The organism is Streptomyces incanus, from assembly GCF_042656345.1.
In the GTDB taxonomy this organism is placed as follows: Bacteria; Actinomycetota; Actinomycetes; order Streptomycetales; family Streptomycetaceae; genus Streptomyces; species Streptomyces incanus.
This window is the reverse complement of record NZ_JBHSPC010000015.1, coordinates 212,066-267,588: the sequence shown is the minus strand read 5'-3', so window position 1 is coordinate 267,588 and position 55,523 is coordinate 212,066. Positions and strand designations below refer to the sequence as shown.

Here is a 55,523-nt window from a genome sequence, read left to right as displayed (position 1 = left end):
CGGGCCGGGCCGTGCCGTGCCGGGCCGGGCCGGGCCGGGCCGGGCCGGGCCGGGCCGGGCCGGGCCGTGCCGTGCCGGGCCGTGCCGTAAGGGTTGAAGAGGGAGGGGAACAGTTGGAAGGACGACGGGTGACGCTCGAGGCGGTGGCTGCCCATGCCGGGGTAGGCCGGGGTACGGCCTCGCGCGTCATCAACGGGTCCGACCGGGTCAGCGCGGCTTCACTCGAAGCCGTGTTCCGGGCCGTCCGCGAACTGGGCTATGTGCCCAATCCGGCGGCTCGCGCCCTCGTGCGCCGACGCACCGACACCGTCGCCTTCGTCGTCGCCGTCGAGCAGGAGCGGGTCTTCTGGGAGGAGCCCTACTTCTCGGCCGTCGTGCGGGGTGCTACCGCGGGCCTCGTGGACAAGGGGATCCAACTGCTGCTGGCCATCGCCCAGTCCCAGCAGGACCGCGACCGGCTGACCGCGTTCCTCAAGGCCCGCCATGTCGCCGGGGTCCTGCTCAGTTCATTCCGGGGTGACGACCCGCTGCCCGCTGCAATCGAACAGTCCGGGACGCCCGCCGTGCTGGTGGGCCGCCCCACCTGCTACGTCCCCGACTGGTCCGTCGACGTCGACAACGCCGAAGGCGCCCGGCTGGCGGTCCGGCACCTCGTCGAGCAGGGTCGGCGCCGTATCGCGACCATCACCGGCCCCCTGGACATCCAGGCCGGGGCGGACCGCCGTACCGGCTTCCACGACGCACTCCGGGAGAACGGGCTGTGTCCCCCGGCAGAGGCGCACGGCAACTTCACGCGTACTTCCGGTGTCGTCGCGATGCAGCAACTGCTTGATCGATTACCCGAGTTGGACGCGGTGTTCGCCGCGTCCAACATCATGGCCGCCGGAGCACTGCACGTCCTGCGACGGGAAGGACGCCGGGTACCCGAGGACCTGGCCGTGGTCGGCTTCGACGACTCGCCCGTCGCCGCCGATGCAGACCCGCCGCTGACGTCCGTACGGCAGCCGCTGGAAGAGATGGGCCGGGAGATGGCCCGCCTGCTGATCGCCCGGCTCGACAACACGCCCGTGGCGGAGACCAAGCTGGTCCTGCGCCCCACCCTGGTCGTCCGGAAGTCTTCCTGATGCCGCACGCTCGCCGGTCCCGGCCGGGGGCGACGCTGGCCCGGCACACCCTGGGGTGACGGCCGTGGCGAGAGCGCGGTTGTACGCGGCGGAGCGGCGTGCGGAGCTGCTGTCGGCGGTCAGGCCGGCGCCCTCACGGCGAAGCCGTCCGGCAGGGCGCGCCCTGCCGGCGAAAGCCTCGGTGAGTCGTCGGTCGCAGTCGTCATGTCGCCAGGGCCAAGCCATACGCCAACTCAGCCCTGCCGCTCGCCTCACCCGATGGTGTCCCGCCAGGTGGTGTGGGGATCTCCGCGGCCCCTGCGCCGCGGAGCCGGAGACGAATGTCTTGCGGAAAGTGTGAACAGTCGGCGGACACGTGTCACACGCGCTCTCAAATGAGCGCGAACAGGGCAACATTGGCCAGAGTGCTCACGTCTTTCAGACGGTGGATCACCTCGGGGCGTGGGCGGCGTTCCGGCATCGCACACGTCGAGGCCGCCGCCCCACCGGGCGGTCGCGGAACACCGCCCGCACGAGCAGCCGACCTCCCCGGCAAGGCCCGATGCGCCGTCACTCGATCTCACGCCCATCGAGCAGCACGCCCGACCCCGACCCCGACGTCACCTTCAGACCCCTTGCATCACCGCAGAGACACCGTCTCAGCCCGTAGGCCGACCGGAACGGATTCGGCACGCATGAGGCTGGGGACCCTGCGAACTCGCGGGAACCACCGAAGCGTGTCTTCCCGGGCCAAACGCGCTCAAGCAACGTGTACCCGGTTCAGGGCCCCGCCCAGAAAGAACTCCTCGATCGGGTGTCGCAGGTTCGAACCCTGCCGGAGGCACAGCAGAAAGGGCCGGCTCAAGAGGGGTTTCCTCCCAGGCCGGCCCTCCGTCGTGTTCGGAGTCGTGCCGCACGCGTGCCACTGGAGTCCGCCTCTCCTGGCCGGAGACCTCTTCCCCACCCTCGCGGATCACGGCCCCGAGCCGGTCCGCAACGGCCCGGTCCCGGTCGCTCGCGGTCCCGGGCACCAAAGCTGGCCCGGCCGGCCGCCCGCTCCGGCGGAACGGGGCGTCCCGGTCAGCGGTAGTACTCGAGGCTCTCCCCGCTGCTGCAGGTTCCCGGGCCGGTCGTCGCCGGCGGCCGTTCCTCGAGGATCTGCCGGGCGTGAACCTCTCCCCAGCTGATCTCGTACCAGGACGCCGTTGCCGGACCGAGCCCTTCCGCCAGGGGGCCGAGGACGCAGGACCGCATGGGCTCTTCCAGTCTGTCCAGAGCCGGGACCGCGTCCGCCGAGAGGCCACGTGCGTAGTCCAGGTCGAGCTTGTGGGTCTTCTCGTAGCGCCGCACGTTGTTCTCGGCGATCAGCCCGTCGGGAGAGGCCAGGCCGAAGGCGAGGACCCCGGCAGCGGCCGACGCGGCGACGGCGCGGGGCAGCCGGCGTGCGCCCCAGACTCCGGCGGCCATGATCAGCAGGATGACCAGGCCGAGCCACAGCTCCACGGCCACGACGGAGATCCGCAGCCGGGTCAGCCCGTACGCCTCGACGTACATGTCCATGCGCCGTACCGCCGAAGCGACCACGATCAGGGTGAGTGCGCAGAGGGCGCCGAGGACTCCCCGCATCAGGTTCCGGTCACCGGGCCCGCCGCGTGGTGCCCAGCGCAGCGCGAGGACGATGACCAGGAGGGTGAGGAGCGTGGCGGTGAGGAGCTGCCAGAAGCCCTGCCGCGCGTACTCGGAGTAGGTCTGGCCGGTCTTGTCCAGGACGGCCTGGTATCCGCCGAACAGGACGGCGAGCTGGATGGCGTTGAAGACGGCGAACAGCACGCACAGCAGGAGCAGGGGAAGCGCCCATTCGCCCCGGCCGCGGGCGCGGCCCGGACTGGTCTGGTCTGGAAACTGTCCCACCACAGAGGGGCGGCGGCGCTGTGTGCCGCCGCGAGGGCCCCGAGGAGTCCGAGGGCGAACAGCACCAGCCGCCAGGGGCCGTCGCCGACGGACGTGTCCGGGAGCAGCCTGCCCAGCAGGTCGGCGAAGGCCGCGTCGGCCCCGGCGAACAGTGCGCCGAAGACGAGGAGGAGCACAGCCGTCACGACCAGGACGCGCAGTGCGGAACCCACGTTGCCGGAGGCGTTGCCGGCCCGGGTGCGCACTCCTCGCCAGCCCCACCCGGCGCCCTTGAACAACGAGTCGACCAGCCCGAAGGGGCTGAGGACGACGCCGGCCCAGGTCCGCGAGCCGTGGAGGGCGAGCGAGGCGAGACCGACGGCGGTGGCCACGGCGAGGAGAGAAGGCCACAGGGCGGCGCGCAGCGCCGGAACCAGCAGGAGGGCGATCCCTCCGACGCCCCAGGCGAGCGTCCAGGGGCGAGCCTGCAACCGGCCTGCCTGGCGCGCGGCGAAGTACGCGGTGAGCGTGGCCGGCAGGGCGACGAGGAACAGATTGACGCCCACACCGTCGTCGAGGAGCGCCATGCTGAGCACGCCGGTGGCGAGTGCCGCCCACAGGACGGCGGTGCTCACGAGGGAGGGTGATCCGCGGCGCAGGTCGGTGAACCAGAGGTCGTGGGCGTAGGCGCCCGCGTACATGAGGCTGGGGACCTCGCCGAGCTGCGTGTCCGTCGTCGCGCGCGACCTGCCCTTCGGTGGTGTTCCCGCCCTCTGTGCTCCTCCTGTGTCCGCGGCCTCTCCCTCGGGTATTCGCCCCGACTGCCGGGACCGCTCAGGCGGTTCGGCGGGCTCAGGCGATTCGACGGGCACAGGTAATTTCTCTGTCACGGGACCCCCTCCCAACCGGCCCCTGAACACACGTACTCGGGTACGTCGAGCGGGTACCGGTGTCGCTTGCGAAGCCGGCCGCCATGATCGTCAGGGCGGCGTGCCCGCAAGGGTAGCGGGACCTACGGGGACGTCCGCGCTCGCGCAACTCACGAAGGCATGGCAGGAGTCGCGGGTGGGGCATACCCCACCGAGCAGGCCCGGTCCGCTGCACCCCGCAGAAGTCGTCCCCCCTCCGGATCCGCCGACACCCCCACTCCACGGTGGGTTCCTGCACGTGCCGCAGCACGCTCGCCCCGAGCTTCTCCCGACGTCACTACGTCGGCGCATCACCCGGTCCGCCAGAGCCGGACAGGTCTCCCCCGCCGCTGCGGATCATGGCCCCGAGCCGGTCACCCCTGGCCGCGCTCCTGGGCGGGAACGGCGTACACCAGCAAGTTCCTCTGATAGCCGCCGCGTTCGCGGTCGTACGGGGGTGCGCAGGTGACCAGGGTCAGGACCGGCCGGCCGTGGCGCCGGAACACCTCGTCGGGGAGTTCGTCCTTGTCGACCACCTCGCGGGCCGTCACCTTGTACCTCACGGGGGGCGCGTCCTCGCGGGCGACGGTGACGTCGTCGCCCTTCCGGACCCCGTACAGCTTGGCGAAAGCGCCCAGGTCGCCGGTGCGGCCGTCCACATGACCGATGAGGACGGCGGATCCGGCGGGGGCGCCCGGTGCGGGGCCGTAGCGGTACCAGCCGGCCTGTCCCACGCTGTCGGGGATCTCCACCGTTCCGTCGTCCTTGATGCCGACGTCCTGGAGCCGGGCGTCCAGAGAGATCCGTGGGATGCGCAGCGCCGTCGGCTCGGGTACGGGGCCGGACGCGTTCTCCGCCTCGTCCGGTCCACTGTCGTGGACCCCGAACGAGGGCCCGGCCGTAGGCTCCTGGGCCTGCGGCCGGGTGCCGAAGTCCGACGGCGCCGAGGTTCCGGACGGCCGCAGTGACCAGACCAGCAGCGCCGCCAGGACGGCGGCGACCACCGCGGCGGCCCCAACGGCCGCCGCGGAGGGCCGCCCGCCCCTGAGGGAGGAACGCATGGCCGTCAGTCGCTCCGGGTGTACCGGCGGCGGGCGGCCAGCAGACCGGCGACCGCGACGGCACCCATGGTGCCCCAGGCGAGCCAGACGGTGGCGGACTCGTTGGCGGCGGCCATCGCGCCGCTCTCACCGGCGTTCACACCGCGCGGCGCGGACTCCATGCCGCTGATCGTCTGCGTCTTCAGAGCGAGGTTCTTGTCCTTGGCGCTGCCCCAGGCGTAGACGACCGTGCTGGCGCCCTCGGCAAGGTCGAGGTCGGCAGGGCCGATGACCACGGTGTCGGTCCCGCCCAGGACGACATCGGCGTTCACCATGCCGGCGGGCACCTCGAGCGACTTCTCGTTCGGGTTGGTCAGGCCCTCGATGACCGGCTTGCCGCCCGCGCGGACGTCCACGGCGGGTGCCGCGGCCACGTGACGGACGGTCAGCCGCGACTTACCGGCCGGGACTTTGGAGGTGTCGTTGACGAACGCGGTGAGCACGGGGGTGCCCTGTGCGTCGAGGTGGGCCGCGAGCGTGGCGTTCGCCCCGGCCGGGATCTCGACGCTCTTCTGGATGGCGGGCTTGCCGCCGGGGCCCTTGCCGTCGGCGAAGACCTCGATGTCGTAGGTGCCCGGGTCCAGGGACTGGGGTTCGGTCAGGGTGCCGGGCTTGAAGTCGGGAAGCAGTTCTTTTCCGTTGGCGTACACGTCGACGGTGAGGCCCGGAACGCCGTGGAAGACGGTCACGGACGCCTTGCCGTCCTCCTGTGCCGTACCCCCCGCGGAGGCGGGGCCGGCCACGGCGAGGGACAGTACGCAGGCACTGGCGGTTGCGGTGGCGATCTTCCTGCTGCGCGAGTTCATCATTCGGAACTCCCTTCGTGGGGGACCCCGGTCACATGTGGGGTCCGGTTTCCGGATGAGCGGCTTCTCGGATGCATCGCGCGACGAGTTCTTCGGCCGGGTGCCCAGCGACCCCTCACTGGCGTCCGGCGGCCGACGTGCTGTCGCACGCGGTCGCGGTCGGGGTCGGGGTCGGTGTCACGGGCACTGTCGGGAGTGGTGTCACCGGTGCTGGCAGCTGTGCTGTCGGAAGTGAGGGCGGGCTACCCGGGCGGGTCCTTGAATGGGGCCGAGCACTTCGATCCCGGCCGCCGGGAGGAGACGCAGGCGCTCTTCGTTGAGCGGCCCACTCCCCGTGACACCTGGCCCAGTATGGGATGCCGTGTGACAGTGCACCACTTATGCCCCGTACACCCCAGGCGCCCCAATCGGAAACGGCACGCCGACCTGGCCGGCCCCGGCCGACTCGGCCCCGGCGGACGGCCCGAGCCCTGGACGAGGCCCGCGGCTGGAGCCGCTGGACCGTCGGCGGCGCCGACCGACGTGCGACACGAGTCGCGTGAAAAATCTTCGCCCCACTCCGCAGGGCCGTGAGCGGGAGGGGTTGGCCGACGCTCTTCACCGGTACGGAAACCTTGGCCGAGCGAACCGTGGAGGCGCATGCCGCGGACGGGGCAGCCGCCGTGGCACTCGTCGTCGCTCTCCGGCCCGGCGCCCGGTGGCTGCTCCGGACCGCCCCGATCACCGTCGACGTCCACGGCTGTACGGACCACACCGAGAGGGACGATCACCCCCCTGGTGAAGAAGGAAGCGGTCGGCCTGCCGACCTGCCGGCCTCAAGCCTTCTGCCCCGGCCAAAGTGCGCCACCACCGGACATCGCGGAAAGTGGAGGCCAGGAAGGGAACGTTCCATGAGCTGTCGGTGTGGACACGGCCCCTGGCCCCGCCCTGTCCATCCGTACCCGCCGCCCCAGGGCCACTGTCCGGCACTTCGTCCTTACGTACCGCCGCTGGAGCCTCGTGCCCGCGCCGTAGATGCGGAGGGAATCAGGGACTGTCTGCGGCAGCTTTGGGACGAGTTCGCCAGGCCTCGGCGGGACGTGGACGAGCGGAGGCGCCGGTCCAGTGAGCCGGAGCGGTGACCACCGATCGTGGTGGCGGCGTGCCGCGTCGCTCGGAGAGGACCACCACCGCAGCGACCAATCCGTGCAGCACCTCAAGAAAGCAGGCCCTCTCATGGCAGCCACGTCCGTCATGCAACTGCCCGTCATCAGCGAATGCGTGGCCGAGAGCTGCGCCTACAACCACGACCACACCTGCCACGCCGTGGCAATCACCGTGGGAGACGTCAGCGACCCCGTCTGCGACACGTTCATGGACGCAGACATGGAGGGTGGAGAGCCGTCCGTCACCGGCCGGGTCGGCGCATGCAAGATGGCTGACTGCCGGCACAACACCGGGCTGGAGTGCCATGCCCCGTCCATCACCGTCGGTTACGAGCGCGAGCAGGTCGACTGCCTCACCTACGCGCGGGCCTGAGCGACGGGCGCAGCCATCGCGAACTGCCGGGGGCGCTGCCCCTCAGTGAGTACAGCGACCGCCGCACCCGCAGTCGACTGTCAGAAGCCGTCGACGGCCGACTGACCAGCCCACCAGTCCCGAATGCCTGCTCAGCCGAGAGTTCGGTTCGGGACGAAGAGGTCGTGAGTTCGCCTCCCGCCACCTCGACGCTGGACAGAGGGCCAATCGCATGATGGCGACTGGCCCATGTCGTACTCGGGGACCAAAGCGACCGAAGTCGATCAGGCCCACGTCACCCTCTTCCCGGTCTTCGGCGCCCTTCCCCTGCTCTTCGGTGTGGAAGCCGAGGAGCGGGGTGGGCGGGGAGCGGCGGACGAGCCGGTCCCGTGACCGGACCGGCCCCACACGGGCGCGGTCTCACACCGTGGTGCGCGGCGAAGTCCCACGGCCGGCACACACGAGCTGATCCACCGGCTGCGCCTGTCGGCCGAGGCCTGCGGACGGGCATCCGCAGACCGGACCGCGAGATGACCCGTGAGCGACGGGGCGTGGCCGGTCAGCCGCGTGCGAATTCGAGGAGGTCGGCGTTGAACCGTTCCGCGAACTCGGGAACCGTCGACAAGCCGTGCGGAGCACCCGGGTAGACCTTGAAGGTCACGTCCTTGACGAGCTTCGACGATTTATTCGCAGATGCCACGATGGGAACGATCTGGTCGTCGTCGCCGTGAATGATCAGCGTGGGGATGTCGAATTTTTTGAGATCCTCAGTGAGGTCGGTCTCGGAGAACGCCTTGATGCAGTCGTAGGCGCCCTTGATGCCCACCGTCATGCTCCAGAGCCAGAACGCGTCGCGGGTCCCCTGCGAGACGGTCGATCCTTCGCGGTTGGCGCCGTAGAAGGGAGCACTGAGGTCCTTGTAGAACTGGGAACGGTCCGTCAGCACGCCTTTTCGGAGCTCGTCGAAGACGTCGATCGGCAGCCCTTCCGGGTTCGCTTCCGTCTTGAGCATCAACGGGGGGATCGCACCGAGGAGAACCGCCTTGGTGACGCGACTCGAGCCGTGTCGGCCGATGTAGCGTGTGACTTCTCCCCCACCGGTCGAGTGACCGACCAGGATGACGTCATGAAGGTCGAGGGCCTCGATGACCGAGGCCAGATCTTCAGCGTACGTGTCGAGGTCGTTCCCCTCCCAGGGCTGGCCCGAGCGTCCACCCCCGCGCCGGTCGTGGGCCACAGCCCGGAACCCGTTGTCCGCCATCAGCTTCAGCTGCGGATCCCACGCGTCCGCGGTCAGTGGCCAGCCGTGGGAAAAGACCACCGGTGGGCCCGACCCCCAGTCCTTGAAGTAGATCTGCGTGCCGTCCTTGGCAGTGGCTAAGGCCATGATTGCCTCTCTAGCACTTGTCCGGAACTCCGCATTTCACGGGAATTTCAGTGCCCGAGCCGCACTTGGAATGTCACACCGCGACCTGCAGCGGACGCACATGGGGGCGACGGAGAGGTCGGCAGCGGAAGGCGGCTGATGAGCACGTAGTGCGTTCCACCCTACTCGGGAAGCTCCATTTCAGCGCCTCGGGCAGGCCACAGCGATCACCCCGCTCGCGGTTCGCATCGAGAGGGCCCGTGCAGGATCTCGGGGCGTTCCCCTCGTGCGCCAGAACGGGCGGGGACTCACGGGGAGCCTTGGTACGCACGGGTACGGCCAACGGATACAGCCGACGGATACAGCCAAAAGCAGGAAACCCGCAGGTCGTGCCGACGACTCCCCGATCTCGCTCCCAAAGCGGGTGCCGCGGGTTCGAGCCCTGCCGAGGGAACAGAGAAACTCCTGGGCAGAAGCCCTTCCGTCCGGCGGACGGGAGGGCCTCTGCGCTTGCAGCACACATAGGGCAGTGGCATACGGCAGTGGGTGAGCTCAAGGACGCGTCCGGCGTACCGCTCGGAAGGTCGGGCGCACGTCCGGGGTGGAAGACGACCACCCGGAACTCCGCCCGGTCCGCTCCCCTCAGCCCGCCGTCGACCGGAGCGGGGGTGATGCCTTCGGTTGCGACGGACAGCTGGGCCGCCGCCCTGCGATCACCGGGGTGAAAGCCGGCGGCGCCCCCATCGAGCTGCCCGCCCGTGCGGGAGATCGTCGGACGCGGCGCGCCCAGGGGTGAGGACCGCGTCGTGCGGGAACGGCAGCAGCCCTCGCTCGCAGAGGCGGCCGTCGGGGTGTCGGCGGTGGGGTGGTCCACACCAGGAGTACCTCTCGGGAAATCGGGAAGCGGCTCAGCCCTTGACCGCTGAGCTGGCGACACCCTGGACGAACCAGCGCTGGAAGAAGGCGAAGACGATCAGGACGGGCAGGACGAGCAGGACGCCGAAGGCGAGGATCTGGCCCCAGTCCGGGGGCAGCTGGGCCTGGAAGACGCTCATCTCCAGCGGCAGCGGGCGTACCGAGGGGTCGGAGACCATCAGGACCGGCCAGAGGAAGGAGCCCCACTGGATGAGGAAGGTCAGGATCGCCACGGACGCGAAGGCCGGCTTCGACATCGGGACGATGATCGCGAAGAAGGTGCGCCAGGGGCCCGCGCCGTCGAGACGGGCGGCTTCCTCGATACTCGGCGGGATCGAGCGGAAGAACGTGTGGAACTGGTAGACCGAGAAGGCGTTGGCGATGAACGGGATCGCCTGGATGAACAGCGTGTTGCGCTGGTTGTTGAACATGTAGAAGAGCGGGACGGCCACCGACTCGAACGGGACCAGCATCAGCAGCAGGACGAGGGTGAAGACGGCGTTCCGGCCACGCCACTTCAGCCGTGACAGGCCGTACGCCGCCATCGAGTTGATGAACAGGCCGCCCGTCACCACGACGAACGACAGCAGCAGCGAGATGCCCATGAAGCGCCAGAAGTAGCCGGTGCTGTCGGAGTTGAGGCCGTCGAGGACAGCCGTGTAGTTGTCGAAGGACAGGTGGGTCGGGAGGAAGCCGGACAGACCGTTCAGGACTTCGTCGGACGGCTTGAGGCTGCCCATGAACAGGTAGATCACCGGCAGCGCGAAGAGGAGGGCCAGCACGCTCAGGACCGCGTAGTCGAGGAAGCGGCGCAGGGGGGTACGGGTGAGGCCCGGGCGGGTGCTCATGGTCAGTCCTCAGTCCTCGTTGTCGGGCCGGACGACGCGGCGCTGGATGAGGGTCAGGGCGACGACGATCAGGAAGAAGACGACGGTGATCGCGGACGCCTGGCCGACGTTGTTCTGGTCGAAGGCGGTGGTGACGGCCTGGTACATCACGGTGCGGGCGGCGTCCTCGTTGAGGCCGCCGCCCTTGACGAGGACGTACACCTGGTCGAAGACCCGGAAGGAGAGCACCGAGGTGAGCATGGCGACGAAGACGAGGGTTCCGCGGATGCCGGGCAGGGTGACGTGGCGGAACTGCTGCCAGCGGCTCGCGCGGTCGAGTTCGGCGGCTTCGTAGAGCTCGCCCGGGATCTGCTGGAGGCCGGCGAGCAGGATGACCATCTGGAAGCCGACTCCCTGCCAGACGGACAGCACGATGATCGAGGCCATCGCGGTGGCGGAGTCGCCGAGCCAGTCGAAGGCGCCCCAGTTGCCGAAACTCACCGCATCCAGCGCGGAGTTGAGCATGCCCTGATCGCTGCGGGCGAGGATGAGCCGCCAGATCACGGCGACCAGCGCCATCGGGAAGACGACCGGCATGAAGAAGAGGGACCGGAACAGGCCGATCGCCTTGAGCTTGCGGTTGAGCAGGATCGCCAGCCCGAGTGCCAGCGCCGTCTGCACGGGGACGACGACCACGGCGAAGGTCAGGTTGTTCAGCAGGGCCCGCAGGAACGGGCCGGACAGGTCGGGGTCGGTGAACAGTCGGCGGTACTGCTCCAGGCCGAAGAAGGCCGGCGCGAGCGGGGAGCCGAGGCGGACGTTGTAGAAGGAGAGGACGACGGCGTAGCCGAACGGGACGCCGACGAAGGCGACGAGTCCGGCGACGGCAGGCGTGGACATGAGCAGTCCGTGCAGCCAGTCGCGGTTCTTGCGCACGGAGCGCGCCGGGCGCGCCGGGCGCGCCGGGCGCGCCGGGCGCGCCGGGCGCGCCGGGCGCGCCGGCTTGTCGGCGGTCACGGGTGGGGCCTTCTGCCCGGCGTGGGGCGCGGCGTGTGCCGGTTCGGCGGATGTCACGGATGGGTCCTGTTCCCGGCGGGGGCGGGCACGGCGTGCGCGGGCCCGCCCCCGGCCGATGGTCCTACGGGATCTCGTAGCCGGCGTTGTCGGAGAAGTCCTGGTCGATGGCGCGGGCGGCCTTGAGCAGGGCGCTCTTCGGGTCGGCGCCTCCGTAGACCGAGTTGAGGGCCTCGCTGAACTTGGCGGTGATGGTGGGGTATCCGGCGGTCACCGGGCGGGTGACGGCGACGCAGGACTTGGTGATGCCGCTGTCGCCGCAGGGCTTGGCGAGCTGGTCGGCGAAGAGCTGGAGCGGGCCGTCCTGCTTGTACAGGGGGGACGCGGCGAGCGCTGTCCTGGTGGCGGGCGGGGCGCCGTTGGCCGTCGTCATCGCGGTGACGTTGGTGTCGTTGAGGAGGTAGTCCATGAAGGCGCCGGCGGCCTTGGCGTTCTTGGTGTCGGCGCCGATGCCCCAGGCCCAGGATCCCTGTCCGGTCTTGGGGCCGTTGCCGAAGTCGGGCAGCGGCAGGACGACGAGGTCGTCACCGAGGGCCTTGCTGTAGGTGGGGTACATCCAGTGGCCGACCCAGCTCAGGGCGACGCGGCCCTTGGCGAAGGCGTTGCCGTCGGTGTTGGGGTCGACGTAAGTCTTCCAGGACTGGACGGTCTTCAGCGCCGAGACCGCCGCCGGAGTGTCGAGGGCGCCCTCCGCCTTGCCGTCCTTGAGCAGCGAGCCTCCGGCCGACCAGACGACGGGGGCGAAGCCGTAGGTGCCCCACTCGGTGGCGAGACCGTTGTTCTCCTGGATGTCGAGGGTCTTGCCGTCGGAGTCCTTGGCCTTCAGCGTCTTGAGCGCGTCCGTGAACTGCTCCGCGGTCCAGCCGTCGGACAGGCTGGTCGGGTACTTCACGCCGGCCGCGTCCAGCAGCTTCTTGTTTCCGTAGATCCCGAGGCCGGAGTCGTACATGCCCAGGCCGTAGTGCTTGCCGCCGATCTCGCCCTGGGACTTGCTCGCGTCGGTGGCGTTGGCCATCGTCTTGGCGGAGACGTAGTCGTCGATGGGGGCGAGCTTCTTGTTGTAGACGAAGTTCGCCATGGTCGGGCCGTCGAACTCCATCACGTCCGGCAGTTCGGAGGCGCTGGTGGCGGTGATCGTCTTGGTGTAGTCGTTGCCGGGTATCAGCTTCAGCTCGACCTTGATGTCGCTCTGCGAGGAGTTGAAGGACTTCACCGCGGCCTGCACGGCGGCGTCCTCGCTCTTCTGGCTCTGGTGCGCCCAGACACTGATGGTGCCCTTGCCGCTGCCGCCCTCCGCGGACGCGTCGGTGCCGCCGCCCCCGCCGCAGGCGGCCAGTGCCGCCAGGGGCAGGGCGAGAGCCAGGCCCGTACAGGCTGTGCGGCGGTACCTTCTGCTGGTCGAACTCATGGTGTGTGCCTCCGTGCTGTGGCGGGGGTTCGAGGTGCGGGAGTGCTTTCGAGGCGTGGGGGTCCGGGGGTGTGGGGCTCGAGGGGTGTCAGTGAGGTCCGCGCGGACGGGGCGGGGCGGTGGTCTCGCGCAGGACGAGGCGGATGGGCATCCGGACGTGCCCTGCGGGTTCGGTGCCGGGTTCGTCGAGCTGGCGCAGCAGGAGCCGCGCGGCCTCGGCGCCCTGCTCGGCGACCGGCTGGGCAACGGTGGTCAGGCCGACCACGTCGGCGAGTTCGTGGTCGTCGAAGCCGACGACGGACACGTCGTCCGGAACCTTCAGCCGGTGGCGGCGCAGGGCGCGCAGCGCGCCCATCGCCATCTCGTCGGACTGCGCGAACACAGCGGTCGGCGGGCGGGAGGCGGCCAGCAGTTCGGTCATGGCCCGCTCGCCGCCCACGACGGTGTAGTCACCGTCCGCCTCCAGGGCCGCGTCGTGCTCGATCCCGGCGTCGGCCAGGACGTCCAGGTAGGCGTTGCGGCGCTCGATGGGGGTGGTCCAGTGCAGCGGCCCGCTGGACCCGCTGATCATGCCGATGCGGCGGTGGCCGAGGTTCACCAGATGCCGTACGGCGCTCTCGGTGCCGGCCCGGTCGTCTATCCCGACGACGGTGAAACCGGGCCGGGCTCCGCCGACCGTGGTGGCCAACGGCACTCCCAGTGAGCGCAGCGCGGCCGACTCCTCGTCGTCAGGAATGAGGAGGGACAGCACCGCGTCCACTCGCTTGCGGACCGGCAGCCCCGTGAAGAAACGCCTGCGCGTTTCCGGCGAGCCCAGGTTGTACAGCAGCACGTCGTACCCGGCGGTGCTGAACACCTTCTCGGCCGCGTCCAGCACGGTGCCGAAGAACCAACGGCCCACGTAGGGGACCAGCACCCCGATGGTGCAGGTGCGGCCGCTGGCCAGGCTGGAAGCGGAACGGGACGCGGTGTAGCCGAGCTGGGCGGCGACCGCCGCGATCCGGTCCCGCACCTCGTCGGACACGCCCTGCCGGCCGCGCAGGGCACGGGACACGGTGGACGCGGAGACGCCGACCGCCTGAGCGACGTCGTTGATGCTGGCCGTCACGGCGCAGTTCCTCCCGTTGGTTTCACGTCGGTGTGAGCTGTGGGGTGACGTGACCGTAAACCCACCGATCTTGTTGCGCAAGCGTTTGCGTTCATATTTACTTGGGTCGATTCCAAAAAGAGTCCGTTTTGATCGATGGTCAGCGCACGCGTTTGAGCGCTGTGAGCCGACAGGAACTGCGCATGCGATACGCCCCGCCCGGCCTCTGCGTGAACGACTTCGCCCTGCTGCGGGACGAGGACGGCACGTACACGGTGCTGCACCTGCAGGGGCCCTGGACAGCCGAGTTCGACCACCTGCGGATGGAGACCTCCTACGGCCGGGCCACCTCCACCGACCTGGTCGACTGGCAGCCGCAGGGCACCGCCTTCGGGGTCGGTCTGCCCGGCCGCTTCGACCAGCAGGCGGTGTGGACCATGCACCCCGTCCGGCACGGCGACGGAATGGCGATGTTCTACACGGGCGTGAGCGGACTGACGGCAGGCGGCTGGCCGTTGCAGTCGGTCGGGCTGGCGTACTCCGACCGCACCGACGGCACCGGCTGGCAACGGCACGGCACCGCACCGGTCGTCGAGGCGGACTCGCGCTGGTACCGCACCGGCGAACAGATGGCCTGGCGCGACCCCTTCGTGGTACGCGACGACGAGTCGGACGGCTGGGTGATGGTCGTCTGCGCCAGCGACGCCTCCCTCCCGGTCGAGGCCGGCGGCTGCGTGGCCTGGGCCACCTCCGACGACCTGGAGCACTGGACCGTCCACCCGCCGCTCATCTCACCCGGCGACGTCGACGAACTGGAGTGCCCGGTCCTGGAACGCCTCGACGACGGCAGTTGGCTCCTGATCGGTTCCATCGGCGCGACCCGCGGCTTCGAGTCGTGGACCGCTCCCACCCTGCGGGGCCCCTGGACCCGGCGCGGCCCACTCGGTCCGACCGGTTCCTACGCCCCCCGGATCATCTCCGCCCCCGACGGCTCCCGCGTCGTGGTGCACACCACGCCCCGTCAGATCGGCCTCACCGACACCGGTGACCGCTGTCGCGGCATGCTGGCCCAGCCGAAGCGCCTGGTCGTCCCCGCGGACGGAGCGCCGCGCCTGGAGTGGTGGCCCGGTCTGGACGCGTGGCTCGGCCAGGAGACCGACGTGCCCGTCCTGCACGCGGTCGGCGACCTCGATATGTCCGGGCCCGTCGAGATCACCCTGCGCACCCGTACCGACGAAGGCGGACAGCCCGCCCTCACCGTCGGCTGCGACGGCAAGAACCTGTGGATGACCGGCCCGGACGGCGCTCGGCTCGGCGAGACTGTCCTGACCGAGCCCGCCGCGAGCCTGCGGATCCTCGCCATCGGGGAGTACGTCGAGGTCTACGCCGACGGCGTTTTCGCCCTGACCACCCTGTGCTACTCGGGCCACTCCGCCACGTGGACAGCCGTCACCGAAGGACGGACCCGCACGCTCCCCGTCCGCCCGATCCGCCTTCCCGCCCCCGACCGCGACGACGCCTCGGCCGTCTGGCCCGGCCCGTCGCCCCACTGAGCGGCGGCGACCGCACCTGCGTCACGGCGCGGTCACCAGAACCTTCGGCGGAACGGATTCAGCACGCACGAGGCCGGGAAGCCCCGTGAACACGTGAGAACCACGGAGGAGTCGTTTCCCGGCCGGCCACCCTGCGGTCCACATCTCCGCAGGGTGCGGCCCCGCCCGGGGAAAACTCCCAAAGCGGGTGTCGCAGCTTCGAATCCTGCCGGGGGCACGGACTGCCCGGCAGGCAAAAGGGGTTGAGGGACCTCCCGTTTCCGAACGGGAGGTCCCTCTTCGTGATGCAGAGTCCCCTTGGGGTCCACATCCCCAGGCCGCCTGTTCACCGCTCACCCGACAGAGGGACCGGGCTGCCTGTACACACCACGTACAGCGCTCCCCACGGGAGGGACAAGCGGGACTCCCGCACACGCCCGAGGCACGCCTCTCGTCACCTCACGGCGCCCTTGACGAGCGGACCCGTACGCCCGGAGCCCTTCGCCGCCATGCCCGGTCTTGCCGTCAGAGGGCGTCGGCGTCATGGACACGGCGGCTCCGCTCACCGGCCGAGCCGCCGGCCGGGGAGCGCTCCACGCCTCCTGCGCGTTCGCCCCCGAGTGCTCACGGCGAGGGGCCGGGCTCGGCCGCAAACGGGCCGACGACCGTGGACACCCAGCCGGCTTCTGCAATGACGGGCCGATGACTCTCACGCCCGACCCCGACCCACACTTCGCGCCAAAGATCGGAAAGAGCTTCGAAACATTCGAAGAATAGATCTTGTTTTTTAATTTGGTGGCCTCGAGTGATCATTTCAAACCGGTAGGCCTGCGTGAGTCAGACCAGCTTAAACGCATGCCCGCAGAGCCCTCCGTGAGCGAATGTTTTGGGATCATTACCGAAACTATTGACAGTTGACGGGCCCACATCAAAACTGTTCGCCATCGACAGGGCTCCCTCACTGTCGAGCCGGGTCGCCACCGTGCCCCGGTCCTCCGGTCGCCCAGCACCTCCGCGACCGGCCAAGTCCGGCCGCGTCGCGCGACGCACGAACGGTCGCCGTCACCTGCTCCGCAGGATCGTGTCACGCTGCCTGATCCCCCACCGGCCTCACGAGGACGAGGAGGAAGCACGCACATGAACGACGTACCCGCACACCACGCGAGCCGCAGACACGGCCGCTTCGGGCCGCTCAGCCGCTTCAGGCTGCTCATCAGCAGTTTCTGCACCACAGTGCTGGTCGCTGTGGCCTCGGTCGCCCTGCCCGGCACCGCCCACGCCGACACGGTCGTCACCACGAACCAGACCGGCACCGACAATGGCTACCACTACTCGTTCTGGACCGACGCACCCGGCACGGTCTCCATGACCCTGGGCTCCGGTGGCAACTACAGCACCTCCTGGCGCAACACCGGGAACTTCGTCGCCGGCAAGGGCTGGGCCAACGGCGGGCGCAGGGCCGTGACCTACTCGGGCACCTTCAATCCGTCCGGCAACGCCTACCTGACGCTCTACGGATGGACGTCGAACCCGCTCGTCGAGTACTACATCGTCGACAACTGGGGCACCTACCGGCCCACGGGAACGTTCATGGGCACCGTCACCAGCGACGGCGGTACGTACGACATCTACAAGACGACGCGGTACAACGCCCCGTCCGTCGAGGGCACCCGCACCTTCGACCAGTACTGGAGCGTCCGGCAGTCGAAGCGGACCGGCGGAACCATCACCACCGGCAACCACTTCGACGCCTGGGCCCGCGCCGGAATGCCCCTGGGCACCTTCAACTACTACATGATCATGGCGACCGAGGGATACCAGAGCAGCGGCAGCTCCAACATCACGGTGGGAGACACCGGTTCGGGCGGCGGCGGTGGTGGCGGCGGCGGTGGCGGATGCAGCGCGACCCTGTCCGCGGGCCAGCAGTGGAGCGACCGGTACAACCTCAACGTCTCGGTCACCGGCTCCAGCAACTGGACCGCGACGATGAACATCCCTTCCCCCGCGAAGGTCCTCTCCACCTGGAACGTCAGCGCCACCTACCCCAGCTCCCAGGTGCTGACCGCCAAGCCCAACGGCAACGGCAACACCTGGGGCGTCACCATCCAGCACAACGGCAACCGGACCTGGCCAACGGTCTCCTGCAGCGCGAACTGACCCCCGAATCAACGATGCCGGAGGAGGACCACTCCGTATGAGAACCGGACCGCATCTCTCGATACGCTCCCTGATCACGCGGCTGGCCGTCGTCGCGATGGCCGCCGCGAGCACCCTCACCGTCAACGCCGCCCCGGCCCAGGCCGCGGCCTGCAACGGATATGTCGGACTCACCTTCGACGACGGACCGTCCGGCAGTACGCCGAACCTGCTCAACGCGCTCAAGCAGAACGGGCTGCGGGCCACGATGTTCAACCAGGGCCAGTACGCCGCGGCCAACCCGGCGCAGGTCCGGGCCCAGGTCGATGCCGGCATGTGGGTCGGCAACCACAGTTACACCCATCCGCACCTGACTCAGCAGAGCCAGGCTCAGGTCGACTCGGAAATCTCCCGGACCCAGCAGGCCATCGCGAACGCGGGCGGCGGCACTCCGAAACTGTTCCGTCCGCCGTACGGCGAGACCAACTCGACGGTGAAGTCGGTCGCGGCCAGGTACGGTCTGACCGAGGTCATCTGGGACGTCGACTCGCAGGACTGGAACGGCGCCAGTACCGACGCGATCGTGCAGGCCGCCGCCCGGCTCACCAACGGTCAGACCATCCTCATGCACGACTGGTCCGCCAACTCGCTCGCCGCGATTCCGCGGATCGCGCAGGGGCTGGCCGGCCGTGGCCTGTGCGCCGGAATGATCTCGCCGCAGACCGGCCGCGCCGTGGCACCCGACGGCGGCTCCGGCGGCGGCGGTGGCGGTGGTGGCGGCGGCGGTGGCGGATGCAGCGCGACCCTGTCCGCGGGCCAGCAGTGGAGCGACCGGTACAACCTCAACGTCTCGGTCACCGGCTCCAGCAACTGGACCGCGACGATGAACATCCCTTCCCCCGCGAAGGTCCTCTCCACCTGGAACGTCAGCGCCACCTACCCCAGCTCCCAGGTGCTGACCGCCAAGCCCAACGGCAACGGCAACACCTGGGGCGTCACCATCCAGCACAACGGCAACTGGACCTGGCCAACGGTCTCCTGCAGCGCGAACTGACCCCGAGAACACCCCGAGGGAACACCGCTCCTGCGGCGCGGCGGCCATGTGCTGCCGCGCCGCCCGGCCTACAGCCGCGCCCCGCCCGCACTCCCCCATGGCCTGCCTCATCCAGTGGCGGCTCATCACCGCGGCACGGCTCCTGTGACAGGGCGACGCGTGACGGCAGACAGGGCACCCCGGCAGAACCGATTCAACACGCATGAGGCCGGGAAACCCCGCGAACGCCCGAGAACCACGGAGAAGGGTTTCATGGGCCGGATAGCGCGGGACCAACCTTTACGCAGGTCGCAGCATTGATCGAGGAGAACTCCTCAAGCGGGTGTCGCAGGTTCGAATCCTGCCGGGGGCACAGCGGCCAAGGGCCGGTCCGAGGGGCTTGATCCTCCGGATCGGCCCTCCTGCATGATCGCGCCTGTGCCACGCTCGGACCACGGAGTCCCTTGCGCTCCCACCGCACCGGTGCCCTGGCGTCAGCCTTCGTGGGGCACCTGCGGGCGGGTGACCGGTACGACGGTGAGGAGGTCGTCCAACCCTTTGAAGTCGTCGGGGTTGGTGGTGAAGAGGGGGAGTTCCTCGGCCACGGCGATGGCGGCGATCATCAGGTCGGCCACCCGGCGGCGCGGCTTGCGGCCCGCGCTGATCACCGCGGCGCAGATACGGCCGTAGATGCGGGCCGCGTCGGCGTCGAAGGGGATGGGGTCGAACTCGTTCTCGGCGCGTTGCAGAACGTCGAGCCTGCGGGCGCGTTCGGCGTGTTCGTCGTAGCCGCTCTGTTCGTCGTTGCGGCGGACCTCGTGCGGGCCGGCGGACAACTCGGCCAGGGTGATGGCGGTGATCGCCATTTCGTCCGGCAGTTCCTCGGGGGCCACCCACCGGCGCAGAATCATGATGTCGGTGTCGAGGAGGCCCTGCTCGTACACCGAGCGGTCAGCGCGCATAGGGATCGTCCAGGTAGGTGTCGGCCGTGGCGTCCTGGTCGGCGCGGAACGTGTCGAGGTCGATGTCGGGGGCGGTCCTGGACATCGCGGCGAACTCCTGGCGGGAGACGAACCGGCGGCGTCGCCGCAGCGGGACGAGCTGACCGATCGGGTGTCCGTCGCGGGTGACGGTGAACGACTGGCCGCCCTGTATGGCGTCCATGATCTCGCGAGACCGGTTGCGCAGATCCCGCTGGGTGATTTCGGGCTGAACGCTCATATCCACCACGGTAGCACCCGGTGCTATCGGGTAGCACTTCAAGCCGAAAGCCTTGCGCGGACAAGCCTTCGGCCGTGAACGCGGTGAGCGGCCGGGGCAGGCCGGCGGCCTTCACGGGCAGCCCCCTCCCGGAACGGATTCAGCCCACATGAGGCCGGGAAACCCCGCGAACGCACGAGAACCACCGAGGGGTGTTTTCTCGGGCCAGGCACCTCAAGGTCGACGTTTCCGCAGGTCGCAGCCCTGCCCAGGGAAAACTCCTCAAGTGGGTGTCGCAGGTTCGAACCCTTCCGGGGGCACCACTTGATATGCCGCTGACCTGGGGTTTCTCCCCCAGGGGAGGCGCTCTGTTCGGTCTCGGGCTCCTCGTCCGGGGCCGTTCGCGTGAGCGGGCTGATCGCCAGGCGCCGGAACTCCTCCCAAGCGCACGTACGCGACAGTGGCTGCGGAACTCGGCCAGTTACGCTGCCCTCCGTCCAGCCGTGCGACCCACCTCCGCCGGCGCGGAGAGCACGCGAGGGCGCATGGTCCGGCCGCTCGGTGTGAAGGCGGTGAAAGGGATTACCGGGGTCCGCCGCTCTTTCGGTCTTCTCGGCAGCTTGGCTTCCGCCGCCCGCGCCCGCAGCAGAGGAGCGGGACGAGACGGAGCGTGAGCCGCTGCCCCGACCGACGTCGGACGCCGCCGTCCACAGCTACCCGCACACCGCCGTCGACGACCACTCCGCCTGGCCCACGGAGAGGTCCTCACCGACGAGAAGAAGGGGACCGCCACCGCCTTCTGGACCCGGGCCCAGGCATCCCCTCACCGCCCGCGGGATCACCGCCGAACGGGTCCCGGCCGACAACGGGGCCTGCTACCGCTCCCGAGCCGGCGTGACGCCCTCCAAAAGGCCGGGATCACCCACAAGCGCACCCGGCCCCACCGGCCGCAGACCAGCAGCAAGGTCGAACGCCTCAACCGCGCCCTGGTGGACGAGTGGGCCCATGCCCGCCCCCACCGCTCAGAAGCCGAACGACGTGAAACATTCCCGACTGGCTGCACACCTGCCGTCACCACCGCGGACACACCGCGCTCGCAGACAAACCGCCCGCCGGCCGCGGCCCCCGCCCGGAACGGTGACGGCTCCCCGCCGAGGACGGCGGGGAGCCTGGAACGCCGTGGGGCGGTCCGCGGTGGCTACCGGGGCGCGACCGCGTCCTCGGCGCTTTTCGGGCGCGTCCGCTCCCGGACCAACGAGACCGCGATCACCAGCGCGGCCACGAGCACGGAGAGCAGCACCTGGCTCCGTCCGCCGCCCTCCTTGTCGTCGGTGAGCATGTAGACGAGCACGAACGAGATCATCGCGATCGTCACCCACGTCAGATACGGGAACAGCCACATCCGGACGACGAGCTTCTCCGGGTTCTCGCGCAGGATGATTCCCCGCATCCGCAGTTGCGAGAAGCAGATGACCAGCCACACGAAGAGCGCGACCGCGCCCGAGGAGTTCAGCAGGAACTGGAACACCGTGTCCGGCCACAGGTAGTTGAAGGCGACCGCCACGAAGCCGAAGGCCACGGAGGCCAGGATCGCGGCCTGCGGGACACCTCGCGCGTTCGTCCGTACGAAGGACTGCGGGGCGTCGCCGCGTTGGCCCAGGGAGAAGGCCATCCGGGAGGCGGTGTAGAGGCCGGAGTTGAGGCAGGACAGCACGGCGGTCAGCACGATGAAGTTCATGATCTCGCCGGCGTGCGGGATGCCGATCGAGTTCAGGGCCGCGACGTACGACCCCTTCTCCTGGATCGTGGGGTCGTTCCACGGCAGCAGGGAGACCACGATGAGGATCGAACCGACGTAGAAGACGCCGACTCGCCAGATCACGCTCCTGGTGGCCTTCGCGACCGCCCGCTGCGCGTCCGGGGACTCGGCGGCGGCGAGGGTGACGATCTCGCTGCCCATGAAGGAGAAGACGACCAGCAGGATGCCGGTGAGGATCGCTCCGGGCCCGTCCGGCAGGAAGCCGCCGTGTGCGGTGAGGTTGCCGAAGCCCGTGGCGGCGTTGTCGGAGCCGGGCAGCACACCGAAGATCGCCAGGCCGCCGAGGAGGATGAAGCCCGCGATGGCGACGACCTTGATGCCCGCGAACCAGAACTCGAACTCGCCGAAGGAACCGACCGAGACCAGGTTCGTGGCGGTGAGGACCACCATCACGATCAGTGCCCAGGCCCACTGCGGTACGGCCGGCACCCACCCTTCCAGGATCACGGCACCCGCGGTCGCCTCCACGGCGAGCACGACGACCCAGAAGAACCAGTACAGCCAGCCGATCGAGAACCCGGCCCAGCGGCCCAGCGCCCGGTCCGCGTAGGCGGAGAAGGAGCCGGAGCTCGGGTTGGCCGCGGCCATCTCGCCGAGCATCCGCATCACGAGGACGACCAGGGCTCCGACCAGTGCGTACGACAGCAGGATGCCGGGCCCGGCGGCGGCGATACCGGAGGCGGAGCCCACGAAGAGGCCGGCGCCGATCACACCGCCGATGGCGATCATGGACAGATGGCGGTTCTTGAGACCGGCCTTCAGACCTGCCTGCTCCGGGGGCTGACCGCCGGCGGGTGGAGCGGTGGCAGTACCCAGAGAATCAGGGGCGCGTGTGGTCATGTCGACATCCGTCCAAAGTGGGGTTGGGGAGTCATGCGGGGGGAGTGGCTGCCGTGTTCACCGGGCCACTGGTTCACCGATCTCCGATCGCCTCGGCAGCGGGGACGAGCAGGCCGGCCTGGCGGAGGGTCGGCCATGGCCCTGAGAATCCTCGAAAGCGTTCACGATGCGGAGCGCGGACGCCGTGCAGGTGATGGGGTCGTCACCGCACGTCGGTACTGCGCTCCGTCTCCCCGTGAGAGGCGTTCCGTCTCCTCGTGAGAGGCGGTCCGCATCACGTGCGGAGATGGATTTGCGCAAGCGTATGGGGGGTCATGAGGTGATGTGTTTGTGCAGTACGACAGATCCGCCTTCGATGGCTGTACGGCCGGCCAATGCGGAAGGAAGCGGGATCAGGTGGTGGGCGGCTGCAGCCGCAGCTGGAGCATGGCAAGCAGACGCTGGTCAGGACGGCTCAGTTCGAGACCGGTCAGCTCCTCGGCCCGGCGAATGCGGTAGCGCAGTGTGTTGGGGTGCACATACAGCTGGGCGGCGGCGGCCCGTACGTCTCCGAAGGAATTCAGGTAGGTCAGGAGGGTCTCCGCCAGGCGACCCTGGTGCCGGCTGTCGTGCGCGACGAGAGCGGTAAGCCGTGGATCCCGCATCTCGGGACGGGCGGAAAGCAGCGTCAGCACTTCACTGACCAGTACTTCCGCCTGGATGTCCGGCAGCGCGGCGACCGCGGTGGGTACGTCGGCCCCCAGCATGGCGTCGAGGATGCGGTCGGTCTCCCGGCGTGACTCCGGAACGTCCCCGAGCCCGGACACCACGCACCCGACCGAGCCGCGCAGCGGCAGGCCCAGGTGGCGGCGTGCGGCGTCGGTGATCTCCTGGCCCCAGCCGCGCAGCGTGTCTATGTCGATGCTGCGTGGCAACTGGGGCAGGAGCACGTAGATGCGGGGATCGACCTGCGTGACCAGCGCGCTGCGATGCCGGGCGGCTATGTGCACGGAGACCAGGTTGGTGACTTCGGCATGGGTCAGTTCCGGTGCGGCGACGGCCTCCGCGGTTCCGTACGAGAAGCCCAGGACAGCGGCCGGGCGGGTCGCGTCGAATCCCAGGTGGGTGGCCAGCGGCTGTGGCCCGGTGGTCCCCTCCAGAAGTCCGGCCAGCAGGGTCCGGGTGAACGTCAGCCCCTCCGAGAGCTCCCGGCGACGGCGCACCAGGTGGAGCGCGGCGACCCGGGCGGCACCCAGCAGTGCCTGGTCCGAGCGTTCGGACAGCGGCGTCGAGCCCTCCTGCACCCAGATGGTCCCCAGTTGCCGGTCCCCGGACCGGATGGCCACCGCGAGCCGGCGGCGGATCCCCAGCTCGGGATGGCTGTCGATACTGATCACCTCGTCGCTGGAGTGCAGGTGCTGGAACACGCCCCACTCGCGCAGCTTCACCAGATACGCCTCCGGTCCCTGCCAGCCGAGGATGGAGCGTCGCCGCAGGTCGTCGATCTCGTCGGAGTCGGTGGAGCGGGAGTACGCCAGCACCCGGTTGGCCGCGTCCTCGATGCTGACGGTGCCGCTGGTGAGGATGGCAATGGTCTGGGCGAGCGAGAACAGGTCGCCCTCCGCGGCCCCTTCGCCCGGGCGGCCCGGCGGCGCGTCCTCGAGGGCGGCGCGGGCCAGCGCGTTCACCTGTTCCCAGCGCGCTTCGCTGCGCAACGAGAGCAGGGCGACCCCGGCCTCGGCGGCGATCTCACTGAGGTCCGCGGCCTGGCCGGGACCATCCAGTTTGACCACGACGCCGGCGGCTCCGTCCCGCCCGGCGGCCCGCAGTGCGGGGTAAGCGGCTCGGCCACGGGCACCGATGACGAGAACCAGCTCGCCCGGCTGAGTGGTCGACGGGTCCTCGGGATCGAGCAGGGCGACTCCGCGGATCTCGACGCCCAATCCGGCGGGAGCGGCCTGCACCTCCACCAGCGAATCACCCAGTGCCATCAGCAACTCGCGCAGGCTGATGCCCACTGTGAGCGGAGGTACCGCAGCCGAATCCATGATCGTCGCCTCTACTGGGAGCCACGCCGGAGCCGTGATGCTATCCATCCGGCGACAGGGACCGCACTCGGGCGTTTGTGGACCGCGGCACGGGCGACGGCACGATGTCTTCCGGGCTGGAGTGTGAGCACGGGGCTCGTAGGGCTTGGTCAGGGCCGCCCACCGCATCCGCCCGAGCGCGCGCGGTGCGTGCGCGGTGCGTGCGCGGTGCGTGCGCGGATGACCGAGCAGCAGCCGTCCCGAGCCGGATCAAGGATCATGCCGGGCGCCTCTGGTCCGTAAGGACAGCAGCACCCGACATGAACGAACACCACCCGGCAAGGAGTCGACCCCACTCCTCAAGCGGGTGTCGCAGGTTCGAATCCTGCCGGGGGCACAGGAGAAAGGGTCGGCTCAGGAGGGCTTTCCTCACCGGCCGGCCCTGGTCTGAGCACATCCCTGAGCACGCCAAAGGGGCCGGGAGGGTCGTCCTCCCGGCCCCTCCGCGTTCGCATGCGCGTCAGTCCGACTGCTGCTGCCGCTGGGGCCGCCGCACCCCCAGCGCACTCGTCTGCGGTCACCGCCACACCCGCGGCTGACCGTCAACGGCCCTCGACGACCGCGGTGTCAGCGCTGTGGACCGCAATGACCGTGCAGCCAGTGGTTCGGCGAAGAGTTCGTGCCGGGCGCGTGCCGGATCGTACGGGGAGCCGCTGGGAACACCGGGGAATCAGCGAACCCGCCCACCAGGCGTCGACACCCCTCCGCCGTAGGTCGGCCCCGCAGCGAGCTCTGCCGTCGTCGCCGGCATGGGGCCACGTTCAAGGAGTGACGAGGAGCCTGCCGCGGAGGACTACGGGGTGCGCACAGGCTCCGGTACGGATGGTGCGGGCTCCGGTACGGGTGGTACGGGGGCAGGTGCCCGCTCCGGCTGCGGCGGCCCAGGCGTGGCGGGGGCGAACAGCCAGCCGGTGGACGGCCGGGTCAGCGGACGGACCAGGCGGCGCACCGGCGGGGACCCGAGCACCATCGTCAGCAGGACCGCGCACAGCACCAGACCAACGATCTCGACCGAGGTGTTCACCCGTGATACCCAGCCCAGTTCCCGGACCGGCAGGATGACCAGCGGGTGCAGGAGGTAGATCGTGAACCCGCCGGCGCCCAGCGTGGTGATCAGCGGCAGCCGCCGCCGGGGCATCAGCCGCAGCAGACAGAGCACCAGAGCCGCGGCCGAGGCCAGCACCAGCAGCCGGATGACCCAGGCCCATTCCAGGCCCAGCGGATCGGCGACGGAGTAAGGATGGCGCATGGAAAGCCAGTTGCCCTTGATGTCCCAGTGCCACAGCCACCCCACGACGCAGGAGGCAAGGATCCCGGCGACCGCCACGAACAGGCTCCAGCGGCTGGTGAACCAGGTGTTCAGGTAGCCCTGGCCGATCCGCCAGCCGAGATAGAACAGCGGAAGGTAGACGAGCGTGCGGCTCGCCGAGAAGGCCATCCCGAACTCCTCGACGTACCCCACGGCGAGGGCGACGCCCGTGGTGACGAGCAGCGGGTGACGTAGCTGGACCACCAACGGCAGTAGCAGCCGCCAGAAGAAGAGGGACATCAGGAACCACAGAGTCCACGGCAGTTGGACGACATGCACGATGAACTCGTCGCCCAGCCAGTACTTCTCCAGTGAGTAGAGCAAGCTGAACGCGAGTGCGGGCAGCACGATGCTCTGCAGCAGGGTGCGCAGGGAACGGGGTCCGAGCGGCCCCGCATTGCTGAACACACCGGCCAACATGACGAAGGCAGGCACCCGGAAGGCCCAGCTGGCGATGTGGAAGGAGTGCAGTACCTCTTCTCGCGCCATGATGCTGCCGCCGGTGTGCAGAATCACGATCAGCGTGGCGGAGAGGAACCGGGTGTTGTCCCACCACGGATTCCTGGCCCGGCCCGCCACGCCGGCGCGGTCGGTGGAGACGGGGGCGGCACGTTTCGGGAGTGGCTTGTCCATCATGACGGCGGGCTCCTGGCAGCGGCTCGGCAGCGTAATCGGCCGCCGTACCGGTGCTCGCTTCGACGGGGCTGGGCACACCTTGACGATCTCCGTGAAGGGCCCGGTTGCCGGCTCGGGTTCATACGGTGAACTCCGCATGTACACCAGGAGCCCCAGCGCACCTCTCGCCGGCGCCCCGCCGCACTGCCCGTCCCGCTCGTGTCTTCGGTTCTGCGCAGTCCGCCCACCAGCGGGATCACGAGCCGGAACGTCGCGGATCCAACGGCGGTGACGGCCGCAACCGTGGCACTCTGCCCGCCCCGGCCCATCGCGCCGTTCCGCCAACACGAGGTCACGTCCGTGGACGTGATCCTGGCACACTCCAACCACTGCCATGTGGCACTCCGAGCCGGCTTTGCCGGTTCTGGCAGGCCGGCGTTCGAGACGCTTCCTGCCAGGGCGGTCGGTCCCGGCAGCCGTGAACTGATGGGTGGCCTGGCATGGTCGAGGGCTGGGGGGGGACGGGGACTTGCCGAAGATCGGCGACGACGGCCTGTTCCAGATCGAGCGGTGAGGCCCGAGCCCCCGGACCGATCACGGTCCGGGGCCTTCGACATCTCGCGGTGGAGCTGAGCGGATGCGAGCGCGACGTCCTGGAGCCACTGGCCGGATGATGTCGACGGTGGAGACCGCCGCCGGCCTCCACGCGCCGGTGAACACGACGCGCCGGTGAACACGACGCGCCGGTGAACACGACGTGCCGGTGAACACGGTGAAGACCCACCTCGAGAGCGTGTACCGGAAGCCGGAGGCGAGCCGGCGCGCCGGTGAGGCGACGCGGTACACCGGTGAGGCGACGCGATGCGCCGTGCACGCGACCTCGGGCTGCTGTGAACGCGCGTCGATGAGCCGATGAGAGCGTCTGACGCCCGCACCCTCCCCTGGCAGAGCACCACCGGGCACGGTCCTTCCCCCGTGGCGGGTGAGGCACGGGGCGCGCGCCTCGGGTGCGATGAACAAAGCAGCGGGCGCCGGCCGGCCCCACCGGCGTACCGGGCCGACTCGGCGAGGTGGACGGCGTCGCGGACTCCTACGCCTCCGCACAGCGGGACGGTCCGAAGGCGGCGATCCTGGTCACCGGCGGCACTGCTCTCGCCGGTTTCCTGGTCACACCGCACCTGCCGACCACCCGGGACAGCCGTCCGCGGCAGCCGGCCACCGGTACCCCGACCGAGGCGACCGGCTCAACGCTCTGAGACCGAGGGAGTCAGGCGTGTCCAGAACCAGGAGCAGAACCAGGACCGGCCCGGCCACGGGCCGGCGGGCGCGCCGAGCCGAGCGCCGGGTCCACGCGGATTACACGGGCGGCGTCTACGGATCCATGCTCGCGGCCTCCGTGGTGCTCGGCGCCGGCTCGCTGGGCGCGTTCCCCCGCACCGAGCTGGTGCTGCTGCTGTTGCTCACCGGCGTGGTGTTCTGGATCGCGCACGTACACGCCCAGTTGTTCGGGGCGCGGCTGGCGCAGCGGGCTCCGGACCGCCGGGTGGTGCTGCACGTGTGCCGTGACGAGTGGCCGATCGTCAAGGCCGCTCTCCCGCCGGCCGCCGCGGTGGCCGTCAGCCCGCTCCTGGGCCTGGACGTGCGGGGCGCCCTCTGGCTGGCCCTCTCCGTCGCCGTGGCCGGGCAGGTGGGCTGGTCCGTGGCCGCGGCACACCGCGCCGGTGCTCCCCGGCGGCTGATGGCCGCCACCGCGTCGGTCAATCTGCTGCTCGGCCTGCTGATCATCTCCTTCAAGATCGTCCTGAAGCATTGAGAACGCACGGGCCCGGGGTGTCGGCCGCCGGGCGAGGGGTCACCTGTACCGGGTGATGCCCAGAGGGAGCAGGAGGTGGACGATCGCGGGGAAGGGTGCCGTCCGCCCGTCCCCGGCAGTCCGTGGGAGGACAGCCCGTGCGCTGTGAGATCCGAGTCGAGGGACACCTGTCGGAAACGCTGGCCAAAGCCTTCCCGGAGCTGGGCCACGTGGTGATGTCCGGCCAGACCGTCCTGTTCGGTCCGGTCATGGACGAGGCACACCTGTACGGGCTGCTGGCGCGCTGCCAGTCACTGGGACTGCGCGTCGTGGAGATGCGACAGCTTCCGGAGTGACGGGACCGGGCGGTGCGCGGTGCCGGACGACCGGGTGCCCCGCGTGGGGGCCAGGCGGGGGCCGCAGTGTCGTTCCGCCCTGATCCGGCCGGAGCGGCAGGCGACTCCCGGCGCCTCGAAACGCCGCTCGCCATCCCGCTCGTTCCGGTCGGCATAGGACTGGGCGAACTCCGCGAGCGCGCGGTCGAAACGGTCGCTGCCGCCCAGGTAGGCCGCGAGGGCGAGGGAATCGCCCGAGCGGACGTGGGCCCGAGCGGACGTGGGCTCGCTCGGGCGTCGGCTCGTGCCGGGGCGGTCCGGACGGGGTTCGATCCGCGCGGGCTGTGCCCGGGGCGCTCATCTCGTGTCTCTTCGTTCCGTCCGGCCGGTGGGCCGGACGGACCGGACGGACCGGACGGACCGGTGAGCCGGTGAGCCGGTGAGCCGGTGGGCCGGACGGACCGGTGAGCCGGTGAGCCGGACGGACCGGTGAGCCGGTGAGCCGGTGAGCCGGTGAGCCGGTGAGCCGGTGGGCCGGTGAGCCGGTGAGCCGGTGGGCCGGTGAGCCGGTGAGCCGGTGGGCCGGACGGCCGGTGGGCCCGGCGTCCGGGGGCTCCCACCTCACGGCCACGACGGCCTCGACGGATCACCTGTGGCGGGTGATCCCGGCACCCGGTGACCGGCGTGACCCTGGAGCGGTCAGGTCCTCGCACACCGCCTCTCACGCACCGCCCGTCACACACCGCCCGTCGGCGCATCCGGAAGCGACCGACCGATCATGTGAGGAGGAGCCATGTCCATGCCGCGTGGTCCGGCATCGCCTGCCGGACCGGAATACCAGCCCGGCGGGATGGCCTTCGATCCGATGGGCGATCCCGCATCCGCACTCGCGCGGCTCGGCCGTTCGTGGACCTGGCTCCTGGGCTCGGCCATCGTGACGCTGGTGCCAGGCGTCCTTGTACTGGTCTGGCCGGAGGCGACCCTGCACGTCCTGGCCGTCCTCATCGGCCTGTACCTGCTGGTGGTCGGGGCGTTCCGGTTCGTGGCCGTCTTCGCGCGGGTGGGGCACGAACGGCTCCCGGGGCTGCTCCTGGCCGTGCTGTACATCCTGACCGGGGTGTTGTGCCTGCGGAACCCGCTGCAGACGATCACCGCGCTCTCTCTGATCGTCGGGGTGGTCTGGCTCGTTTCCGGCGTCCTCACCCTCTACACGGCCCTCGCTACCCAGGACCTGCCGCACCGTGGCGTCGTCCTGGGCATGGCCGTACTCGCCATCGTCGCGGGGATCGTGGTCCTCGCTCTGCCGGCCGAATCGGCTCGCGCCCTGACCCGGTTGCTCGGCCTGTGGCTCGTCCTGCTCGGCCTGGCCGAGGTGGTGGTCGCCTTCGCGTGGCGGGCCGCGCTCCGAAGGACGCACACCGCGGGGCCGCACACGCCCGCCCCGACGGCCTGACACCGCGACCGCCGCGGAGGAGCGCCCATGAACCCGGCCACGCCCCCGGGCCGCCGGACTCCGACGGAGCCGCGAACCCGCAGCACGCCTTCACCGACGACGAACGAGCGGAGTACGAGCGGCTGCGCCGTCACGCGGCGGTGCGACACCGGCGGGTACGCCCGGCAGGCTCCTCGATCCTCCTTCTGCCGGCCCTGCTGCTCGCTCCCCCTGGCCGTCGTCGTGGCCTGGGTCCAGGCCACGGGGAGTCCGGCCCCTGATCCGAGGGCAGGAACCCGTCCGCCGATGGCTCCTCACTCGGTGCGCACACTCACCCGCGCCGGGGGAGGCCGCCCGATGCTTGCCGTGGGCACGCTGAGGACGGCGCAGAACCGCTGCCGGGCGAGCGGCCGGGACGGAGGACGGACATGAGCGCGCAGACCTACCTGGCGTACGACTTTCCGCTGTTGGGCGCCTTCTGGACCATGCTCTGGTTCTTTCTGTGGATCATGTGGTTCATCCTGCTCTTCCGGATCATCACCGACATCTTCCGTGACGACGGTCTGAGCGGCTGGGCGAAGACCGGCTGGCTGGTGTTCTGCATCGTCCTGCCCTTCCTGGGCGTGTTCGTCTACGTGATCGCCCGCGGCAAGAACACGGGCCGCCGGGAGGTGGCGCAGACGCGTGCGCAGCAGGAGGAGTTCAACGCCTACATCAGGGAGACCGCGGCCGGCGGCAGGCCCAGCAGCAGCGTCGACGAGCTCGCCGAGCTGTCCGAGATCCACGATCACGGCGCCATCACGGACGAGGAGTTTTGCAGGGCGAAGGAACTGGTCCTGACCGGCCACGGCCCGGCGGAGCGCTCGGACTCCACCGCCCGCAGCCCGGTCGCCGAGCACCCGCACACCACGGAACGAGACGCAGGATGACCTCGACGCACACACAGCCGGTACACACGGCGAGGCAGGAATGGGCAACCGGTCTGACCGTCTTCGCGGGCGTGATGCTCTTCCTCGTCGGCCTGCTCGACATCCTCCGGGGCATCATGGCCATCGCCAAGGACGACATCTTCGTCACGACACCCCACTACGTGTTCGAGTTCGACCTGACCGGTTGGGGCTGGATCCACCTCGTTCTGGGCGCGGTCGCCATGATCGTCAGCATCGGACTGCTCTGGACCGTGGCATGGGCGCGCGTCGCCGGCGTGGCCATCGCCGGACTCGTCATCATCGCCAACTTCCTCTCCCTGCCGTACTACCCGGTGTGGTCGGTCGTGACGATCACCATCTCGGTCTTCATCATCTGGGCCCTGTGCGTGGTGCCGCGCGGCAACCTCTCCGACCTGTCCGGAGAGCGCCCGCCCCGCAACGTGTGAGGCAGCCCCGGCACGGCGCGGACGGCGTGAGAGGACCGTGAGAGGACAAGGCCGGCGCATGCCCGAGAGGGCGGGAAGAAGGGCCGACAGGTGGAACGGCACAGAGGTGGCACGAGGGGATCGGATGAGGCAGGGTCCGCGACCGCACGCGAAGGCGGTGCCGGACGGGCCCGCCTCGCCCTGCTCGCCCTTCTGGGAAGCATCCTGGTGCCGCTCGTCACCGCCGGTCTGCGGAGCGTGCTGTGGGTACTGGTCGGCATCGCAGGGCTCGCGCTCGCCGCCGTCGGCGTGTGGTGGGTCCTGGCACACACGGGTGTGCTCCGTGTCCTCGGGACAGTCCTGTCAGTGGCCGCGCCGGTCACCGTGCTTGCCCTGTACGCCTCGTTCGGCATGCTGGGACCGGCCCTGTTGTCCCTGGCCCTGGGGGCACTGGCCGTCACGGCGGCACGTACGGTCCCGGCACACGGTCACACCCTCTCCGCACAGGCTGTCGTCAAGGAACCCCACGCCCCCTGGATCCTTATGAACCCGCACTCCGGCGGCGGCAAGGTAGGCCGATTCCAGCTGGCGGAGAAGGCCCGGGCGGCGGGCTGCCGGGTGGTCCTGCTCGACGCGGGCCAGGACGTCGCCGAGCTGGCCCGGCAGGCCGTCGCCGAGGGAGCCGACCTGCTGGCGGTGGCGGGAGGCGACGGCACCCAGGCACTGGTGGCCGAGGTCGCGGCGCGCCACGACCTGCCGTTCGTGGTGATCCCCGCAGGCACCCGCAACCACTTCGCCCTCGATCTCGGTCTCGACCGCGACGATCCGGCTGCGGCCCTGCAAGCCCTGACCGACGGCGTCGAACTCCGCATCGACCTCGGGTACGCCGCGGACCGGGTCTTCGTCAACAACGCCTCGTTCGGAACGTACGCGTCCGTCGTCACCGACCCCGCGTACCGGGACGCCAAGGCCCGCACGGCCCTGCGCACCCTCCCCGGCCTCCTCACCGGCGAGGACGCGCTCAGGCTGCGGACACGGGCCGGCCCCACGCACATCGACGGGCTCCAGGCACTGCTCGTCAGCAACAACCCCTACGGACGTGCCGTCGACGCGGCCCGCCCGGGGCGCAGGGAGCGGCTGGACTCAGGGCTCCTCGGCCTGGTGTGCGTGCGGGTCGGCAGCACCGCTGAGGCGGCGCGAATCGTGCGCGGTCCGCGCTCCGGAGGGCTCGTCCGGCTGAACGCCGAAGAAGTCGTCGTCGAAGCCGGCACGGCCACCCTCCCGGTCGGCATCGACGGAGAACACGTCGTCCTGCCGTCACCCGTCGTGTGCCGCAGCGCGCCCGGTGCACTCCGGGTCCGCGTGCCACGCCGCCGCCCTCACACGCTGCGAGGCAGCGGAGCGGCGGCCGACTGGCCGCGCGTGGCACGGTTGGCGCTGGGTCGTCTGCTCCCGGACCGGGGGCAGCACCGGATTTCCGGCCCGAGGCTGGTTCATGGCGGCCGCGACAGCTGACTCGGGTGTCCGAGGGGCTTGTTCACCGAACCGGCCCTCCTGCCGGTCGCGTCCGTGTCACTCGCGGACCACGAAGTCCCTTGTGCTCCCACCGCACCGGCGCCCCGGCGTCAGCAAAAAGATCGGTGAGGGGATGTCGCGCAGTCACGCCGGCGCGGGCCAACTGTGGGCGGGACACCTTCATTTCACCCATCAGAGGGCTGTGACCTGCGCCTACGCCTACGCCTGGAGCCGGAAGAGCCCTCCTGAGCCGTGGGCGCAGACTGATCCCGCCGGGGCGCTTCCAGCGTGGTTGCCCTCGGCGGCGCGCTCGGTCGGCTCAGGTGTTGGGACGCTTGCCGTGGTTGGCCTTCTTCTTCTTACGGCCGCGTCGTTTGTTGGCTCGTTTGGCCATGGCGCACATCTCCCTGATCGGGGCTTTCCTGCCTTCGCCAGTCTAGATTCGGCCCGGGGTGTCCGCATCAGTGGTGCCGCAGCCACAGCGCCTCCACCGGCGCTCCCGCCGCCCCGGAGCAGTCACTGGCTTCTGCCGAATACGCGTCGAAGCTGCCCGGGCTCCGGTTCCTCGCCGCCGTGCCGCGCGAGGGGGGCGTGCAGCTTCGTCCGCTTCCCTCACCACAAGGGCAACGATCTCGTATACCTGCGCCTGTCGCCGCCGGAGGCCGTGCAGGCGGGCGTGACGGGCGTGGTGTGGGTGTGCAGATGCGGGTGCGGGTGCGGGTGCGGGATTAGTCTGGGAAGTACTCGGGTGGCCGTTCGGGCCAAGGAGTTTTCCTGGCGTCGCTCTTGGGCCAAGCGGCGCGCGGCACGCGCCCACGGCCCCGTTTTTCCTCATGAGGTCGAAGCCCGCACAAGGTCGGCGCTCGCATCAGGCCTTTCGCTCTGCCGGCTGGGCGCCACTTCGCATCACCGACAGGCGTGTGAACCAGGCAGGAGTACGAGGATGGCTTGGAATGTGAACGGTACCTATCTTGAGAGCTGCAACTGCGACACCGTGTGCCCGTGCACCACCTCGGGTCTGACCGCACCCGCCGACCACGAGCGCTGCCAGGTGACTCTCGCGTTCCACGTCGCACGGGGTGAGGTCGACGGCGTGGACGTGTCGGACCACAGCGTCGTGGTCTTCGCCGACGCGCCCCGCGTGATGGCCGACGGCGGCTGGCAGGTCGTGCTGTACGTCGACGTTTCGGCCGACGACAGCCAGGCGGACGCGCTGGGCAGGGTCTTCTCCGGGCAGGTGGGCGGACCGATGGCGGCGCTCGCCCCCCTCATCGGCGAGGTCCTCGGCGTCGAACGCGTTGCCATCGACTTCCACGACGACGGTCGCCGTCACACGGTGCGGGTGGCGGACGCCATCGACGTCGAGATCGAGGACCAGGTGGCTCCACAGTTCGGCGAGGACGGTCCCGTGATGGGACTGACCGGCATGTTCCACCCGGCGAACAGCACGTTGACGATCGCCCGATCGACGCGGGCCATCGGCAATGCCGTACACGGCCGTTCATGGGACTTCACCGGCCGCAACGCCCACTCGGCGCCCTTCTCATGGTCGGCGTGACCAGGACAACGATCACAGTCCGGCACAGCGCGAGCTACTCCGGGCTGGTGCTGCTCACGGCGGCCGCAGCTTGGGCGTGGGTGGCACTGCGCTGGGGGGACATGGGGTCCCGGACCATGGCCGGGCAGCTGCCCGCCTTCACAGGCACATGGACGATCATGATGACCGCGATGATGCTGCCGGCCACGGCACCTGTCGCCTCGTTGTACGCGCGGACGGTCCCCGTTCACCGGGCGCCGCGCATGATCGCGTTCACCGTCGGCTACGTGCTGGTCTGGGCCGCCGCCGGGCTGCCGGCATACGCCCTGGCCGTCGGCGCTACGCACGTCGCCACCACGCATCCCACGGCGGGGACGGTGGCGGCCGCCGCCGTTTTCGCCGTCAACGGTGTCTACCAGCTCACCGCCCTCAAGGATTTCTGTCTCACCAAATGCCGCTCGCCGATCGGCCTGTTGCTGCGCTACGCGTCGTACCGCGGCCCCTCGCGCCACCTACGTGCCGGAGCGCATCACGGCGCGTTCTGCCTGGGATGCTGCTGGTCCTTGATGCTGCTGCTCACGGCGTTCGGTGTGATGAATCTTTGGGCCATGGTGGGCCTGGCCGCCATCATCACCGCAGAGAAACGCTTGCCGCGGGGCCGTCTTGTCGCCCGGGTCGTCGGCCTCACCTCGCTCGCGCTCGCGCTCGCCGTCTTCTGGGTGCCCCTGCTGGCCCCCAACCTCACAGGCGGCGGCATGACCGAGATGGGCCTCCGTCGTCTGTGACACGCGCCGTACAGCCGCAAGCCGTGCCAGGCCCGTGCCGGATCGTGCGGGAAACCACCGGGAACACCGGGGAACCACGGGGAACACCGGGGAACACAGTCCGTAGCCATCGGGCACCGGCGCCGTTCCCACGCAGGTCAACAAGGTTCCTGCCCTGGGATCGCCCGAGCTTCCCCAGCTGATGGCGTCGACGTGTGCCCGCGTGCACCCGGCGGATCCAGCACGCGCCTTCCCTGTCGGCGGAAGCCGAGCCACGGTTCCCAGAGCTTCACGTACTGCGTGACGTCGGTGCCCTTGACCGAGCGGACGTAAAGGTGGCCGCCGGCGCGGACCGCCCGCATGGTGACCGGGTCGCGGAGCGTGCCGTCGGCGCGTTCGGACCGCGGGTTCAGTTCCTCCGCCGCGCCAGCCTTGCCGAGGTCCGAGTCGTTCCAGGCCGTCCTCGTTTTCCCTCCGGGTGGTTCAGGAGCCGAGGGTGACGTTGCCGAGCCGGCTGACCATGGCCGGGTCGCGGTGGTCGAAGAACAGCGACGCTCCGGTGTCCAGGGTGGCGACGGCCGCCATCTGGTCGTCGGTGAGCTGGAAGCCGAAGATGTCGCTGTTCTCCGCCATGCGCTCAGCGCGCACCGACTTCGGGATGACGACGACGCCTCGCTGGACGAGCCAGCGCAGTACGACCTGTGCCACGGACTTGCCGTGCGCGGCGGCGATCTTGCTGAGCACCGGGTCGGTGAAGAGGTTGTTGCGGCCCTCGGCGAAGGGCCCCCACGACTCGATCTGCACCCCGCGCTCGCGCATGAGGTCCTGGTCCGCCGTGCGCTGGAAGAACGGGTGGGTCTCGATCTGGTTCACCGCGGGGGTGACCTCGTTGTGGTCGATGAGGTCCACGAGCCGGTCCGGGTAGAAGTTGGAGACCCCGATGGCCCGGACGAGGCCTTCCCCGTGCAGGCGCTCCAGGGCCCGCCAGGAGCCGTAGACGTCGCCGTAGGGCTGGTGGATCAGGTACAGGTCGAGGTAGTCCAGGCCGAGCTTGCGCAGCGAGGTGTCGAAGGCAGGCTTCGCCTTGTCCTCGCCGGCGTCGGAGATCCACAGCTTGGTGGTGACGAACAGGTCCTCGCGCGGGATGCCGCTGCTCCTGATCGCGCGGCCGACGGCTTCCTCGTTGCCGTAGGCCGCCGCGGTGTCCAGGGACCGGTACCCGGCGGCGAGGGCGTCGGCGACGGCCTGCTCGGTCTGCTCGGGCGGGATCTGGTAGACGCCGAAGCCGAGGATGGGCATCTCGACTCCGTTGTTCAGGGTGACGGTCTGCATGGTGGGGTCCTTTCTCGCATGTGCGGGTGCGCATCGCTACGTCATCCACCCTGCCGCCGATGCCGACGACGGGCAGGCCGAGGTGTGCGGGGGAGCGGCCGGCGGGGGTGTGACAGGGCGCCCTCGGCGGGCGTGTCACCGTGCCGGCGGAGGCACACCGGCGGCATGGCGCCCGAGCAGCACAGCGGCGAGGAGCTGGGGCGCTTCCCACGCGCCCGCCGCACCCGGACCAGCCCGCAGACCGTCGGCCTCACCCCCGGCCCTGGTGCACGCCGTACCCCGCCCCGGCCGCTCGCTCGCTTTCCCGAGCACCCCATGCCTCCGTCGGACGGCATCCACCGGCAGTGATTCAGCAGGCCCGGGCACGGGGACGGGGACGGGAAGCGCCGTGAACACGTGGGGACCGCCTCAGCACGCCCGGAGGCCGGCGTGCTCAAGACGGTTCGTCACTGAGCGACGGCTCCCGCCCGGACAGGAGGACCACGTCCCGCCGGCGTCCGCCGCTTCCTCTCCGACTATGCGCGGGTGGGAACGGAGCAGAGGTCATCTGAGACAAGGACATGGGCGCGCGGCCGGTTACCGACCAAGGTCGTCCCCTCACTGCTGGTCACGGGGTCAGGACACGTGCACGCACGCCGAGTCGCCGGTGGGGGAGGGCCTGTAGAGCATGAGCCGTCGCTCCAATGGGTACCGAGGCGGCCTGGAGGAACTGGTCCAGGAGTACGGCATCGATTTGACATCCTCCCCCTCTTAAAAGAGGGGGATTCCAACCCGGGTGGGTCGAGGTTCACGGGCGCTCGAGCGGCCGGTGGCCGCTGTCACCCCTCCGGCACCGGCTGCGCGCCGGGGGCGGGGGACCCCGCCCTGTCCTGCCGCGACGTTGACCGCTGCGTTCTCATCCGCGTTGCAGCTGAACCCGCAGGACACGCAGACGAACTCGGCTTGGCTCTTGCGCGAGTCCTTCTCGATCCAGCCGCAGGCACTGCACCGCAGCGACGTGTACGGGGCGGGCACGTCCTCCACCCGGCCCGGCGCCTTCTCCCCGGTCCGTCGGCGCAGCAGGCCCCAGCCCTGGGCGAGGACCGCCCGGTTCAGCCCGGCCTTCTGGCGGACGTTCCTGCCCGGCAGCTCGACGGTTCCCTTCGCCGAACGGGTCATGGTCGTGACGTTCAGCTTCTCGAACCGGATCAGACCATACGACCTGGCGAGCATGGTGGAGGTCTTCTCGCACCAGTCCTTGCGCCGGTCCGCCTCGCGGGCCTTGAGCCCGGCCGCCTTCGCGTGCTCGGCGGCCTCGGCCTCGCTGCCCCTGGGGGCGCGGGCCGCCCGGCGCTGGTGCTTGCGGACCCGGGCCCGCTCCCGGGTGGTGAGCTGTGGGCAGTTCAGCTTTTGCCCGTCGGACAGGGCGGCGGTGATCGTCACCCCCCGGTCGATGCCGATGACCTCCCCCATGCCGGGCGCGTCGATGGGGTCGGGGATGACCGCGAAGGCGATGTGCCACCGGCCGTTGCGGAAGGTGACCCGGAAGGTCTTCGCCACCGGCAGCTCGGTGCGGGTGAGGCGGAAGCGCACCCAGCCGCAGCCGGGCACCTTCACCCGCGCCCAGCGTCGGTTCAGCCTCCGCACCACCACCGAGCGGCCCATGACCTGCCTGCCCCTGGCGTTCAGCTTCGGCGAACCGTCCGGATGCGACTCCGGGACCCGGTCGGTGCCGATCACGCGGAAGCCCTCGTGCACATGCTTCCTGCGCCAGGCCGGCTCGCCGAACCCGGAGGCGAACCGGACGTTCTTGGCCTTGGCGAAGTCCTGCAGGGCCTGCTGCTGCACGTCCGCGTTCCCTGAGGCAAGCCACGCGTTGTCCCGGCGCGCCTCGGTGAGCTGGCGGCACTGCTCGGCGAACCCGGGAGCGGACCTGCGCCCCGGTTTCCAGTGCGCGTGCTGCTCGACGGCCAGATTCCACACGTACCGGGCGTGCGCGCAGTGCAGCAGTATCCGCTGCTCCTGCGCGGTAGTCGGGTACATCCGGAAACGTGACATGCCGTCCAACGTAGTCCCGCCCCTCGCTCGCCTCTTCGTATCCGGCCCTGCTCACCCGAACGAGCGACCGAGCCCACAGCCGCGCATGCCACACCTATCCCTGTAGTCAAACCCGCCGCCACCTTCTCCGGGACGCCGCATCGCCCCGAAGGCGATGCGCCCACCTCTGCCCCGCTCCGCGGGACCGGGCATTCACCCCGTCCCTGAAGGGACCGGCCCCCTGCCCGACAAGAAAAGGTGGATCGAGGCCCCTCGGCACGAGACCTCGAGGGTGATGCCGCCGGGTCTTCGCGTCCCTCACGAAGACCCGCTGCCGGCCGTCTGGCGAGCAGCCCCGGTTCAGAACGGGTTCAACGCATAAGACGGGGGCGCAGGTTCGCATCCCGCCGGGGCGCAGAGAGAAGGGCCGGCTCAGGAGGGGTTCCCTCCCGGGTCGGCCCTTCGTCGTTCCGGGCGCCGTTCCGGGCGTCGTGCCACACGCGTGCCACTACGTCCGTTCGGCGCTCTCTTCGGAGGAGCCAGACGCCGCTCCCCCACCGCCCCGGATCATGGCACCGAGGCGGTCGGCGCCGGCCCGGTCACGGTCACTGGTCATGTGCTGGTGGAGCACCGCGGCACGCGAGCTGCTGCGGCCCGTCCGCGTCATCGGCTGCCACGTGCCGGCCCCGGCCGTGGAGACCGTGGTTGCCCGTGTGCCGCAGCCGTGGACGTGCGGATCCCGCGGTGCGACACCGCCCGTAGCCGCATGCCGGGGGAAGGGTGTCTTCCCCTGTCGTCATCGCGCTTGTGTCTCCCCGAGACGGCTGCCCCGGGCCGCCGCGGCCCCACCGGTCAGCATGCACCGGCCGGTTCGGAGGTCCGGCAGACGTTGTTGATGAACTTGTTGTCCTTCCCCTTGTCGTCGCGGGTGACCAGGTCCGCCGGGCGGTTGCCCAGCACCAGGTTTTCGCGGATGACGTTCCCCTCGTTGTGGATGCCGTCCATGCTGCCGAACACGATGATCCCGCCGGAGTACGGTGAGTCACCCACGTTGCCGCGGACCGCGTTCTGCGTCACCAGCACTTTCTGCGTGCCGACGAGGACGATGCCGACCCCCTGGAGGTGGGGCAGGCGCGCGGTGGCGGGGCAGTACTTGTTGTTCTCGTAGACCGCGTTGCGGCGGACGGTCAGGTCGCCCACCGTGCGCGGCAGCACGACGAAGACACCCGCGCAGTTCCCGGTGATGACATTGCGCTCGACGGTGAGGTTCCTGAGCCGACGGGTGCTCGCGCCGATCCGGTTGCCCGTCAGGCGGTTGTCGCTGATCACCGTGCCGCGGGTGTCGAGGGTCTTGCTCTCCGCGTCAGCCTCGAACACGTTGGCGGTGTACAGCCCGGCGTCGCCGTTGCCGCTTGCGGTGTTGTGGCGGAACGAGGCGCGGGTGGAACGATCCTGCGCGATGCCCCACTGGCCGTTGTCCCGGGCGGTCACCCGGTGGACCTCCATCTGGTCGGTGCGTGTGGCCAAGACGCCGCTCTTCTTGAACCCTTCGACGGTCAGTGACCGGATCCGCACCCCGGTGACGGGGTTTTTGTCCGTGCCGGTGACGCAGATGCCGTTCCCCGCCTGGGCGCACGCACTCCGCGCCTTCTCGTTCTTTCCGGGCACGATCACGGTCTGCTTGCCCGCGCCCCGAAGGGTCAGCTGCTTGGTGATCGTGACGCTTCCGCGGTAGGTGCCCCGCGTCAGGACGATGGTGGCTCCGGGTTTGGCCGCGTCAACGGCCTTCTGGATGGACTGGTTCGGACGGACCACCTGCTCGGGTGCGCTGTGGGCGGAGGCGACCGGAGCGAGGGCGCCCATGCCGACGACGAGGGGCGCGATGGCGCAACTAAGGCATGTGGCCTGGTATTTCCTCATGGACTTGACGCTACGGGTCACCTCGTTGCATTTCCACTCTTAACGACCATATGGATACATAAATCCACCGATCGGACTTGTTGCCCGGCTCCTCCGCCGGCTGCCCGGCAGGGACAGGGGCGCGGCAGGGACAGGGGCGCGGCAGGGACAGGGACCATGAACGAATGAGGTTTGGCCCCAAGAGCCTGCTGGAGAACCACATGTGGGCGAGCGGCGCGCCGACCTGCGAGGCGAAGCCTCAAAACCCACAGGTCGATTCCCGGCAGACCCTGAGCACTGCCCCGTGACCGCTGTTCACGGGGTGAGGTGATCTTGATACGTCTGCTGTGATCGCGGCGTCGGAGCCGTCCTGGCCAGCCCGTTCACCGGGTTGATTCCGCGTCAGTTCGGCAAGCTGACCGCGGTACTGCACCAAAAGGGCGCCGCCCCTGTCGCAAGGGCCGGCCGTGGAGCCCGCCTCCTGAGGGCCGGGTCCTGCCGGTCGCCGCGTACCGGCCGACCAACCTGCCCATGCGGCAGCTTGCCCCGCTGTTCGGGGCTCCAAGCCCGCGGCCGACCGCATCATCGACCACCCCGGGCCCGCGCTCGCCCTGCAGCGGCGCAGGCGGTTCCGCAAGGACACCGTGCCGATCGTCGACGGCGCCCTGGTCCCACCCGCGACCACAGCGTCGCCGAGCAGTCGAAGAACCACCGGTACTCGACCACTCACCAGGTCGTCATCGACGCCGACACCCGGCTCGTCGTCACTGTCGGCCGGCCGCTGCCCGGCGACCGCAACGACTGCGAGGCGTGGGAGCCGTCCGGCGCGAAGGACGCCGTCGGCAGGACCACGGTGATCGCGGACGGCGGCTACCGGGGCACCTGCCCGGTCATCCCGCACCGCCGAGAACCCGGCCGGGCCGAACTCCCGTCATGGGAGAACGGCATGGGCACGGCCCGGACCGTGACACGAGAAGCGGAGCTTCTCGCGTCTGCGGCACAGGGCGGGCGGCCGTCGCGTCGGCAGCCCTGCCGTCGGGGGCGGGAACTGTCAGGCGGTGGAGCGTTCGCCGGCGGGCCGGCGGCAAAGGCTCGTCCGCTGGGGAGCCGGTGGCGCGTACGCCTGGTCGAGCGTGCCGACGTCGGTGCCGGGCGGGACGATCCCGTCGGCCCGGTCGAGGATCTCGTCGGCGAGTGCCACGTCGAGGCCGGCGAGCAGGTCGTCGAGGTGTCTCATCGTGCGCGGCCCGACGATCGCGCCGGTCACTCCGGTTTTCGTCCTCGTGGCCGGAGTCGGGGATTTACGGACCAGCAGGGCCTGGACAACATTATATCTGTACCCGCGGAGTGAGAGTTTTACGGAACCGTGCGGGCAGTTTCCTTGCAGTAACGATCGGAGCGGAATTATCCGACGCACACGGACCGCCGCAACGTGCTACTGTCGATCTCAGTTGCAGTTGTGGTTCCCGAAATTCCAAGTTCTTCTCAGTCGGCTTCTTCGCCACTGGAAGTGCCTTTTGGCACCGGTCTTTTCCGGCGGGGTGATCATCGCGGCGACACGGCATCCGTACAGTGCGGATGCCGACTCACTGCCCCGAAGGAGAGCAAGACATGGCTACTGGCACCGTGAAGTGGTTCAACGCAGAAAAGGGCTTCGGCTTCATCGAGCAGGACGGTGGCGGCGCTGACGTGTTCGCCCACTACTCGAACATCGCCGCCCAGGGCTTCCGCGAGCTGCTCGAAGGCCAGAAGGTGAGCTTCGACATCGCGCAGGGCCAGAAGGGCCCGACGGCCGAGAACATCGTTCCCGCCTGACGCCGACGCACACGTACAGCTGGGGCCCGCATCCTTCGGGGTGCGGGCCCCAGCTGTATGCACGTCCCGCAGTGGTTTCGCCTGCGGGATGACTGCGAGGAATCCGCGGAATTACGCACACGGATTCCCTTTCGGGAATGCAAGAGCATTCCCTCTCGATCACATCGTGGCGCACGATTCATTTCCGTGTCCCATTCGGCTCATTCTTGCAATTCCCCATGTCGCTCACTGCTGCGGGAATTCCTTGACATGTGCCGCGTCAAGGAAGGTCCCGCATGAACCGCACACGCACGAACGACCGCTTCGCCCGCACTCGGAACGGCAGCGCCGCTCCCGGGAAGAACGGCAACCGGTTCGGCTCATCGTCCCCGAGCCGCTCCGGCGGACCGGTTCGTTCCAACGGTCCCAGCCGCCGCCCCGCCTCGTTCCAGGGGGAGTTCGCCCTCCCGAAGACGATCACCCCGGCACTGCCCGCCGCGGCGAGCTTCGCCGATCTCGACATGCCCGAGCAGCTGTTGACCGCCCTGAGTGCCGAGGGCGTGACCACCCCGTTCCCGATCCAGGCCGCGACGCTGCCGAACTCGCTCGCCGGCCGTGACGTCCTCGGCCGGGGACGCACCGGTTCCGGAAAGACCCTCGCCTTCGGGCTGGCCCTGCTGGCCCGTACGGCTGGGCAGCGCGCGGAGCCCGGGCAGCCGCTGGGGCTGATCCTCGTACCGACGCGTGAGCTGGCGCAGCAGGTCACCGACGCGCTCATGCCGTACGCCCGCTCGGTGAAGCTGCGCCTGGCCACGGTCGTGGGAGGGATGCCGATCGGCAGGCAGGCCGGCGCGCTGCGCCGCGGCGTCGAGGTCGTCGTCGCGACGCCCGGCCGGCTCAAGGACCTCATCGAACGCGGCGACTGCCGGCTGGACCAGGTCGCCATCACCGTCCTCGACGAGGCCGACCAGATGGCCGACATGGGCTTCATGCCGCAGGTCACCGCCCTGCTCGACCAGGTCCGCCCCCAGGGGCAGCGCATGCTGTTCTCCGCCACTCTCGACCGCAACGTCGATCTGCTCGTGCGCCGCTACCTGAGCGACCCCGTCGTGCACTCCGTCGATCCGTCGGCCGGCGCGGTCACGACGATGGAGCACCACCTGCTCCACGTCCACGGCGCCGACAAACACGCGACCATCACCGAGATCGCCGCACGCGACGGCCGCGTGATCATGTTCCTGGACACCAAGCACGCCGTCGACCGCCTCACCGAGCACCTCCTGAACAGCGGGGTGCGGGCCGCCGCCCTGCACGGGGGCAAGTCGCAGCCGCAGCGCACCCGTACGCTGACGCAGTTCAAGGACGGGCACGTCAGCGTGCTGGTGGCGACCAACGTCGCGGCGCGCGGCATCCACGTCGACAGCCTCGACCTCGTCGTCAACGTCGACCCTCCGACCGACCACAAGGACTACCTCCACCGCGGCGGCCGCACGGCCCGCGCCGGCGAGTCCGGCAGCGTCGTCACCCTGGTCACTCCGAACCAGCGCCGCGCCATGACCCGCCTCATGGCAACGGCCGGCATCGTCCCGCACACCACCCAGGTCCGCGCGGGCGCGGAGGCCCTGCACCGCATCACCGGCGCCCAGGCCCCCTCCGGCATCCCGGTCGTCATCACCGCGCCGGTGGTCGAACGTCCCAAGCGCGGAGCCACCTCACGCGGCCGGCGCCGCTCGGCTTCGGCGACCCGGCGCGTGCCCGCACGGCGGTCCGTCTCCGACGCGGCAGCCTAGAACCCGACATCCGAAGCCTGGAACCGTCCTGATCAGGAAGCTGACCCATCTCCGCAGGAGGCACCTCTTGACGCTGGTCCAGATGCATTCCCGCTCCACGAGCACCCGCGCCGTGGCCGTGCACGGGACGGTTTCCGATGCCGTGGACGCGGCCGGGCCCCAGGTCTGGGACGACATGACCGTCGAGGTGGCGCTGTCCGTCATGGCCGCCGCCCGTACGGGTCACCTCGTCGTCTGCGACGAGGACGGCCAGTACACCGACCTGGTCACCCAGGCCCGGCTCACCGCCGTGCGGGACGGTTCCGGATACACCGACCGGGTCCGCCTGCGCGACATCGCCGACGACGGCGGGCCCTCCGCCTCACCGCCGACCACGGTGGCCGAGGCCGGGCACGCGGTGCGCCACCGGCGGCTCGGGGCCCTGCCCCTGGCCGACGGACGCGGCACCACCCCGGGCGTCCTCGCCCTCTCCCGCTGAACCGCCTCGCCACGGTCGGCCCCTCTCCTTCTTCTCCTTGTGAGGCATCGTGCGTTGTGTCATCGCCCGCTTTCCGTTCGAGCTCACCAAGGGTGGCGTGCTGGAAGCGATGAAGGGCGTCAAGCCGGAACCGGTCACCGGCGACTCCGTGATCATCGGGCGCCGCCACTACCCCGTCAAGCAGGTCGGCCAGGTCATCACCCGCCAGGACCGCCGTGATTTCAGCGGCGGCGAAGTCCTCCGGGCCATGGCCCAGCTCGGCTTCACCTGCCGCACCGTTCCCCATGCCGCGGAGGCGGCGGCCGCGAAGATCGTCGACCCGCTCCAGCGGGCTTCCGCGATGCTTGGTGCCCCCCTGTCCATCTGACCGACGGGAAAGGTACGAGCCCCCGTACCGGGACAGCGGTGAGGGCCCGAGCCGGCTTGTTCCTCCGTCCTCGTCAGCCGGTCGAGCAGGTGGGCGTGGTCACTTACGGCGTCGCCGTCGATCTGCGCCCCGCTCCGGGTGACACACCCGGAGCGGTCGCGCGTCCACGGCCGCATCAGCCCGGCGCGAGGGCGACCACGGCTCCGGGCGCTCCCCTCGGGACACCTTGTGAGCCGCGGCCTGCGCGACCAGCACCTCGTGTGCGGACCGGGCGGTGGGAATCGGCTGCCGGTCCGAACGCCGGCACGGCGGCGCCGGCCACTCGTCTCCTCGGGCTGCCGTCCCGGGCCGGACTGCGACGCACGGCCCGATCCGCCGCCGGCCACGGGCCTGGTGGGGCTGCCGCCCCTGTGAGGTGCGGGTCAGGCGTCCGCCTTGTGGCTGGACCCGACGTCACCGCGTCGCAGTTCGTCGTTGATGCGCTGGGCCTCTTCGAGCTGGTCCTCCAGGATGATGATGCGGCAAGCCGCCTCAATGGAGGTGCCCTGGTCAACCATCTCCCGGGCGCGAGCGGCGATACGCAACTGATAGCGGGAGTAGCGGCGGTGGCCGCCCTCGGAGCGCAGGGGCGTGATCAACCGCGCTTCACCGAGGGCCCGCAGGAAGGCGGGCGTGGTACCGAGCATCTCCGCTGCTCGTCCCATGGTGTAAGCGGGGTAGTCGTCGTCGTCGATTCGGTCGAGCGGTGTGTCTGCGGTCATCTGCACCTCTGATGGGGAATGCGTCGAGGGGCCTTGGTGCCGTACGGCACCAAGGCCCCGAGGGATTTGTAACACCATCGACCGGCTTACTGCGAGGCCGGCCTTCTGTTTCCGCACCGGCCCCCGACGGGGGGCGGAGAGTGCGGGGATCGCGGATGCGTGACCGTGGGACCACCTTCCGTTCCGGGACCTGCGGTACCCGGGCGGGCCGTTCTCGCCCGGGCGATCCTGATGGCGTCCGCCTCCTTTTCTCTTCCTTCTGACAAATCTCTTGGTCCTGCGGATCCTGCGTACTGCGGCAGCCCTCAGAGGCCACCGGGCCCGGCGATCAGCGAGGGGACCCAAAGCCTACTCCGGCCCCACCACTCCACCGCCGTGCCACAACCTGTGTTCCACGCGGGCAGTTCGTGTCTGCCCCGCCTCACTGACTTCCTGGTTACAGCAGACACATTAACTCCCTCGCGCATGCATGTCTACAGCAGTCACGACAGATTTCAGCCCGCGCGAGTGAAAGCTTCTGCACCAGTGCCCATCCGCCGCAGCCGCTCGGCTCCGGCTGGGGCATGACGCGCCGGAAACGCGGCCGCCCCGGCCGGCGGCCACCGCAACGATGTCGCCCAGTTGACCCCGGCACTCGAAGCCGTGCAGGTCGCGCGGCCGGCCGGCCTCCATGACCGACGCCACCGGTATCGCGATCATCGCCGTGGACCCGGCCTGCACCAGCAAGCGGAGCGCCCGGCACTGGCAAAAACCGATGGCATCGAACGAGCGCGAGACCACCCTCCCCCGAGCTCTCGACTGCGCTCAAGCAGGGGGTGCCCCCATCGATGCGGCGAGCATCGCGATCGGGCGACGCGCCCAGGGGCACCCGATCCGGCTGGGGGTACCTCCCAGGCCCTTGAGGCACCGGGGGAGACGACACCGCCCCGTGCACACCGGAGCGATGTGCACGGGCATCGGACCGTCCAGGCCGACCGGCGTGCCCCCGGGCGTGAGGAACCCCGCCCCCGCGTTCCCGGACCACGGACACGATCCGTGCCGCCGGACGCGGCGAGTACGCGGGCGACCAGGACACCCGACACCGTTCGGGATGTCCGCAGTGAGCAGGAACGGGCCCAGGACTCACTCCTGCTCACTGATCAGGAACGGTCTGTACGGCCACCGACGCAGCCGGGGCGTGGCCAAGCCGTCGTCGCGCGTCGGTCCGGCCGCGAGTACGGACCGGAAGACGTTCGGAGCGCCGAGGTCACGATCGGCTCGTGGACGGTCGACGACGGTATCGCCTCTTCCGCTTCGGCACGTACGAGCTGAACGGGGAGCGCGACGGCGGCATCCTGCGTGTCGACGGCACCAGCGCCGGTCCCGTCACGCAGCACGGCATACCCGGGATCGATTGCGGCTGACACGCCCACGCCCGTTCAGCTGCCGCGTCCGCCGGCCGGGTGCGCAGGGCCCGTTCGACGCCTGCGGGGATGGCCCTCAGCCGGCGTACCCGCAAAGGGGGCAGAGGGAGCCGGGGCGTGCTGCGAAGTGGCTGGAACAGGTACTTCGACCACTGGGTTTGCCGCCAACTGGGCACAGAAACCGTCACGTTCACCTACGTTGGCCCCACTGGTCGCGCTCATCACAGGAGGCTCAGCCGTGGCGGAGGACACTACCCAGGACAGCGCCGGCTTCGAGACACGTGCCCGCATCGATACGACGAAGCCGCACTCGGCGCGGTTCTGGAACTACTTCGTCGGGGGCAAGGACAACTACGAGGTGGACCGGGAGGTCGGGGACCAGATCAAGGACATATTCCCCGGGTTGGTCGACGTGGCGCACACCAGTCGGCGGTTCCTGGGGCGGGCCGTCACCCATCTGGCCGAGAAGGAAGGGGTACGGCAGTTTTTGGACGTCGGTACGGGGCTGCCGACCGCCGACAACACGCATCAGGTGGCGCAGCGCGTCGCTCCGGACGCGCGGATCGTGTACGTCGACAACGACCCGATCGTGCTGACCCACGCCAACGCGCTGCTGACCAGCACTCCCGAGGGCCGGACCGACTATCTGGACGCCGACCTCTATGACCCGGAGTCCGTCCTGCGGGCCGCCGCCGGGACGCTGGACCTGTCCCAGCCGGTCGCCCTGATGATCCTCAACACGCTCGGCCATGTCGCCGACTACGAGCAGGCGCGTGACCTGGTGAACCGCCTCATGGCCGGGCTTCCCTCGGGCAGTTACCTCGTGATCAGCGACAGTACGGCGACGAGCGAAGGCATGATCGCGGCGTCGAACGCGTACAACTCGAGCGGCGCCGTGCCGTACTACGTCCGGCAGGTCGAGGAGATCGCCGGGTTCTTCGACGGCCTCGAGCTGGTGGAGCCCGGAGTCGTACAGGTCCCGGAGTGGCGGCCCGAGGCCGGGACACCGGGCGAGGACGACGGGGCGGCCGTGGACGCCTACTGCGGAGTGGCGCGCAAGGCGTAGGCAGACGAGAGGGCGGGGCAGCCGATACGGGTCGGCTCCCCCGCCCTCTCGCCGTACCCGGTCCTCGCCGTGCCCGGCCCTCGCCGTGCCCGGTCAGGGCGCTCCGGGCTGTCTGTGCGGACGGCCGCCGGGGAGGTGCTCGTCGGAACCGGCCGGGGAGCGGGGCGTCGGGACGCGGCGTTAGCATCCGGTTATGACAATTGTAGAGACCAACGGTTCTTCCCCCCTCGATGTCGAGATCGGTGCTCTGAGCGGCGGCTCCGCCGGGCTCGCGCAGTATGCGGGCCAGGTCGTGCTCGTCGTGAACGTGGCCTCCAAGTGTGGGCTGACCCCGCAGTACGCCGGGCTGGAGCGCCTGCACGAGCAGTACGCGGCGAAGGGCTTCACGGTGCTCGGCGTGCCCTGCAACCAGTTCATGGGGCAGGAGCCGGGCACCTCGGAGGAGATCGCCGAGTTCTGCTCCGCGACGTACGGCGTGACCTTCCCGATGACCGAGAAGGTCGAGGTCAACGGGGAGGGGCGGCACGCGCTGTACGAGCGGCTGGTCGGCTTCGCCGACTCCGAGGGACACAGCGGGGACATCCGCTGGAACTTCGAGAAGTTCCTGATCGGGCGGGACGGCAAGGTCGTCGCCCGTTTCTCGCCGCAGGTCGAGCCGGAGGCGGCGGAGGTCGTGGCGGCGGTCGAGGGCGCGCTCGGCTAGCCGGAGCCGGACCGAATTTCCCGGAGTGGAGCGGCCTCGAACAGAGCGCCCTCGGATCCCTCGAGGCGTTGACCTTGCCCCTGGGGCAAGGGTGAGCGTTCGTGCCGTCGGGCGGAAGGGCTGCCCGGCGGCGGAGGATGGCGCGGTGGACGAGGAACTGCTCGGGATCGGCGCGTTCGCGGCGCGGGCGCGGTTGTCGGCCAAGGCGTTGCGGTTGTACGACCGGCTGGGGCTGCTGGCTCCGGCGCGGGTCGACGAGGTCACCGGGTACCGGTTCTACCGGGCGGGCCAGGTCGAGCGGGCCCGGACGGTGTCGCTGTTGCGGCAGTTGGACATGCCGCTTGCCCGGATCGCCGAGATCCTCGATGCGGACGACAGTGCCGTGGCGGCCGGCCGGCTCGCCGCCTACTGGGCGGACGTCGAGGCGCGGATCGCCGGACAGCGGACGCTCGCCGAGTACCTCCGTGGACGACTCTCCGGGAGGAGTTCCGAGATGTACGGGAAGTTCGTGGTCGAGACGGTGGACGTGCCGCGGCAGGTGCTGATCACCGAGACGCGGCACACGCTGGCGGACGAGTTGCCGGCGTGGATCGGGTCGGCGCTGGGGCGACTGGAGGAGGCCGCGTCCGCGTGCGGGGGCGTGGCCGGGGTGCCGTTCGTCGCCTATCACTCCGAGGTGTCGATGGAAAGCGACGGTCCGGCCGAGGCGTGCGTGCCGGTCGCCGACGAGGCGGCGGCTCGGGCCTGGGCCGAGGCGCGGGGGCGGGCCCGGCGGACGGCGGTGCGGGTGGAGCCGGCCCAGCGGCTGGCCTACACCCGGATCACCAAGGCGCAGGTGGCTCATCCGCAGATTCTGGCCGCGTTCGAGGCGGTGGAGCAGTGGATGGCGGCCGAGGGGCTGACCGCCGTTGGGCCCTGCCGGGAGGTGTACTTCGCGGACTGGGGCGCCGCGGGGGCCGAGGACCCGGTGTGCGACGTGGCGTTCCCGGTGCGGTGAGGGCGGTGCGGTGAGAGCTGTGCGATAGCGAAGCCGCCGAAGCCGAAGCCAGGGCTGTGGAACGTGGGCACAGGCCGAGCCCTCTCGGCAAGGACGGCGATCTCGTCGAGAGGGCTCTTCAGTCGTGCCGGGGGGGCCGGGCTTGTGGTGGGTGCCACCGGCAGGCAGTCCGTCGTGGCGGGGCTGCCGACGGCCCGCTGTCTGCCTCTGTCGTCTGTCCCTGGTTGCCCGTCCCCGTGCGGTTGCGGCCTTCTCAGGCCTTCACCGAGGCCACGAAAGCGCTCCACGCGTCCGTGGGGAAGGCCAGCTTCGGGCCCTCGGGGATCTTGGTGTCCCCGAGTTCCAGTGCTTCCTCGGTGGCCGACCTGACCATCACGCACGCGCCGTTGTTGTTGGTGTAGGAGGACGTCGTCCACGTTTCCGTGGCGCCCAGACGAATTGCCATGTTCGCTCCGTAGCCAGTTGCTGAGTCGCTGTCACCGGGCCGCGTGTTCCGGCGGGGAACCGCAGAACGGATTGCGCCAACCCTCACTGACGGTTGGCGTGATCGACGCTACTCGCCAACATCCTTTTCCGGAGCGGCCATTCACTCGACCGGGTGGCATATTTCAGGAGAGACATCCAGCGAGGCATGTCAACGGTGTACGGTGCCGCCCTTTTGCCTGCCGGAGAGCCGTAGCCGGCCTGCCGGGACGTCAGCGCGCGTACTCCTTCGCGACCCGCTCGACCAGTTGGCGGGACTGCTCCACGTTCAGCGACTGGGCCCGCAGGTGCTCGTACATCACGGTGTACTTCTGCACGTCGTGCGGCTTCTCCAGGTACAGGTCGCTGGTCACGCCCTCGATGTACACGACGCTCGAATCGGCCGCGTCCGCGAACTCCAGGATGGAGTACTGGCCGTTGATGCCCGAATGCGCGCCGACCTCGAACGGCAGCACCTGCACGGTGATGTGCGGCTGCTGCGACAACTCCATGACGTGCTCCAGCTGTTCACGCATGACCTGCCGGCTCCCGACGACCCGGCGCAGCGACGCCTCGTCCAGGACCACCCACAGTCGCAGCGGGTCCGTCTCGGCGGTGATGCGGCTCTGCCGGCGCAGACGCACCTCGACGCGCTTGTCGTTCTCCTGCTCCGACGCCTCCGGCGAACCGCCCCGGATGATGGCCTCCGCGTACGCCCCGGTCTGCAACAGGCCGGTGATGATCTGGGGTTCGTAGACCCTGAGCGACTCCGCGTCCGTCTCCAGGCCGATGTAGACGCTGTACGGGATGTCGCCGAAGGCGTGCCACCAGCCCTGCTGGCGCGAGTCCTTGGCCATCTGCATCAGCGACTCGACGATCCGCTGATCCTCGACCTCGTAGACGCCGCAGAGGTCGCGGACGTCACGCTGGCTGATGCTGCGCCGGCCGTTCTCCAGCCGGCTGATCTTCGACTGCGACACCAGCAGTCGTTCCGCCACTTCCTCCGCCGTCATGCCCTTGAGCTCACGGAGCCTGCGCAGCTCCTGGCCCAGCCGGCGTCGCCTGACGGTGGGATTGACATTGGACGCCACGGGACGTGCACCTCCGGCTGCGTGCCTCGTACTTACTCGTACTTGCCACTTTGCGTATCTGGTGTTGAGCAGACTGCCACCAAGGCGCTTCCTGCCGCTGGGAAACAGCGGATATCCAGCGAGTTCACCCCGGTTCGGGGGGTGATGGCGGCCCGGACCGGTGCGGAGCCGCTACGGTTGCGGTTTTCCGGCACGCCGAGCGGGGCGGAGAGAGTGCGCGCACTCTCTCCGCCCCGCTCGGACGGCGCTCCCGTGACCGGGTCGGTGGTGCCGTGGCCGGTCGGTGGGCCTAATGGGCCACGGCGCGCGCCATGGATCCGTGGCGCGATTGGGCCGGAACGCCACGGGCGGGTTCCGGTCCGACCCTGCCGTCGGCGGTGGCGGCCTGACGGCCTCCTGCCGGGGCCGGGTTGCGGCGTGGCTGGGCCGCCACACCGTTCTGCACGTCCATCACGGCGTGCGCCACCAGGCCGCCCATCGGGTCGTGCCGGATCAGGTCCCGCAACCGGGAACGTGAGGAGCGACCCTCGTTCCCCGGGTACAGGTGCTTGCCGAGGCCCACGGCGTGCGCCAGTGCGGCGAGCGCCGCGGTCCGTGGGTCCGGTGGCACGCCGGTACGGATCGCGGAGTCCAGCCGGACCCTGATCTCCCGGCTGATCTCGTTGTCCGTCGCCTGGTAGCGAGTCGTCGGCAACACCCCGCACATCTGACCGGCCACGGCATGCACCATGCCGCACCGCTCCAGATGCGAGAGGTAGGTCTGGCGGAGCCCCAGTCGCGGCCCGCCAATCCAGTTGACCGCCCGGACCGGAGCGCCGCGCCTTCGCAGCAACTCCAACGCGCAGTCCAATGTCGGATCTCCAGTCGGCCGTGGTACCACCACGGCGATACGATCCCCGTCTGGGGCTATCCGTCCGGCCAGCGCCAGCTCCACTAGCTGCGCTCCGGCCAGACCGAGGTCGAGCGACTGCGGCTGTGCGGTGGTGCCCGTGGTCGGGTCCAACGCCAGCAGCAGAAGCTCTTCCGGAAGTGTTCTGCGGCTCCTGCCCATCCATGCCTCCCCGCGTGGATGAATGACAGGGTGACCCCTCTCACATTGGTCTGTCGAGAGCACGTGACTGGTTTGTAAGGGAACCGATAGGTATGTCGTTCTCGTCTACCACGGAGGGGAAGTCCACGCACAGGACACTGGTAGATGGTTCGGGCAGCGCCGCGGAGCGCTGTCGTGGGTGGCGGAACGGTTTCACGGTTCGGTTGGCGTACGCGCGACGCGCGGCGCATGGATGGAGGCATCGGTGGCGGGCGAGTCCCCCGACAGGTCGAAGCAGCGCGAGTCGTCGGCAGAACCGACGCCGGGGAGCGCGGGTCCGGTTCCCGAAGCCAGGAGCGAGGGGGGCGCCGCCGGGAAGCGGGACCCCCGCTTGGCGGTGACCCGGGGCACTTCGTCACCGTCGCCGTCATCGACGCCTTCGGCTTCGGCTTCGTCCACGTCGTCGAAGGCCACGGCCTCCGCGGGCGAGCGCGGGGGCGTGGACACGGCCACCCGAGTGCTGTCGGTGCGTGACGCGCGGACCGACGGCGAGGAGGCCGAGGACTCCGTCGAGGCCGCGGCCTCCGGATCCGCGGCCTCCGGATCCGCGGACGGGACGCCTGACGGGCGTGACGATTCCGCCACGGATGGTGACGAGCGGCTGCATGGGGTCGTCGCGGCGTGGGTACGGTCCGCCGAGGAGGTGGATCAGGGCGAGGACGGCGAGGACACCAAGGGCTCCCAGGAGGCCGAGGACGCCACCGAGGGCGGCACGGGTGCCCAGAGCGGCCCGGAGGGCGGCAGGGGCGGCAGCGCGGGCCGGGACGAGGGCTCCAGCGGGGCTCCCGAGGGTGGGCCGGCCGACGATGCCGGTGCGACCGAGGAGTCCGAGAGGGCCGACGGGGCCGACGCGGGGGACGAGCCCGAGAGCGTGCGCGACGCCGACTCGGAGGCCAAGGCCGAGGCCGAGCCGGAGGCTGACGCCGACACAGCCCCCGAGGGCGGGCCGGCCGACGATGCCGGTGCAACCGAGGAGTCCGACGGGGCCGACGCGGGGGACGAGCCCGAGAGCGTGCGCGACGCCGACGCGGAGGCCAAGACCGAGGCCGAGTCGGAGGCTGACGCCGACACAGCCCCCGAGGACGAAGCCGCCCCCACCGCCGAGGACGACGGCGACAGCACATCCGAGAGCGACCGCGACGACACGGACGTGAGCCCCGAGCCGCAGCCCGGGGCCGACGCCGAGCCCGAGGACCCGAAGGCCACCCCCGAGCCGAGCGCGGACCAGGCCGACGGGACCGACGACGGCGAGGGCGAGGGCGCCGGCGACGCCAAGCCCCCCACCGATCAGCCCACCGCCGTCTTCAAGGCCCCGCGCCCCTCCGCGCCCGCCGTCGACCAGCCCACCACCATGCTCAAGCTGGGCGACGCGGCCAAGGACGCGGAAAAGGACGACAGGACCGGCAAGGCGGCCGGCAAGGCCGGGAGCGTCGACAGGCCCGGCTCCGGGAAAAAGGGTGGGGACGCCCCCGACGCCGCACCCGGCTCGGCCCCCGGGTCCGCCTCTCCGTCCGTCCCCGAGCGCGCCGGCACGTTCGTGCCGCTCAAGGACCCGGACGCCCCCGAGTCCCGTAAGCCCCCGAGGCGAGACTCCGCCACCACCTCGCTGCGACTGCCTCCTTCGGCTCAGGCACGGCCCACCGCGCCCCCGGCCGACGGCACCCGTTCCGTCTCGCAGGTCGGGCCGGAGCTGACGCGGCAGCAGCCGTTGCCACCCAAGCCGCCGCTGGACCTGCTGGCCGAGCTGACCAACACCCCGCCGCCGCCGGACACCCCGCTGCGCACGACCATGCGGCGGGTCAAGATCTGGACGCCGCTGGTCGCGCTTCTGGTGGTCGCCTTCGCTGTCGTGCAGAACATGCGTGCGCTTCCCGAACCCACGCTCGAGCTGACCGCCGAGGACGCGTTCACCTTCTACGGCGGCAAGGTCGACATCCCGTGGCCGGCCGACGGGCAGGCCGCGCTGGACGTCCAGGGCATCGGCACCTTCGGCTCCTCCGGTGAGCAGAAGCCCGTGCCGATCGCCAGTGTCGCCAAGGTCATGACCACGTATCTGATCCTGCGCGAGCACCCGCTCGAGAGCGGCGCCGAGGGTCCGATGATCAAGATCGACGATGCCGCGGAGGACCAGTCCGACGCCGGGCAGGAGTCGACCGTCAAGGTGACCGCCGGTGACGAGATCTCGCAGCGGGAGGCACTGGAGGCCGTGCTGATCGCGTCCGCGAACAACGTGGCGCGGCTGGTCGCCCGTTGGGACGCGGGGTCCGAGGAGGCGTTCGTCGAGAAGATGAACAAGGCCGCGGAGGACCTCGGCATGACGAACACGACGTACACGGACCCCTCGGGTCTGAACGACACCACGGTGAGTACGGCCGTGGACCAGGTGAAGCTGGCCAGGGCCGCGATGAAGCAGCCCGCCTTCCGTGAGATCGCCGCGATGATGTCGTACGACGACTACAAGGGTGTCAACCACTCCAACTGGAACCAGCTGGTGGGGCACAACAACGTCGTCGGCATCAAGACCGGCACCACCACCTCGGCGCTGGGCAACCTCGTCTTCGCCGCGAAGAAGGACGTCGACGGTGAGACCCGGACCATCGTCGGTGCCGTGGTGCGCCAGCACGCGGGCGGCGCCGACAACACGATCCTGGCCGGCGCGCTCTCCGCGGGCGACCGGCTGATCCGGGCGGCGCAGGACGCGCTGGAGTCGACGACGGCACTGAAGAAGGGAACCGTCGTCGGATACGTGGACGACGGGCTGGGCGGCCGTACGCCCGTCGCCCTCACCGAGGACGTCGAGGCCGTCGGCTGGCCGGGGCTGAAGGTGAAGCTGACGTTCACCGGTGGGGAGCTCCCGCACCGGGCGAAGGCCGGTACCGAGGTGGGCTCGCTCACCGTGGGCGACGGCACGGACAGCGGCGCCGTCAAGGTCCCGGTCGCCCTCCAGGAGGACCTTGTGGAGCCGGGCTTCCCGGCCAAGCTGACGCGTCTGACCTGATCGTCGGAGCGCGGCG

Annotated in this window: 47 protein-coding genes and 6 pseudogenes; 28 read left to right on the top strand and 25 right to left on the bottom strand. The window is 70.1% G+C overall.

The window, feature by feature from the left end; all coding sequences use genetic code 11:
- The first annotated feature begins 71 nt into the window (after window positions 1-71).
- Window positions 72-1,124, top strand: a complete 1,053-nt coding sequence (locus ACFP2V_RS07055; RefSeq protein WP_381207552.1) for a LacI family DNA-binding transcriptional regulator — start codon at window positions 72-74, stop codon at window positions 1,122-1,124.
- 1,059 nt (window positions 1,125-2,183) lie between these two features.
- Here ACFP2V_RS07055 and ACFP2V_RS07050 read toward each other — a convergent pair.
- The 3 genes and pseudogenes from ACFP2V_RS07050 to ACFP2V_RS07040 all read right to left on the bottom strand — a co-directional run bounded on the left by ACFP2V_RS07050 (window position 2,184) and on the right by ACFP2V_RS07040 (window position 5,810).
- Window positions 2,184-3,694, bottom strand: a pseudogene (locus tag ACFP2V_RS07050) (DUF4153 domain-containing protein).
- 581 nt (window positions 3,695-4,275) lie between these two features.
- The gene (locus ACFP2V_RS07045) at window positions 4,276-4,962 is read right to left on the bottom strand and encodes a class F sortase (RefSeq protein WP_381207047.1); all 687 of its coding nucleotides are present in this window, start codon (window positions 4,960-4,962) and stop codon (window positions 4,276-4,278) included.
- Between the two features lie 5 nt (window positions 4,963-4,967).
- Window positions 4,968-5,810: a DUF4397 domain-containing protein gene (locus ACFP2V_RS07040; protein WP_381207044.1), complete on the bottom strand. Its 843-nt coding sequence runs from the start codon at window positions 5,808-5,810 to the stop codon at window positions 4,968-4,970.
- 1,212 nt (window positions 5,811-7,022) lie between these two features.
- Between ACFP2V_RS07040 and ACFP2V_RS07035 the strand changes: the two genes are divergently transcribed.
- Together ACFP2V_RS07035 and ACFP2V_RS07030 are read left to right on the top strand one after the other, a co-directional pair.
- Window positions 7,023-7,325, top strand: a complete 303-nt coding sequence (locus ACFP2V_RS07035; RefSeq protein ID WP_381207041.1) for a DUF1540 domain-containing protein — start codon at window positions 7,023-7,025, stop codon at window positions 7,323-7,325.
- A gap of 228 nt (window positions 7,326-7,553) precedes the next feature.
- Entirely contained in the window at window positions 7,554-7,697 is a 144-nt protein-coding gene (locus ACFP2V_RS07030) for a hypothetical protein (RefSeq protein ID WP_381207038.1), read from the top strand.
- A 166-nt stretch (window positions 7,698-7,863) separates the two neighbouring features.
- Here ACFP2V_RS07030 and ACFP2V_RS07025 read toward each other — a convergent pair whose 3' ends face one another.
- The 5 genes from ACFP2V_RS07025 to ACFP2V_RS07005 form a co-directional block, all read right to left on the bottom strand.
- Window positions 7,864-8,691: an alpha/beta fold hydrolase gene (locus tag ACFP2V_RS07025; RefSeq protein WP_381207035.1), complete on the bottom strand. Its 828-nt coding sequence runs from the start codon at window positions 8,689-8,691 to the stop codon at window positions 7,864-7,866.
- Between the two features lie 887 nt (window positions 8,692-9,578).
- Window positions 9,579-10,433, bottom strand: coding sequence for a carbohydrate ABC transporter permease (locus ACFP2V_RS07020; RefSeq protein ID WP_381207032.1), 855 nt, complete (start codon window positions 10,431-10,433; stop codon window positions 9,579-9,581).
- Window positions 10,434-10,442: 9 nt separating this feature from the next.
- On the bottom strand, window positions 10,443-11,486 hold the full coding sequence (locus ACFP2V_RS07015) for a carbohydrate ABC transporter permease (protein WP_381207029.1): 1,044 nt from the start codon (window positions 11,484-11,486) through the stop codon (window positions 10,443-10,445).
- Window positions 11,487-11,550: 64 nt separating this feature from the next.
- Window positions 11,551-12,894, bottom strand: a complete 1,344-nt coding sequence (locus tag ACFP2V_RS07010) for an ABC transporter substrate-binding protein (protein ID WP_381207027.1) — start codon at window positions 12,892-12,894, stop codon at window positions 11,551-11,553.
- An 88-nt stretch (window positions 12,895-12,982) separates the two neighbouring features.
- Entirely contained in the window at window positions 12,983-14,002 is a 1,020-nt protein-coding gene (locus tag ACFP2V_RS07005; RefSeq protein ID WP_381207023.1) for a LacI family DNA-binding transcriptional regulator, read from the bottom strand.
- A gap of 182 nt (window positions 14,003-14,184) precedes the next feature.
- Here ACFP2V_RS07005 and ACFP2V_RS07000 point away from each other — a divergent pair, with 182 nt between their 5' ends.
- From ACFP2V_RS07000 to ACFP2V_RS06990, 3 genes are all read left to right on the top strand, one after another.
- The gene (locus tag ACFP2V_RS07000; protein ID WP_381207020.1) at window positions 14,185-15,534 is read left to right on the top strand and encodes a glycoside hydrolase family protein; all 1,350 of its coding nucleotides are present in this window, start codon (window positions 14,185-14,187) and stop codon (window positions 15,532-15,534) included.
- A gap of 1,116 nt (window positions 15,535-16,650) precedes the next feature.
- Complete coding sequence (locus ACFP2V_RS06995) at window positions 16,651-17,670, top strand: glycoside hydrolase family 11 protein (protein ID WP_381207017.1); 1,020 nt, start codon at window positions 16,651-16,653, stop codon at window positions 17,668-17,670.
- Between the two features lie 37 nt (window positions 17,671-17,707).
- Window positions 17,708-18,703, top strand: coding sequence for a polysaccharide deacetylase family protein (locus tag ACFP2V_RS06990; protein ID WP_381207014.1), 996 nt, complete (start codon window positions 17,708-17,710; stop codon window positions 18,701-18,703).
- A gap of 473 nt (window positions 18,704-19,176) precedes the next feature.
- Here ACFP2V_RS06990 and ACFP2V_RS06985 read toward each other — a convergent pair whose 3' ends face one another.
- Together ACFP2V_RS06985 and ACFP2V_RS06980 are read right to left on the bottom strand one after the other, a co-directional pair.
- Entirely contained in the window at window positions 19,177-19,644 is a 468-nt protein-coding gene (locus ACFP2V_RS06985) for a type II toxin-antitoxin system VapC family toxin (protein ID WP_381207011.1), read from the bottom strand.
- Window positions 19,634-19,903, bottom strand: a complete 270-nt coding sequence (locus ACFP2V_RS06980) for a type II toxin-antitoxin system Phd/YefM family antitoxin (protein WP_109381335.1) — start codon at window positions 19,901-19,903, stop codon at window positions 19,634-19,636. The genes ACFP2V_RS06985 and ACFP2V_RS06980 overlap by 11 nt, the downstream gene beginning before the upstream one ends.
- A gap of 687 nt (window positions 19,904-20,590) precedes the next feature.
- Between ACFP2V_RS06980 and ACFP2V_RS06975 the strand changes: the two are divergent.
- Window positions 20,591-21,023 (top strand): annotated as a pseudogene (locus tag ACFP2V_RS06975) (DDE-type integrase/transposase/recombinase); the annotation flags it as partial.
- A gap of 57 nt (window positions 21,024-21,080) precedes the next feature.
- Here ACFP2V_RS06975 and ACFP2V_RS06970 read toward each other — a convergent pair.
- From ACFP2V_RS06970 to ACFP2V_RS06960, 3 genes are all read right to left on the bottom strand, one after another.
- Window positions 21,081-22,541, bottom strand: coding sequence for an amino acid permease (locus ACFP2V_RS06970; RefSeq protein WP_381207007.1), 1,461 nt, complete (start codon window positions 22,539-22,541; stop codon window positions 21,081-21,083).
- A 392-nt stretch (window positions 22,542-22,933) separates the two neighbouring features.
- Window positions 22,934-24,568: a PucR family transcriptional regulator gene (locus tag ACFP2V_RS06965; RefSeq protein ID WP_381207004.1), complete on the bottom strand. Its 1,635-nt coding sequence runs from the start codon at window positions 24,566-24,568 to the stop codon at window positions 22,934-22,936.
- A gap of 832 nt (window positions 24,569-25,400) precedes the next feature.
- Window positions 25,401-26,552, bottom strand: a complete 1,152-nt coding sequence (locus ACFP2V_RS06960) for an acyltransferase family protein (protein WP_381207001.1) — start codon at window positions 26,550-26,552, stop codon at window positions 25,401-25,403.
- Window positions 26,553-27,601: 1,049 nt separating this feature from the next.
- On the opposite strand from ACFP2V_RS06960, the gene ACFP2V_RS06955 reads away from it, so the two are divergent.
- From ACFP2V_RS06955 to ACFP2V_RS06945, 3 genes are all read left to right on the top strand, one after another.
- Window positions 27,602-27,787, top strand: a complete 186-nt coding sequence (locus ACFP2V_RS06955; RefSeq protein ID WP_381206998.1) for a hypothetical protein — start codon at window positions 27,602-27,604, stop codon at window positions 27,785-27,787.
- Between the two features lie 17 nt (window positions 27,788-27,804).
- Window positions 27,805-28,344, top strand: coding sequence for a hypothetical protein (locus tag ACFP2V_RS06950; protein WP_381206995.1), 540 nt, complete (start codon window positions 27,805-27,807; stop codon window positions 28,342-28,344).
- A gap of 137 nt (window positions 28,345-28,481) precedes the next feature.
- Window positions 28,482-28,679: a hypothetical protein gene (locus ACFP2V_RS06945; RefSeq protein ID WP_381206993.1), complete on the top strand. Its 198-nt coding sequence runs from the start codon at window positions 28,482-28,484 to the stop codon at window positions 28,677-28,679.
- A gap of 72 nt (window positions 28,680-28,751) precedes the next feature.
- Here the strand turns inward: ACFP2V_RS06945 and ACFP2V_RS06940 are convergent.
- Window positions 28,752-28,934, bottom strand: a pseudogene (locus ACFP2V_RS06940) (DUF2252 family protein); the annotation flags it as partial.
- A 517-nt stretch (window positions 28,935-29,451) separates the two neighbouring features.
- On the opposite strand from ACFP2V_RS06940, the gene ACFP2V_RS06935 reads away from it, so the two are divergent.
- From ACFP2V_RS06935 to ACFP2V_RS06920, 4 genes are all read left to right on the top strand, one after another.
- Entirely contained in the window at window positions 29,452-30,111 is a 660-nt protein-coding gene (locus tag ACFP2V_RS06935) for an HdeD family acid-resistance protein (protein ID WP_381206990.1), read from the top strand.
- 407 nt (window positions 30,112-30,518) lie between these two features.
- Entirely contained in the window at window positions 30,519-31,019 is a 501-nt protein-coding gene (locus ACFP2V_RS06930; RefSeq protein WP_381206987.1) for an SHOCT domain-containing protein, read from the top strand.
- A complete protein-coding gene (locus tag ACFP2V_RS06925; protein WP_381206984.1) occupies window positions 31,016-31,465 on the top strand; it encodes a DUF7144 family membrane protein in 450 nt (149 codons plus the stop codon). Before ACFP2V_RS06930 ends, ACFP2V_RS06925 begins: the two co-directional genes overlap by 4 nt.
- Window positions 31,466-31,555: 90 nt before the next feature.
- Window positions 31,556-32,959 (top strand): diacylglycerol/lipid kinase family protein, encoded by a 1,404-nt coding sequence (locus ACFP2V_RS06920; RefSeq protein WP_381206981.1) that lies wholly within the window; start codon window positions 31,556-31,558, stop codon window positions 32,957-32,959.
- 319 nt (window positions 32,960-33,278) lie between these two features.
- On the opposite strand, the gene ACFP2V_RS06915 is transcribed toward ACFP2V_RS06920, so the two are convergent.
- The gene (locus tag ACFP2V_RS06915; RefSeq protein WP_381207549.1) at window positions 33,279-33,353 is read right to left on the bottom strand and encodes a 50S ribosomal protein bL37; all 75 of its coding nucleotides are present in this window, start codon (window positions 33,351-33,353) and stop codon (window positions 33,279-33,281) included.
- A gap of 549 nt (window positions 33,354-33,902) precedes the next feature.
- Between ACFP2V_RS06915 and ACFP2V_RS06910 the strand changes: the two genes are divergently transcribed.
- Window positions 33,903-34,517 (top strand): DUF1326 domain-containing protein, encoded by a 615-nt coding sequence (locus tag ACFP2V_RS06910; protein WP_381206977.1) that lies wholly within the window; start codon window positions 33,903-33,905, stop codon window positions 34,515-34,517.
- Window positions 34,514-35,281, top strand: coding sequence for a DUF2182 domain-containing protein (locus tag ACFP2V_RS06905; RefSeq protein ID WP_381206974.1), 768 nt, complete (start codon window positions 34,514-34,516; stop codon window positions 35,279-35,281). The genes ACFP2V_RS06910 and ACFP2V_RS06905 overlap by 4 nt, the downstream gene beginning before the upstream one ends.
- A 137-nt stretch (window positions 35,282-35,418) precedes the next feature.
- Here the strand turns inward: ACFP2V_RS06905 and ACFP2V_RS06900 are convergent.
- Both ACFP2V_RS06900 and ACFP2V_RS06895 read right to left on the bottom strand, forming a co-directional pair.
- A pseudogene (locus ACFP2V_RS06900) lies at window positions 35,419-35,688 on the bottom strand (DUF2255 family protein); the annotation flags it as partial.
- 55 nt (window positions 35,689-35,743) lie between these two features.
- Entirely contained in the window at window positions 35,744-36,592 is an 849-nt protein-coding gene (locus tag ACFP2V_RS06895; protein WP_381206971.1) for an aldo/keto reductase, read from the bottom strand.
- A 165-nt stretch (window positions 36,593-36,757) separates the two neighbouring features.
- Here ACFP2V_RS06895 and ACFP2V_RS06890 point away from each other — a divergent pair, with 165 nt between their 5' ends.
- Window positions 36,758-36,940: a hypothetical protein gene (locus ACFP2V_RS06890; protein ID WP_381206968.1), complete on the top strand. Its 183-nt coding sequence runs from the start codon at window positions 36,758-36,760 to the stop codon at window positions 36,938-36,940.
- 402 nt (window positions 36,941-37,342) lie between these two features.
- Here ACFP2V_RS06890 and ACFP2V_RS06885 read toward each other — a convergent pair whose 3' ends face one another.
- On the bottom strand, window positions 37,343-38,629 hold the full coding sequence (locus tag ACFP2V_RS06885; RefSeq protein ID WP_381206966.1) for an RNA-guided endonuclease InsQ/TnpB family protein: 1,287 nt from the start codon (window positions 38,627-38,629) through the stop codon (window positions 37,343-37,345).
- 831 nt (window positions 38,630-39,460) lie between these two features.
- Entirely contained in the window at window positions 39,461-40,528 is a 1,068-nt protein-coding gene (locus ACFP2V_RS06880) for a right-handed parallel beta-helix repeat-containing protein (protein ID WP_381206963.1), read from the bottom strand.
- A 326-nt stretch (window positions 40,529-40,854) separates the two neighbouring features.
- Between ACFP2V_RS06880 and ACFP2V_RS06875 the strand changes: the two are divergent.
- Window positions 40,855-41,447 (top strand): annotated as a pseudogene (locus tag ACFP2V_RS06875) (transposase); the annotation flags it as partial.
- A gap of 111 nt (window positions 41,448-41,558) precedes the next feature.
- Here ACFP2V_RS06875 and ACFP2V_RS06870 read toward each other — a convergent pair.
- The gene (locus ACFP2V_RS06870) at window positions 41,559-41,774 is read right to left on the bottom strand and encodes a hypothetical protein (protein WP_381207583.1); all 216 of its coding nucleotides are present in this window, start codon (window positions 41,772-41,774) and stop codon (window positions 41,559-41,561) included.
- Between the two features lie 344 nt (window positions 41,775-42,118).
- Between ACFP2V_RS06870 and ACFP2V_RS06865 the strand changes: the two genes are divergently transcribed.
- The 4 genes from ACFP2V_RS06865 to ACFP2V_RS06850 all read left to right on the top strand — a co-directional run bounded on the left by ACFP2V_RS06865 (window position 42,119) and on the right by ACFP2V_RS06850 (window position 44,936).
- Window positions 42,119-42,322 carry a cold-shock protein gene (locus tag ACFP2V_RS06865; RefSeq protein WP_004986771.1) on the top strand — a complete coding sequence of 68 codons (204 nt, stop codon included), beginning with the start codon at window positions 42,119-42,121 and terminating at the stop codon, window positions 42,320-42,322.
- A 275-nt stretch (window positions 42,323-42,597) separates the two neighbouring features.
- The gene (locus ACFP2V_RS06860; protein WP_381206959.1) at window positions 42,598-44,091 is read left to right on the top strand and encodes a DEAD/DEAH box helicase; all 1,494 of its coding nucleotides are present in this window, start codon (window positions 42,598-42,600) and stop codon (window positions 44,089-44,091) included.
- Window positions 44,092-44,158: 67 nt separating this feature from the next.
- Complete coding sequence (locus tag ACFP2V_RS06855; protein WP_381206957.1) at window positions 44,159-44,569, top strand: CBS domain-containing protein; 411 nt, start codon at window positions 44,159-44,161, stop codon at window positions 44,567-44,569.
- A 49-nt stretch (window positions 44,570-44,618) separates the two neighbouring features.
- Window positions 44,619-44,936: an SCO5918 family protein gene (locus ACFP2V_RS06850; protein ID WP_381206954.1), complete on the top strand. Its 318-nt coding sequence runs from the start codon at window positions 44,619-44,621 to the stop codon at window positions 44,934-44,936.
- Between the two features lie 422 nt (window positions 44,937-45,358).
- Here the strand turns inward: ACFP2V_RS06850 and ACFP2V_RS06845 are convergent, their stop codons facing one another.
- Window positions 45,359-45,697: a MerR family transcriptional regulator gene (locus ACFP2V_RS06845; RefSeq protein ID WP_381206952.1), complete on the bottom strand. Its 339-nt coding sequence runs from the start codon at window positions 45,695-45,697 to the stop codon at window positions 45,359-45,361.
- Between the two features lie 646 nt (window positions 45,698-46,343).
- Between ACFP2V_RS06845 and ACFP2V_RS06840 the strand changes: the two are divergent.
- From ACFP2V_RS06840 to ACFP2V_RS06820, 5 genes and pseudogenes are all read left to right on the top strand, one after another.
- A pseudogene (locus ACFP2V_RS06840) lies at window positions 46,344-46,837 on the top strand (hypothetical protein); the annotation flags it as partial.
- 119 nt (window positions 46,838-46,956) lie between these two features.
- Window positions 46,957-47,100, top strand: a complete 144-nt coding sequence (locus ACFP2V_RS06835; protein ID WP_381206949.1) for a hypothetical protein — start codon at window positions 46,957-46,959, stop codon at window positions 47,098-47,100.
- A 238-nt stretch (window positions 47,101-47,338) separates the two neighbouring features.
- Window positions 47,339-48,166 carry an SAM-dependent methyltransferase gene (locus tag ACFP2V_RS06830; RefSeq protein WP_381206947.1) on the top strand — a complete coding sequence of 276 codons (828 nt, stop codon included), beginning with the start codon at window positions 47,339-47,341 and terminating at the stop codon, window positions 48,164-48,166.
- 193 nt (window positions 48,167-48,359) lie between these two features.
- Complete coding sequence (locus ACFP2V_RS06825) at window positions 48,360-48,869, top strand: glutathione peroxidase (RefSeq protein ID WP_381206944.1); 510 nt, start codon at window positions 48,360-48,362, stop codon at window positions 48,867-48,869.
- Window positions 48,870-49,014: 145 nt separating this feature from the next.
- Entirely contained in the window at window positions 49,015-49,866 is an 852-nt protein-coding gene (locus tag ACFP2V_RS06820; RefSeq protein WP_381206941.1) for a MerR family transcriptional regulator, read from the top strand.
- A gap of 253 nt (window positions 49,867-50,119) precedes the next feature.
- Here ACFP2V_RS06820 and ACFP2V_RS06815 read toward each other — a convergent pair whose 3' ends face one another.
- The 4 genes from ACFP2V_RS06815 to ACFP2V_RS06800 all read right to left on the bottom strand — a co-directional run bounded on the left by ACFP2V_RS06815 (window position 50,120) and on the right by ACFP2V_RS06800 (window position 52,923).
- Window positions 50,120-50,311: a DUF397 domain-containing protein gene (locus ACFP2V_RS06815; protein ID WP_381206938.1), complete on the bottom strand. Its 192-nt coding sequence runs from the start codon at window positions 50,309-50,311 to the stop codon at window positions 50,120-50,122.
- A gap of 250 nt (window positions 50,312-50,561) precedes the next feature.
- Entirely contained in the window at window positions 50,562-51,419 is an 858-nt protein-coding gene (locus ACFP2V_RS06810) for a helix-turn-helix domain-containing protein (RefSeq protein ID WP_381206935.1), read from the bottom strand.
- 289 nt (window positions 51,420-51,708) lie between these two features.
- Window positions 51,709-52,470: a GOLPH3/VPS74 family protein gene (locus ACFP2V_RS06805; RefSeq protein ID WP_381206933.1), complete on the bottom strand. Its 762-nt coding sequence runs from the start codon at window positions 52,468-52,470 to the stop codon at window positions 51,709-51,711.
- Window positions 52,471-52,662: 192 nt separating this feature from the next.
- Window positions 52,663-52,923, bottom strand: a complete 261-nt coding sequence (locus ACFP2V_RS06800; RefSeq protein WP_381206930.1) for a hypothetical protein — start codon at window positions 52,921-52,923, stop codon at window positions 52,663-52,665.
- A gap of 25 nt (window positions 52,924-52,948) precedes the next feature.
- On the opposite strand from ACFP2V_RS06800, the gene ACFP2V_RS06795 reads away from it, so the two are divergent.
- Window positions 52,949-55,507 carry a D-alanyl-D-alanine carboxypeptidase gene (locus tag ACFP2V_RS06795; RefSeq protein WP_381206927.1) on the top strand — a complete coding sequence of 853 codons (2,559 nt, stop codon included), beginning with the start codon at window positions 52,949-52,951 and terminating at the stop codon, window positions 55,505-55,507.
- Window positions 55,508-55,523 lie beyond the last annotated feature (16 nt).

What these genes read in the sequence shown, in the direction of transcription:
- ACFP2V_RS07045 (WP_381207047.1), bottom strand. Translation starts at nt 4,962, where the DNA reads ATGCGTTCCTCCCTCAGGGGCGGGCGGCCCTCCGCGGCGGCCGTTGGG.
- ACFP2V_RS07040 (WP_381207044.1), bottom strand. Translation starts at nt 5,810, where the DNA reads ATGATGAACTCGCGCAGCAGGAAGATCGCCACCGCAACCGCCAGTGCC.
- ACFP2V_RS07035 (WP_381207041.1), top strand. Translation starts at nt 7,023, where the DNA reads ATGGCAGCCACGTCCGTCATGCAACTGCCCGTCATCAGCGAATGCGTG.
- ACFP2V_RS07030 (WP_381207038.1), top strand. Translation starts at nt 7,554, where the DNA reads ATGTCGTACTCGGGGACCAAAGCGACCGAAGTCGATCAGGCCCACGTC.
- ACFP2V_RS07025 (WP_381207035.1), bottom strand. Translation starts at nt 8,691, where the DNA reads ATGGCCTTAGCCACTGCCAAGGACGGCACGCAGATCTACTTCAAGGAC.
- ACFP2V_RS07020 (WP_381207032.1), bottom strand. Translation starts at nt 10,433, where the DNA reads ATGAGCACCCGCCCGGGCCTCACCCGTACCCCCCTGCGCCGCTTCCTC.
- ACFP2V_RS07010 (WP_381207027.1), bottom strand. Translation starts at nt 12,894, where the DNA reads ATGAGTTCGACCAGCAGAAGGTACCGCCGCACAGCCTGTACGGGCCTG.
- ACFP2V_RS07000 (WP_381207020.1), top strand. Translation starts at nt 14,185, where the DNA reads ATGCGATACGCCCCGCCCGGCCTCTGCGTGAACGACTTCGCCCTGCTG.
- ACFP2V_RS06995 (WP_381207017.1), top strand. Translation starts at nt 16,651, where the DNA reads ATGAACGACGTACCCGCACACCACGCGAGCCGCAGACACGGCCGCTTC.
- ACFP2V_RS06990 (WP_381207014.1), top strand. Translation starts at nt 17,708, where the DNA reads ATGAGAACCGGACCGCATCTCTCGATACGCTCCCTGATCACGCGGCTG.
- ACFP2V_RS06985 (WP_381207011.1), bottom strand. Translation starts at nt 19,644, where the DNA reads ATGCGCGCTGACCGCTCGGTGTACGAGCAGGGCCTCCTCGACACCGAC.
- ACFP2V_RS06980 (WP_109381335.1), bottom strand. Translation starts at nt 19,903, where the DNA reads ATGAGCGTTCAGCCCGAAATCACCCAGCGGGATCTGCGCAACCGGTCT.
- ACFP2V_RS06970 (WP_381207007.1), bottom strand. Translation starts at nt 22,541, where the DNA reads ATGACCACACGCGCCCCTGATTCTCTGGGTACTGCCACCGCTCCACCC.
- ACFP2V_RS06965 (WP_381207004.1), bottom strand. Translation starts at nt 24,568, where the DNA reads ATGGATTCGGCTGCGGTACCTCCGCTCACAGTGGGCATCAGCCTGCGC.
- ACFP2V_RS06960 (WP_381207001.1), bottom strand. Translation starts at nt 26,552, where the DNA reads ATGATGGACAAGCCACTCCCGAAACGTGCCGCCCCCGTCTCCACCGAC.
- ACFP2V_RS06935 (WP_381206990.1), top strand. Translation starts at nt 29,452, where the DNA reads ATGTCCATGCCGCGTGGTCCGGCATCGCCTGCCGGACCGGAATACCAG.
- ACFP2V_RS06930 (WP_381206987.1), top strand. Translation starts at nt 30,519, where the DNA reads ATGAGCGCGCAGACCTACCTGGCGTACGACTTTCCGCTGTTGGGCGCC.
- ACFP2V_RS06925 (WP_381206984.1), top strand. Translation starts at nt 31,016, where the DNA reads ATGACCTCGACGCACACACAGCCGGTACACACGGCGAGGCAGGAATGG.
- ACFP2V_RS06910 (WP_381206977.1), top strand. Translation starts at nt 33,903, where the DNA reads ATGGCTTGGAATGTGAACGGTACCTATCTTGAGAGCTGCAACTGCGAC.
- ACFP2V_RS06895 (WP_381206971.1), bottom strand. Translation starts at nt 36,592, where the DNA reads ATGCAGACCGTCACCCTGAACAACGGAGTCGAGATGCCCATCCTCGGC.
- ACFP2V_RS06890 (WP_381206968.1), top strand. Translation starts at nt 36,758, where the DNA reads ATGGCGCCCGAGCAGCACAGCGGCGAGGAGCTGGGGCGCTTCCCACGC.
- ACFP2V_RS06885 (WP_381206966.1), bottom strand. Translation starts at nt 38,629, where the DNA reads ATGTCACGTTTCCGGATGTACCCGACTACCGCGCAGGAGCAGCGGATA.
- ACFP2V_RS06880 (WP_381206963.1), bottom strand. Translation starts at nt 40,528, where the DNA reads ATGAGGAAATACCAGGCCACATGCCTTAGTTGCGCCATCGCGCCCCTC.
- ACFP2V_RS06865 (WP_004986771.1), top strand. Translation starts at nt 42,119, where the DNA reads ATGGCTACTGGCACCGTGAAGTGGTTCAACGCAGAAAAGGGCTTCGGC.
- ACFP2V_RS06860 (WP_381206959.1), top strand. Translation starts at nt 42,598, where the DNA reads ATGAACCGCACACGCACGAACGACCGCTTCGCCCGCACTCGGAACGGC.
- ACFP2V_RS06845 (WP_381206952.1), bottom strand. Translation starts at nt 45,697, where the DNA reads ATGACCGCAGACACACCGCTCGACCGAATCGACGACGACGACTACCCC.
- ACFP2V_RS06825 (WP_381206944.1), top strand. Translation starts at nt 48,360, where the DNA reads ATGACAATTGTAGAGACCAACGGTTCTTCCCCCCTCGATGTCGAGATC.
- ACFP2V_RS06815 (WP_381206938.1), bottom strand. Translation starts at nt 50,311, where the DNA reads ATGGCAATTCGTCTGGGCGCCACGGAAACGTGGACGACGTCCTCCTAC.
- ACFP2V_RS06805 (WP_381206933.1), bottom strand. Translation starts at nt 52,470, where the DNA reads ATGGGCAGGAGCCGCAGAACACTTCCGGAAGAGCTTCTGCTGCTGGCG.